We start from the raw sequence: 57671 nt of genomic DNA on the forward strand, positions 1-57671 counted from the left end.
CTGTTGAGAAGGAATTAAAAAAGAATTTTGATAAGGATGGAAATAGAAAAATTAAGTAATTATTGAATTAGTTAATATATTAAAAAAATAATTTAACTAAAGTTTATATATATGTTAATGTATTAACTAATTGTATATTATTAAATGTTTATCTAGGTATTTGTACGTTTAATCTTTAATTAAGAGCAAACAATAAGAAGGTAAATTTAATTAAGGAGGTACAAATGTTATGAGAAAGCTTTCAGAAGCTGAAGTTATATCTTTAGCAGGATTATTAACTATGGAAAGAGATGGATTAGCAGTCGCAAAAGCAATTCAACCATTAATAAGTGATGATGATTTAAAGAAGCAATCTGAAGCAGGAATATTAGCTGCTGAAGGAAGAATAAAAGGCATGCAACAATTTATAAATGAAAATCAAGTAATAAGATAGGAAAGGAGAGAGTGATATGTTACCAATTATAGAAAACATGGTTAAAAAAGATACAGTAATGAATGATGAAGTAATAACTAGTAATATGCTTGCATCAGCTAAAGGAGCAGCAGATGCATATTTTAATGCTACTATAACAAGCTCTACTCCAGAATTAAGAGCTATTTATGGTGCAAACTTAAATCAAGTTATAGGTGGCCATTCTGCACTTACAGAATTAGTTATAAAAAAGGAATGGGAAAAACCTTATGTAGAGCCTACAGAGATGCTTTCTAATGCATATCAAAAATCAGAAAATGTAATAAATGAAATGGACTAATGTAGCAATAACTTTAAATATAACTTAAAGAGAAGCAGAGATGCTTCTCTTTATTGTTGTAATAGTGGTAAATCTAGTACGAAAAAGAACCGTGTTAAAGAGAAAAACTAAAATTTACGTTTAAACTTTCTAAAATAAGGAACAATAGGGGTGATATTAAATAATTGGAGGGATATAAATGTTTAAACATGAAAAGAAACTTCTACAAGATGTAAGGGTTGAGAGACCTAATCCTCAATATGCAGTACTAATGCAAGAACAATTAGGAGGAGCAAATGGGGAACTTAAGGCAGCGATGCAGTACATATCTCAAAGTTTTAGAATTAATAATCAAGAAATAAAAGATTTGTTCCTAGATATAGGAGCAGAAGAATTAAGTCATATGGAGATGGTAGCACAAACTATTAATCTATTAAATGGTCATGAAGTAGATTATAAAACAGTTGAAGCTGGAGAGATTCAAACCCATGTTTTATCTGGATTGTCCCCTGTATTAATAAATTCATCAGGAGCTCCTTGGACAGCTGACTTTGTAACAGTTACTGGTGACCTTGTTGCAGATTTACTATCTAATATAGCTTCAGAACAAAGAGCAAAAGTAGTTTATGAATATTTATATAGACAAATTGATGATAAATATGTAAAAGAAACTATAGATTTCTTATTAAATCGTGAAGAGGCTCATAATGCTTTATTTAGAGAAGCTTTAAATAGAATAAAGGATACTGGATCAAACAAAGATTTTGGAATTACAGAAGACTCAAAGTTATACTTTGATTTATCTACACCAGGAAGATTTTTTGATAATCCAGATCCTACAGCACCTTCATTTGAAGATCCAAGAAAATTAACTAAGGTTTAAATATAAAAGTCCCAATTAAAGGGACTTTTTTTAATCAAAAAAACAAATAACTATAATCCAAATAGTCGATTTAATAGCTTTATATATACTTTTGATAACAATATTATAAAGCGTTTTGCTTTAGCAGTAAAATGGGGTAAAACAATATAACGTTTTCACCTATAATGATATACTAATATTGGTATAAGATTTAATCTAATTTTCTTTTTTGAATAAGGAACTTAATTTAAGTCTTATAATTAAATCATGAAAATTATGGAGGAGTAATTAATGTCTAAAGTTATAAAAACTATGGATGGAAATGAGGCTGCAGCTTACGTGTCCTATGCATTTACAGAAGTAGCTGCTATCTATCCAATTACCCCATCATCACCTATGGCTGAACATGTAGATGAGTGGTCAGCAAAGGGTAAAAAGAATATTTTTGGACAAAGAGTAAGATTGGTAGAGATGCAATCAGAGGCAGGAGCTGTAGGAGCGGTTCATGGTTCGTTAGAAGCGGGTGCTTTAACAACTTCATATACAGCTTCACAGGGATTACTTTTGATGCTTCCTACTATGTATAGAATAGCAGGTCAGTTAAAGCCTGCAGTACTACATGTAACATCTAGAACTGTTGGAACCCATGCACTATCAATTTTTGGAGATCATTCAGATGTTATGGCATGTAGACAAACAGGATTTGGAATGTTATCCACCTCAAGTGTACAAGAAGTTATGGATTTATCAGGGGTAGCACATCTTAGTGCAATAAAAGGACGTATTCCTTTTTTACATTTCTTTGATGGATTTAGAACATCACATGAAATTCAAAAAATAGAATGTTTAGAATATGATGATTTAGCTAAGCTTGTAGATAAAAATGCACTTAAAGAATTTAGAAAAACTTCCTTAAACCCTGAAAGGCCTGTACAGCGTAGTACAGTGCAAAATCCAGATATATTCTTTCAAGCACGTGAGGCAAGTAATAAATTCTATAATGAGATTCCAGCTATCGTGGAAGATTATATGAATAAAATAAACAAACTAACTGGAAGAAGTTATAGTCTATTTAACTACTATGGAGCACCAGATGCAGAGCGTATAATAATAGCTATGGGATCAGTGTGTGGACCAATAGAAGAAACTGTAGATTATTTAAACAATAAAGGTGAAAAAGTTGGACTTGTTCAGGTACATCTTTATAGACCATTTTCTGTTACACATTTCCTAAAAGCGGTTCCAGAAACTGTTAAAGCAATAGCAGTTTTAGATAGAACAAAAGAACCAGGTGCAGTGGCGGAACCTTTATATGAAGATGTTTGTGCAAGCTATATAAATAATGATAAAAGACCGAAGTTATATGGGGGACGTTATGGTCTTTCCTCAAAGGATACAACACCAGCACAAATTGTTTCTGTTTTTGAAAACCTTAAAAAAGAAACTCCTAAAAATAACTTTACAATCGGAATAGTTGATGACGTAACAAATCTTTCTTTAGAAATAGGAGAAGAATTAGATGCAGTACCTAAAGGAACTATAAGTTGTAAGTTTTGGGGACTAGGTTCAGATGGTACAGTAGGTGCAAATAAAAATTCAATAAAAATAATAGGTGATTATACGGATATGTATGCTCAAGCGTATTTTTCATACGACTCTAAAAAATCTGGTGGTGTGACTCAATCTCATCTTCGTTTTGGCAAAGAACCTATACGTTCTAGTTATCTTGTGAAAAAAGCAGACTTTGTTGCATGTCACAAAGCATCCTATATAGATAATTATGATATAGTTTCAGACTTAAAAGATGGGAAGACATTTTTATTAAATTGCAGATGGAATAAGGAAGAGCTAGAGGAACGTCTACCAAAAGCAATGAAAAAGTATATCTATGAGCACAATATTAAGTTTTATACAATAGATGCAACAGGTATAGCTAAAGAAATAGGTCTTGGAAATAGAATAAATACTGTGCTTCAAGCTGCTTTCTTTAAGCTTGCAAATATCATACCTATAGAAGAAGCAGTAGCACATATGAAAAAAATGATATATAAAAGCTATAGTAAAAAGGGTGATAAGATTCTTAATATGAATTATGCCGCTGTTGATAAAGGGGTAGAGGGGTTAGTAGAAATTAAAATACCATCCTCTTGGGGGAATGCTATAAAAGAAGACAAGTTTGAAAGCGTGGAAATACCAGACTATATAAAAAATATCCTTATACCAATAAATGCGCAAGAAGGGGATAAGCTACCTGTAAGTATATTTTCAGGAAGGGAAGATGGAACAGTGCCTCTTGGTACATCAGCTTATGAAAAGAGAGGAATAGCAGTTGATGTTCCAGTTTGGAATATAGATAATTGTATACAATGTAATCAATGTTCTTTTGTTTGCCCTCATGCAGCTATTAGACCTTTCTTAGCAAACGAAGAAGAAACAAAAAATGCACCAGAAAGTTTTAAACTTAAAAAAGCTGTTGGAAAAGGTTTTGAAAATCTTAACTATAGAATACAAGTTGATGTATTAGATTGTACAGGTTGTGGAGTTTGCTCAGAAACTTGTCCAGCTAAAGGAAAAGCACTTAAAATGGAGCCAGCTGAAACTCAGAAACAAGAAATGGATAACTGGTATTATGGACTATCACTTTCTAAAAAAGAGAATCCTTCTAATATTAATACAGTTAAAGGAAGTCAGTTTGAGAAGCCGCTGCTTGAATTCTCAGGGGCATGCGCAGGATGTGGAGAAACTCCTTATGCAAAAGTAATAACACAATTATATGGAGATAGAATGTATCTTGCTAGTGCAACAGGTTGTCTACAAGCTTGGGGGGCAGCAGCTCCATGTGTACCATATACAACCAATAGTGATGGACATGGACCGGCTTGGTCAAACTCACTATTTGAAAATAATGCAGAATTCAGTCTTGGAATGTGTTTAGCAGTTAAACAACAGCGAGAGAGTTTAAAATCAAAGCTTGAAAAGATTTTTGATTTAACTGAAGATAAGCTAGTAAAAAAAGCAATAAAGGAATGGAGCGACAACTATAATAATGGGAAAACCTCAAAGTTATTAAGCGGAAAGCTTATATCATCTTTAGAGAATTTAAAAATAGATGGGGAATTAAAAGAATTGGTGGATGAAGTCCTTAATAATAGGGAACATTTAGTTAAAAAATCTATGTGGATGTATGGCGGAGATGGCTGGGCATATGATATAGGTTTTGGTGGACTTGACCATGTTTTATCTTCTGGAGAAGATGTTAACGTGATTGTATTAGATACAGAAGTTTACTCAAACACAGGAGGACAATCATCTAAAGCAACTCCTTTAGGTGCAGTTGCTCAATTTGCAGCCTCAGGTAAAAGGATTCAGAAAAAGGATTTAGGTATGATTGCAATGAGTTATGGTCATGTGTATGTAGCTCAAGTTGCAATGGGAGCTAATCAAAATCAATTTTTAAAAGCTGTTGAGGAAGCAGAAAACTATCCAGGTCCAGCACTTATAATAGCTTATGCTCCATGCATAAGTCATGGACTAAAAGGTGGAATGAGCACTTCTCAGCTAGAACAAAAACGTGCAGTTGAAGCAGGATATTGGCACTTATATAGGAACAATCCAATTCTTAAAGATAAAGGAGAAAATTCATTTGTCCTAGATTCAAAAGAACCTACAGGAAACTTTAAAGATTTTTTATTAGGAGAAGCACGTTATTCCTCACTTCAAAGAACTTTCCCAGAAGCAGCAGAAGAACTGTTTGAAACGGCAGAGAAATATGCAAGAGAAAAATATGAGAAATATAAAAAACTTGCAGCACAATAAAAACATTTATAAGGTAGCATATAAGAACACTTATATTTGATTATTGATATCTAAGGGTATTGAAAAAGTCCCAGTTAGCAACATTATTAAGTTTCTTAACTTAATGATGTTGCTTCACTGGGGCTAATTTTAGTTAGATGGTGACAGTGAGAAATATATATGATTTTAATTATAATAATAGTATATGGGTAAGAATAATAATTTGTTATAATAAAAAATAGTACTTTTAATTAAATATACAAATAATAAATTTATAGTAATTATATTATTTAATAGTTAGACAAGGAGTAGAGATTTTTATGAAGACAATAGGATTAATAGGCGGAATGAGTTGGGAAAGCACTGTAACATATTATCAAATAATAAATGAGGTTGTAAAAAAACAGCTTGGAGGACTACATTCAGCTAAAGTTGTCCTATATAGTGTAGATTTCCAAGAGATTGAAGAGTGCCAATCCAATGGAGATTGGGATAAAAGTGCTGAAATATTAGGTGGAGCCGCTAAGAAACTTGAACAAGCTGGAGCAGATTTCATTGTTATTTGTACAAACACAATGCACAAGGTAGCACCTAATATACAAAAAGAGATACTAATTCCTATTATACATATTGCTGAAGCTACTGCTGAAAAGCTTATAGAAAATAATATATATAAGGTTGCATTACTTGGTACTAAATATACTATGACACAGGATTTTTATAAAGATAAGTTGATAGAAAAGGGAATTGAAGTTTTAATTCCAAATGATAGTGATGTTGAGATTGTAAATAATATAATTTATGACGAACTATGTTTGGGAATCATATCGGAAAAATCTAAATCAGAATATATTAGAATCATAGATAAGTTAAAAGAAGATGGAGCTCAAGGTGTCATACTTGGATGTACAGAAATTGGGTTACTTATTGGACAAGAAGACACGCTATTGCCTGTATTTGATACGACACAAATCCATGCAACTAAAGCTGCAATGCTTTCTATAGAATATTAAAATTAAAAATCTTCTGTGAAAGAAGGGTTCAGCAAAATGCTGAACCCTAAATTTTTAGGATAACTGAACATCAAAATCACGAGAATTCTTCTCCGTTAATTTCGCTGCATAAAAAGATACTAAGGATCCGTTTTTACTTGTAAAGACATTGAGCTCTAGTATCGATTTAACTAATTCAGTTACCTCGTCATTACTTAGATCACTTCTAACATCTGCAATAGTTATATTAGACTTATCGCCACTTTCAGTGACAAAAGTCAAACTTAAGGAGTACTGCATATTTTTCACCTCCTTCCTTTATAATAAAATTCATGCTATTCAGCATCTGATAAAATGGAGAGTTCATCTAATAGATAATCTCCAGTTTCAGGCGCTAATACTTTAGATATAGCTTTAGCAAGAGCATGAATATCTGCATCTGTTGCATCAAGTCTTATATTAGAAAAAGACTTTTTCTTAAAAGTAGGAAGCCCATTTTTATCAACACCTGACTGTATTTCCACAATTAAAGACTTTATTTTTAGGTCTCTTATTATAGACATACGTATCATCACTCCTTTCGTGTAATATTTTTTCACTCTATACAATATGTAATGAAAGGGGAAAAGGTGACTATTATTGATGAAAAAAGTAGTATTTTATATTATTACTTATATGGAAAATATAGTAAAAATTTAATTGCATTAAAATTATTATCTGAAGAATTGCGGTCAAGATTATAAAGGAATCTAATGAAGTTCTTCGAACTTCTACAGAGTATAGGTGCAGAAGTTAAAAGGAATCTAATGGAGAATTCCTACGGAATCTCCTAAATGGCAGAAGATTAGAAGGAATTTTATGAAGCTTGAGAAGAAGCTTCTACAGAGCAGTAGTTAAAAGGAATCTAATGGAGCTTGGAAAGAAGCTCCTACAGTGCATAGGTGCATAAATGCACAGGAGCATCGGAAAAGCGGCAAGGTGGACTGCTGGAGCATAGGACAATTTCAAAAGTGGAGCATAAGAGCAGTGCAAAAGTGGCACATTTGGATGCTGGAACATAGGAAAAGAGCAAAAGTGGAATGTTGGAAAATAGGAGCATTAAAAAAGAGGAACAGCGGAGCAGTGGTATGAATAGAATATTAGTAATAAAGAGCCAAGAGGAGAAAAAGTAATGAAGAAAAATGAAAAACAATATAAGAATAATGAAAATGAAAATATAGAAGAGCTCACACCTAAAAAAGAAGAGTATCCTAAGGGATCTAAGTGGACAGACGGTGAAGTGCTTGATGAAAAAGTAATAAAAGAATTTCATTTAGATGAAAGTTTGATAAACATGGGAGTTAATAATGAGCTTAATGAAGAGAAATTAAATATAAATAGTAATAATAGAATGAAAAGTCGAGTACCTATTTTAGAGGATGAGGAATTTTTAGTCAGAAAGACTTTTAGTGTCAGGGAATCAACTGCACAAATGTTAAATGAGCTTAAGTTCTTACATCCTAACGTAAATATAAGATTAAACGTACTAATAGATAGTGCTATAAGACATTATCATGAATATATAATAGAACAAGGTGGATTTTAATAAGAAAATAATAAAGAATTTATGGGGAGGAGAGGTGTTAATGACTAGTATAAGTAATAACAATGGTAAAGAGGCGAGAATAAGAAAAAACTTTGTTGTAAATGAATCTACGGCAAGAATGATTAGTGAACTTAGATTGATTCATCCAGATGTCAATGTGAAATCTAGTGACATAGTTGAAAAGGCTATAAGGTGCTACTACAGATATATAAAAGAAGAGGATGGTGATCAGAAAGAAGAGTTTTAAGTAAGAGGGTGCTAGCTAATAAATTTAAAAGAAATTATAATTTATGAAAAAACTTGGTTTATAGAAGAATATAAACTAAGTTTTTTATTTTAAATAAATATAATTTGATTAATAAAAGTAACGCACTGGTTTCGATAAGCTATATATTATTTGTAGTATAATTAATAAATTTAATATAATTACACTAGCTTATTTCGATTTTATTGACTATGCTATAAATAAAAGAGATAATGTTTTTTATAAGAACTACTGATAAAAAGAAGTATTAAAGAAAGGATTAATATGAGAAGAATAGATTTAATATATGAAAAACTTAAAGAGCTAGGTGTTAAATCAGGAATAACAGCTATAGAAATTTCAGAGATTTTGGGGTTGGATAGATCTAATGTGAGCAGTGATCTTAACAGGCTACATGAGGAAGGTAAGATTAATAAAAGTACTGGCAGACCTATACTTTTTTCTATTGCTGAAAACGTTAAGGTTGAAAAAAAAGAAAATATATTTGATAAGTTCTCAGAAAAAAATCCTAGCCTTACAACTTCTATAGATCAAGCTAAAGCGGCTGTTTTATATCCATCAAAGAAGATGCATATGTTGATTTTGGGAGAAACAGGTGTAGGAAAGTCTATGTTTGCGGGGTTAGTACATAAGTATGCAAAGGAAATGAAAGTTATGGAGGAAAACTCACCTTTTATAACATTTAACTGTGCAGATTATGCAAGCAATCCACAGCTTCTTATAAGTCAATTGTTTGGAAATAAAAAAGGAGCTTACACAGGGGCTGATTATGATAAAGAAGGTTTGATTGAAAAGGCTGATAAGGGAATACTTTTCCTAGATGAAGTACATAGGCTTCCACCAGAAGGACAAGAGATGTTTTTTACTTTTATGGATAATGGGTGTTTTAGAAGGTTAGGAGAAACGGATTTAGAGAGAACTGCTAAAGTTTTAATTATAGCAGCTACAACAGAAAATCCAGGCTCAACCTTACTTAAGACTTTTACTAGAAGAATTCCTATGATTATTAATATACCGAGCTTAGAGGAAAGAAGTTTTGAAGAAAAGTTTAACCTTATAAAGGATTTTGTAATGGAAGAGTCAGCAAGTCTTGGGAGAAAAATAGTAGTATCAGTAAATTCCTTGAGAGCATTTTTAAGTTATAGATGTGTTAATAATATAGGTCAGTTAAAAACCGATGTTCAAATAGTTTGTGCTAAGGCTTATGCAGAATTTGTTTCTGGTAAAAAAGAAGATATTATAATAAGCAGCCTAGAGCTACCTTACTATATAAGAGAAGGTCTGTATACAAAAATAGAACACAGGCAACTTTTTAATAAGCTTATTGGGATAAATAAAAGATACTGTGTATTTGATAAAACTCAAAAAGATGTGATTTTTGTTGATGATGATAAAAATGAAAATATATATAAAATGATTGATTTAAGAGTTCATGAATTAAGAAGCAGAGGGATAGAAACCAAAGAGCTTGAAAAAGAGATGGAAAAAGATATAGAGGATTATTTCACTAAATATATTCATACGGTAAATACAAAAATAGATACGTCTAATTTAGAAAGTATAATTGAGCCTGAGATTATTAGATTAGTAGAAGAACTAATTAGCTTTTGTGAAGAAAGCTTAGGCAAGTCATTGAGTAAGAGAATATATTATGGAATGGCGGTTCATATATCAAATTCTATAGAGAGAATAAAAAGAAAAGGTAAAATAGTTAATCCTCAATTAAATAAAATACGTACAGAATTTCCAAGAGAATTTGAAGTGGCTCTGGACTGTCTCAAAATAATTGAGAAAACTTTAGATATTAGTATTCCTATAGATGAGGCTGCTTTTTTAGCAATGTTTCTAGTATATGATGACAAAACTATACGTGAAGAGAGGAATGATGTTAAAGTAATAGTAGTTGCACATGGTTTATCTACAGCAACATCAATGACTAATACAGCCAATATGCTTCTTGGTGTAAATTATGCTGTAGGTATCGATGCTCCTTTAATTGAGAAACCTCATGAAGTAATTTCTAGAATAAAAGCATATATAAAAGAAACTAAGATAAAATCAGATATTTTATTTTTAGTAGATATGGGTTCTCTAATAAACTTTGGGAAAGAGATTGAAAATGAGATTGGTAATAAAACAAAGACAATGCCTCTTGTGAGTACTCTTCATGTAATAGAAGCTACAAGAAAAGCAATGTTAGGTTATGCTTTAGAGGAAGTATATAAAGAAACCTTAGAAGTTAATACATTCTTAGAAAAAGATGATAATGAAATAGAAGAAGATGTAGTAAAAAATGAGAAGCTCGCTATAGTGACTATTTGTACCACTGGGGAAGGTAGTGCAATTGCTATTCAAAATATATTAAAGGACAAACTTAAAATAGATGAAAATATATTTAATATAATACCTGTAAATCTTATAGGTAAGGAAAGTATTTATGAGAGACTTAAAAATATATCCAAAGAAAATAGAATTGTATGTATTGTAAGTCATTTTAATATTGATACTAAAATACCATTATTTGATTTGGCAGAGATTTTAAGTTTAGATGCTATTCCTTCAATTCAAAGGCTTATAGACATAGAAACCACCTATATTAAAATAGGAGATACTTTAGAGAATCAGCTTGAAACTGTAGGAGGAAAATCAATACTCAAAGATATAAAGAAATTCATCAGTAATATAGAAGAAGAGTTAAATGCAAAGATTAATACTAATGCATTAATCGGTATAACATTTCATATGGCTGCTGTTATAGAAAGACTTAAAAAGGGAGACAATATTGAAGAATTTGAAGATAAAGATAGGTATATACAAAATAATAGAGAGCTTTACAGCATAGTAAGATATGCATGTACTTATTTAGAAAATCAATATGATATAAAAATATCAGATGATGAAGTTTGCTATATAAGCACAAATTTGAATTACAAAAACTATACTAAGCTTTAAGATTATGTTCCTAGACTTTAGAGATTAAGCTCTAAAGTCTAGGAATTTATTTTTTCTTTAGAGGGTTGGCACATAACTTGCTTTATAAATATATAAGAAACTAAAATATAGCCAATTATATTAAGGAAAGGATGTTAAATATGAACTACGAAGAAATAGTAATAAAGATAATAGTTAGTGGAGGTGATGCTAGAAGCCACGCTATGAAAGCTATATTTAAGGCGAAAGAAGGAGAGATAGAAGTAGCAAGAGAAGAGTTAGTTAAGGCATCTGAAAGCTTAGAAGTAGCTCATGATATTCAAACCCAACTTATTCAGGATGAAGCAGCTGGAAATGGTAAAGACATTACATTGTTAATGGTTCATGCACAAGACCACTTAATGAATGCCATGACAGTAAGAGATATGGCAAGAGAGTTTGTAGACATGTATGATAAGTTTTCAACCCACTAATATTAACCCACTAAAGAAATTATAACCCACTAGGAAAATGAAGATAATATGAGTCTAATAACTACATAATTAAAGAGCTTTCTTAGTGAAATAGTGTTTTGGCACAATAGTTGCTTTAAATATATACAAAGAAATAATAACTAATTTATTTTAAGGAGGAATTATAAATGATACAAATTACTTTAATATGCGCTGGTGGAATGTCAACAAGTATGCTTGTAGCTAAAATGAAAAAAGCAGCAGAGGCAAAAGGTATTGAATCTGAAATAAGAGCAATTGCAGAAGGAAAGTTTAAAAAGGATTACAGTGATAAGACTGATGTTTTGCTATTAGGACCACAAATAGGATATATGGTTGATGACTTTAAGAAGGAATATGAACCAAAGGGTATTAAGGTTGATGTAATTGATAGCATTGACTATGGAATGATGAATGGTGAAAAAGTATTAAATATAGCTCTAAATTTATAAAATCTATATTAAAAATAAAAAGTCTGAGGGGGATAACAATGAAATTTAATTCGGCACAAATTCAAAGAAAAATTCAGCCTTTAGTTAATAAGATATCTAATAACAGATATCTTAAAGCTATGATGGGCGGAATGATGGCAGCGATGCCTGCAACAATTATAGGATCATTAGCAGCACTGCTAAAGTCCTTGCCAATAGCACCATACCAAAACTTTATAACTTCAAATGGTATAGATAAATATTTACAATTACCCGTAACCCTTACAACAAATATATTAGCTTTAATATTTGTATTCTGTATTACTTATAGCTTAGTGGAAAGTTTTGAGCAAAAGGGAATTGGACCATCAGTAGTGGCAGTGATTTCTTTCTTAATACTTACTCCACTACAAGCAACTAAAAATTCATGGGGGCAGGATGTTTCTGTAATTCCAATGGATTGGCTTGGTTCAACGGGAATATTTACAGCTCTTATAGTAGCTTTTGTAGTAGGAAGACTTTATGTTTCTATTGTTGAAAGAGGATGGACAATTAAGATGCCAGAATCTGTTCCGCCGTTTATTAAGGATTCCTTCTCAAGTTTAATCCCTGGAATAATCATATCAACAATATTTGTTATCATATCTGCAATATTTGCAAGTACTTCATTTGGAAGTATCCATGAATTTATTTATAAATTGCTACAAGCACCGCTGCAACAATTAGGTGGTAGTTTTGGAGCAGTTATTGTTGTAGCAATATTAGCTCAAACGCTATGGTTATTTGGTATTCATGGAAGCATGGTAGTAATGTCAGTAATGATGCCAATATGGGTAGCTTTAGATACAGCGAACCTAGCAGCATCTTCTGCAGGACAGCCTGTACCAAATGTTATTGGTCAGAATTTTTTTAGTTTGTGCACATATGGTGGAACTGTTTTAGGCTTAGCAATATTAATGCTAACTGCTAAAAGTCAAAGATTTAAGATGCTTGGAAAATTGTCAATAGTACCAGCACTATTTGGAATAACTGAACCGCTAATTTTTGGTACTCCATTAGTTATGAATCCAGTATTTGCACTTCCATTTGTTTTTGGAAATGTAATTTCATTAATTTTAGGTTATATTGCAACAATTGCAGGATTTATTCCTAAATTAACTGGTATAGCTGCACCAGTTGGAACACCAATAATTATTAAAGGTTTTATAGTAGGTAATTGGCAAACTGCAGTATTCCAATTTGTTTTGATTTTAATATGGATAGGTTTATGGTATCCATTTTTCAAAATTGCTGATAATAAAGCAATTAAAGAAGAGAGTGGAGAAGTTCAGGAACAATAGAATAATTTTCATAAATAGTCTCTTATTATTTAATGAGAGACTATTTAATTAGATTTAGATTTAAGGGGGTACCTATGGAAAGTAAAAGGTTATTACAACTTCTTAATGAGATGACTTTAGAAGAGAAGATATATCAACTTGTTCAATTAGATGGAGAACTTTATAGTGATAATGCAGCGGTTACAGGACCAAAAGTAAAACTTGGTATAAGTAATGAGGTTATTAACAACATTGGTTCTGTTTACAATGTATTCGGGGCAGAAAATCTAAAAAAGATACAAGATGATTATTTAAGTAAAAGTAGGCTAAAGATTCCCCTACTTTTTTGTGCAGATGTAATTTATGGTTATAAAACAGTGTTGCCAGTACCATTAGCCTTTGCTTGCTCATGGAATCCAGAGTTAGTTAAAGAAGGAATGGAGATGATAGCAAAAGAAACTTCAGCTACAGGTATACATGGAGTATTTTCTCCAATGGTTGATTTAGTTCGTGATCCTAGATGGGGAAGAGTCATGGAGTCTACAGGAGAGGATGCCTATTTAAATAGTGTTTATGCAAAAGCTGAAATAGAGGGATTTCAAGGTGATTTCAATAATGAACATGTGGCTTCCTGTGTAAAACATTTTGCAGCTTATGGTGCTCCAGAAGCAGGACGAGATTATAACACGGTTGATATGTCAGAAAGAAAACTTAGACAGGATTATTTAGCTTCCTATAAAGCAGCAGTTGATGCAGGTTGTAAAATGGTAATGACATCATTTAATACAGTTGATGGAGTTCCAGCATCAGGGAATAAGTGGCTAATGAGAGATGTATTAAGAGAAGAATGGGGATTCGAAGGAGTAACTGTATCTGATTATGCAGCAATTAAAGAATTAATATATCACGGAGTAGCAGAAGATGAAAATCATGCAGCAAAGCTTGGGATTGAAGCCGGTGTGGATTTTGATATGAAAACACCTATATATGCGAATCATTTAAAAGGATTGGTTGAAAGAAACGAAATTAATGTAAAGCTTATTGATGAAGCGGTATTAAGAATACTAAATTTAAAAAATGATTTAGGATTGTTTGAAAATCCTTATCGTGGGGCCAATGAAATACTGGAGAAGGAAGTTATAGGGAGTAAAGAGAATAAAAAGACTGCTCGTAGCTTATCAGAAGAATCAATAGTGCTATTAAAAAATGATAATAAGGTTCTTCCTCTAGATAAAAATAAGAAAATAGCTTTAATAGGACCTTATGCTAATGAAAAGGCACTTGTTGGATTATGGGCTATATCTGCAGACCAAAAGAGTATTGTTACACTAAAAGAAGCTATGGAAAATAAGATAGGTGATAATTTATCATATGCGCATGGTTGCGATATTATAGATGACTATTCTTTACTTGGCGATTTTGGATACATGATGCAAAAGATGGCAGTTAAAAGAGACTGCGAAAAAGACTTAGAAGAAGCTTTAAAAATAGCAGCTGATGCAGATACAATTGTTGTTGCTTTAGGTGAACACACTCTTCAAAGTGGAGAAGCTGGAAGCCGTACAGATATATCAGTAAACAAACAGCAGGTAGAACTTTTAGAAAAACTATATGAATTAAATAAACCTATTGTTTGTGTATTGTTTAATGGAAGACCATTAATTTTAGAGAACGTACTTGATAAGGTTGATGGTTTAGTTGAAGCTTGGTTCCCAGGGTCAGAGGGAGCTTTAGCTATTGTAGATATTTTGTTTGGAGACATAAATCCTTCAGGTAAGTTAACCATGAGTTTCCCAATGAATGTTGGACAAATACCTGTTTATTATAATGAGTTTAAAACTGGAAGACCAATTCTTGGCTCAGGACATACAGGAAGATTTGTTTCTAAATATATAGATTCACCAAATGAACCAAGATATCCATTTGGATATGGACTTTCTTATACAAAGTTTGAGTATGGAGATATTCAATTAGATAAGGATATTTTAAATATTAATAACGCAATAAAGGCATCTATAAGCATAAAGAATACAGGTGACATAAAAGGTAAAGAAACTGTTCAAATGTATATTCAAGACATTGTGGGTAGTGTAGTAAGACCTGTTAAGGAATTGAAAGGATTTAAAAAGATTGAACTTGAGGCAAATGAAAGTACAATAGTAGAATTCATAATTACAGAAGAAGATTTAAGGTTCTTTACTAAAGACATGCACTTTAGCTCAGAAGCAGGTAAGTTTAAATTATTTATTGGAACAAACAGTAAGGATGTAAAGGAAGTAACATTTGAATACAGATAAAATATAGATTTAGGAGGAATAAATATGAACAAAGGTTTTCCAAAGAACTTTTTATGGGGAGGAGCTCTGGCTGCTCATCAATGTGAAGGTGCATATAATGAAGATGGTAAAGGACTTTGTACAGCAGATACATTAATCTGTGGGAATCCAATGGAAAGATTATTTAATATTAGTACAGAAATAAAAGATGGCGTTTATTATCCAAGCCATGAAGCTATTGACTTCTATCACAGATACAAAGAAGATGTTAAATTATTTGCTGAAATGGGATTTAAAACATTGCGTACAAGCATTGCATGGTCAAGAATATTTCCAAATGGAGACGATGAAACTCCAAATGAAAAAGGACTACAATTTTATGACGACTTATTTGATGAATTATTAAGTTATAATATTGAGCCACTAATTACACTTTCTCACTATGAAATGCCTCTTAATTTATTGAATAAATATGGAGCGTGGGAAAATAGAAAGCTTATAAAGTTCTTTGAAACATATGCAAAAACAGTTTTTGAGAGATATAAGGATAAAGTAAAGTATTGGATGACTTTTAATGAAATAAATGTTATTAAGGTTATGCCTTATTTTGGCGGAGGAATGATACTAAATTACCAAGAGCCTGATTTTTTACAAAAGGTATATCAAGCAGCTCATCATCAATTTGTAGCGAGTAGTTTGGCTGTAAAAGCATGCCATGAAATAATACCTGATGGGAAGATTGGAATGATGATGGCTGGAATGTTATCATATCCTAAAACATGTCACCCAGAAGATGTATTAAAAAATGTTGAGATGGAACGCAACTCTTTATTCTTCTCGGATGTTATGATGAGAGGGTACTATCCTGCTTATATTAATAGATATTTTGATGAGAATAATATTGATATAAAAATGGAAGATGGGGATATAGAATTACTCAAAAAGTATACTACAGATTATTTAGCTTTTAGCTACTATATGTCAAGTGTAACAAGTGCAGATCCAGAGGATAATAAAATGACTGGTAATTTTGCTATGGGCATAAGTAATCCTTATTTAGATACAAGTGAATGGGGGTGGCAGATTGATCCTACTGGATTAAGAGTATATTTAAATCAACTTTATGATAGATATCAAAAACCACTATTTATAGTTGAAAATGGACTTGGAGCAAATGATACTGTAAAAGAAGATGGAACTATAGAAGATAACTATAGGATTGAATATCTAAAAAAACACATTGAAGCTATGAAAGAAGCGGTTAAAGATGGTGTTGACTTAATGGGATATACACCTTGGGGCTGTATAGATTTAGTAAGTGCATCTACAGGTGAAATGAAAAAGCGTTATGGTTTTATATATGTTGATAAAGATAATTATGGTAATGGAACTTTAAAGAGAGGTAAGAAAAAATCTTTTGACTGGTATAAGAAGGTTATAGCTACAAATGGAGAAGATTTAGAGTAGTATATGAATTTAGAATTTAAGGAAAGTTGTATGTAAGGAGGAGAATATATTGAAAATTTTAGATTTAAATGATAACTGGCTATTTATTAAAGAAAACTATGAAGCAGAATTAGTTACTTTGCCGCACTGTTTTAATGACATTGATGGACAAAGTGGAGACGGGATGTTTAAAGGAGAATGCTGCTATAAAAGAAAATTAAATATTACTGATGAAAATATAAGTAAATTTATATTTTTGGAGATAGGTGCAGCCGGAATGGTTGCCAAGGTGTATGTAAATGGTAGACTGGCTGGCGACAGCAGATGTGGCTATTCAATGTTTAGAGCATTTCTAACACCATTTCTAAAGATAGGGGAAAATGAAATATCCATATTGGTAGACAATAGTTTTCATGATGATATATATCCGTTAATGGCTGATTTCTCCTTTTATGGTGGATTATATCGTGAAGTGAAGTTAATAATTTCAGAATTTCTTCATTTTGAACTAATGGATAACGGAAAAGATGGAATATACGCAACACAAAAGAAAATAGATGAAGATATATTTGAGATAAAAGTACATGGCAAGGTGATAAATGAATTATCTGAGGCTAAAGAAGGTAAAGTAGAGTTTAAACTCTTAGATAAAGAAGAAAATATAGTGTTGAATAAGACACTTGATATGAGATTTTCAAATGAGTCAGAATTTAATATTGTGGAGAAAATTGTAAGCCCTAATCTTTGGCAGGGAGTAGAGAAACCATATCTTTATAAATTAGAAGTTAAGTTAATATCTGAAGATGAGGTATATGATAAAAAAACAATTGAAATTGGATTTAGAACAGTAGAAATTACTACTGATAAAGGCGTATTCTTAAATGGTAAAGCTATTAAATTAAATGGAGTAAGCCGACATCAAGATTTTGCAGGAGTAGGCAACGCACTGACTAAAGATCACATGGATTTAGATATGTCGATTATTAAAGAGATAGGTGCAAACAGTATCAGGTTGTCTCATTATCAACATAATGATTATTTTTACACTCTTTGTGACCGTGAGGGAATATTGGTATGGGCTGAAATTCCATTTATCAGTATACCTGTCACCAGTGATGAGGAAAATAGAAATGCAAAAGAGCAATTAGAAAGATTGATCAAACAAGCGTATAATCATAGTTCTATATACTGCTGGGGAGTCCAAAATGAAATAACTATAGGAGCAGAGAATGAAAAGATATATAGAATGGTAGAGAACCTTGTGTCTATTGCTAGAGAAATGGATTCAAGTAGATTTGTTTCTCAGGCTAATATTCATAGCGTAGCCAATGAAAGCTATCTTAATGGACTAACAGATTTTGTTGGGTATAATCTGTATTATGGTTGGTACTACAAAGAGATGCAGGATTTAGGGAAGAGATTGGATGAATTCCATGAAGTAAGGGCTGATATACCAGTTATGGTAACAGAATATGGAGTGGATACTAACCCAAGATTGCATTCATATACCCCGGCTATAAAGGACTATACAGAAGAGTATCAGCTGCTTTTCCAAGATAATGCACTTAGAACATTTAATGAAAGACCTTTTGTTTTAGGTGGATATGTATGGGCTATGTTTGACTTTGGTAGTGAGATTAGAAATGAAGGAGGAGAAAAGGGAAGAAACCAAAAAGGTTTAGTAACCATAGATAGAAAAATTAAAAAAGATGCATTCTACCTATGTAAAGCTTATTGGTCAAAACAGCCTTTTGTTAAATTAGCTGGTAGCAGATTTGTGAATAGACATGAAGAAATAAATGATATAGTGGTGCTATCAAATGTAGCTCATATTAAGCTTTACTTGAATAATAAATTTATAAGTGAAATAAATAATATTGAGGCAATGAAAAAATTTAGTGACATTAAATTATGTTTTGGGAAAAACACTATTAAAGTAGAGGCTTTTGATGAAGATTCAAATGTTTATACGGATGAGATGATTTTAAATAGAGTTGATGAAGCTGATGGAAGCTACATTCTTCCAAAGCAGGAGGAGAAAAAGCATGTAACTAACTGGTTTGAAAAGTTCGATTTGTCAAATGTTGAGGAAGTGGTTATTAAAGAAGGATATTACTCTGTGTTTGACACTGTAGAAGAACTTTGTAAAAATGAAAAAGCAAAAGCTGTATTTAAGAAATTTTTTGGTGATATGGCAGATAGTCCAAGATTCAAGCTAATGAGTGCAGTGTTTACAATTGAGGGTATGTCTAAGCGTTCAGCATTTAATATACCTAAAGAATTGTTAGGTGTTATTAATAACGAACTGAATATTATACCAAAGGTTATTGAGAGTAAGTGTAAAGATTTAGTATAATATGTACATTGATAGATAAATAAAAAGTACATTGTATTAAAGAAGGAGAATTTATGAGCAAAATACTGGTTATGGACATTGGAGGTTCCTCTACAAAGACTGCTATTATAGAAAATGATGAGATAGTAGATAGAGATAAAATACCAACATCCACACAATCATTAGAGGAATTTGTGGATAACATTGACAAAGTTGTTAATAAAGTTAAGCCAGCAGGAATAGCAATAAGTATACCTGGGATAGTTAACTCTAAAACTGGACTTATGAAGCATGGAGGATCTTTAAGTTTTATTAAAGATTTTAATATGAAAACTTTCTTGCAAGAAAGGTATAAGGTAAAGGTAGCTATAGAAAATGACGGTAAGTGTGCTGCACTAGGGGAGCTATATAAAGGAAAGCTCCAAGGATGTGAAGATGGTGTAGTAATAGTTATTGGAACAGGGGTTGGTGGAGGAATAATAGCCAATGGAAAATTACTAAAAGGAGAGCATTTATCTGCAGGAGAGTTCTCATTTGTAAGAACCAATGATGAAGACCCAGAAAACTTCAGAAATGTTTGGGGTGCAAAGGGAAGCAGTGTAGGACTTGTTAAAAGGGTGAAGTTAGCTAAGGGAATCGAAGGTGAATTTGATGGAATTGACTTATTTAAGTTAATTGAGGAAAAGGATGAAGTTGCTTTAGAGGCTTTTAATAGCTTTTGTAAAAGTATTGCTGTACAAATAGTAAATATTCAAGTTATTTTAGACCCTAAAAAGATTGTTATTGGGGGAGGAATAAGTGCTCAAAAGATTCTAACTGAAAAGATACAAGCTATAGCAACTGAGTTAAATACAATACCAGGAATGTATACTCCTGAGATTATAGTAGAGCAAAGTGAATTAGGTAATGATGCTAATATTTATGGAGCGTATTATAATTATATACAAGAAGATTAGTAGGTTTAATTAAGGTGATGAAAGTTCATTTGAATTTTCATCACCTTTCCATTTTCATAATATGAAAATCCATTGACCTGGAGTTAACTTCAACATTTAAAATATATCTTACATGAACTCAAATTTTAATTGGATAGGAGAATGTAATGAATAATAATAATTTAAAGTTGAAAACGGCATTATTGTCCTGTTGTTTTGTTACAGCATCAATGAATGCAATAAGTGGTAATATTCCAGAAATGGCTAAGGTATTTAATACTGTTCCCTTGTATGTTGTGGAACTAATATCTACTATACCATCTTTATTTCAAATGGTTGCTATTCTTATAGGACGTTTTATGGGTAAAAAAATCGGTTATAAGAATAATGTTTTACTTGGTATTTTGTTATGTGGAGTTGGAGGTATTATTCCTATATTTATAAAAAACATTTACGTTATTTTGTTTACAAGGGGTGTATTTGGCTTTGGCGCAGGATTGATAACTTCTACTTTGATTACATTAATTGTATACTTTTTTGATGGTAAAACAAGAAGTACTATGATAGGTATGCAGGGGGGTATTGGAGGATTAGGCAGTCTTATTGCTACTTTTATTGCTGGAAGACTGCTGATATATGGATGGAATGTTTCTTTCTACACATATTTTATTGCCTTTATTATATTAGGTATTTTTGCAGCTTTTGTTCCATCTGTAAACAAAAACGAAAATGTAAAAAGAGCTAAGGATAAGATTAAGGAAGAAAATAAGATAAGTATAAATACTATGGTGAAAATATTGGGTTATGCAGGTATTATGTTTATATCAGTATCGGCAGCGACTTTATATATTATCAAATGTTCAACTCTTGTTACTACACTAGGTTATGGTAAATCTCAAGATGGAAGCACAATTATTATGTTTATTTCTGCTGGATCTTTGATTAGTGGTGCCTTATATGGAAGAATGGTTCATAGAATGAAGAAACTATCTCTACCTATATTTTATACGTCTATGGTTAGTGCATATATTATTGCAGCTGCATCAAATAACTTATCGATTACACTTATTAGTGGATTTATATTAGGTTTTGGATATATGGCTTTTGTACCTTACATTCAAGATACTGTACACAAAGAATTCAGTAATCATGGAGAGATAGCTACTAGCATAATTCTTGTGGGACAAAGCTCAGGTGCATTTTTTGCTCCATATCTAGGAAATATGATAAATATAAGTTTATCTACTATAACAGGAGTATTTTTTACTGGTGCTATAATTTATGGTGGATTAACTCTACTTGCTTTAGTACTAGCTTATAAGATACCAAAGAAAGCAATTTAATAAGATGAACATGTAGAATAAGAGCTCAGCATTCAGTTGTTGAGCTCTATTTTTATACCTGCCCAAAGGTACAATAGTTAGTTAAGTAGTAACATTATATTACTAAAAGTATAGCAAATACTTGATTATAGAAATCACTCAAAGACACTTTAGATAAGCTGGATAGGAGAAACTGTACATTTCTAGAAGAATAATATCATAGATATATAATTAAAGTTATATAAATAAGTTGAGGATATTTTAACTAGGGAGCGAAGAGTATGAGGGTAGTACTTTTTAAATTAGTAAAGCATTTACTACAAAGTTTATTAATGTTAGTTATGTGTGTGGTACTAATGTTATTGTATCTTTTTCTGTAAAGGGGGGTGAAGAGACATCCCCCTCTTTTATTACACAATCGTAAAAACTCCAATCCATGGAATTAAATATGGATTGGAGTTTTTTATATTATTTACATTCTAAATAATATCTTGGTTTACCTTGAGTTTTGTTTTTATATTCAATTGCTAATGTCGGACAACCTGAGATGCATGCCATGCAATGGGTACAGTTATTTTGCCAACTAGGTTTGTCTTCTTTCATTTCTATATTATTAAGAGGGCATAATTGAACACATTTTTTACAGCCTATACATTTTTCAGTTGTATAAAAGCCCTTTGATTTAACAAAGAATTTGTAGAAGACCGTATTTACAACACCACTTTTTAATGATGATTTTGTAGTGAGGACAGGAAAAGGTATCTCATCACGAATATCTTCTGCAATTTTAAGTATTTTGGGCATACTTTTTTGAATTATTTTATCTGCGGTAACTTTATCTGGAGCGTTGTACATAGCTATATAATTCTCAGGCATAACGATATCTGCAAATCCCTGTAAGTCAAACCCTTTTACCGTGCATAGCTGTTTTATATAACCTAGTGCATTAGATGTAGATAATCCACAGGTTAGGATAAAATATACTTTATTGCTTCCTGAAAAATCAACTGATTTTATGAAATCTTCTACCACTTTGGGGATTCTCCAGGCATAAGTAGGGCATACAAAGACAAAGGGTTTGTCTTGTGAGACAAGTTGTTTTTGGTTTCCTTGTTTCAAAAGCTTATTTATAGAAACAATATCATCTTTTGTTTTTTCTGCAAGTATTTTTGCTACATATTGACTGTTTCCAGTTCCACTAAAAAATAGAATCATACTAATCACCTCAACTTATATGATTTATAAACATGTATTGACTATTGAACATGTGTCTATTATACTTTATGATAATATTTGTCTCAATCGGCAATTTATCAATAAGTGTTTATATATGAACATTTATTGATAAATTGTACAGGAAAGGGTGCACTCATGGAAGATAGACGATCAATAAAAACGAAGCGAGCTATTCGTAATGCTTTTTTAGAACTTTTAAAAGAAAAAAGTATTAATAGAATTAGCGTTGTTGAAATATCAAAACTTGCAGATCTAGGGAGAGGAACATTCTATCTGCATTATAAGGATGTTTATGAATTAATGGAATACCTTGAGAATGAGTTAATTCATAATCTTGAGATTTTGTATGATACTTCTTACCCCTGTGGTAATTCTTCAAATATGCTAAAGTTCACGGGAACAGTAACTGATTATATGGAAGAAAATCGAGAAAGTTTTCTTATACTTACAAGAATAGAAAATGGCGGAAGGATACTTGAAAAGATAAAATGTTTTTTTAATCAAAAATTAATTTCAAGTGAGGTAGATACTATTACTGAATTAGATAAGGCAGAAGTTCTTTTTATTGTTTCTGGAGCATTTGGTATTCTAGAGGCATGGTTAAAAGAAGGGATGAAAATGCCTAGTAAATCAGTATCAGAAATGCTTAATCATGTACTTACAAAGTTTGAGTGTTAATATTTAAAGGAATATTTTTCACTTTTTGAAAATAAATCTTGTTCATTTGTATTAAAATAGAGACATAATCAAATATTATTAGATAGAAAATGAAATCTAAGGAGGATTTGTATGTCTAATTTAAAAAATAAAGATTTTCCAAAAGACTTTTTATGGGGAGCATCAACATCAGCTTATCAAGTAGAAGGTGCAAGTTTAGAATATGGAAAAGGACCATCTGTTCAAGATGTAAAAGTAATACCAGAAGGAACAGCAGATTTTAAGGTTGCTAGTGATCAATATCATCATTATAAAGAAGATATTGCATTAATGGCTGAAATGGGTTTTAAAACTTATAGATTTTCTATAGCATGGTCTCGTATAATTCCTAAGGGAGTTGGAGAAGTAAATCCACAAGGAATAGAATACTATAATAATGTAATAAACGAATGTTTAAAATATAATATAGAACCTTTAGTTACAATGTACCACTTTGACTTACCAGCAGCTCTTGATGAGAATGGTGGTTGGTCTAACCCAGATACTGCAGAAGCATTTGTGTATTTTGCAAAAGTTATGTATGAGAACTTTGGAGATAGAGTTAAGTATTGGTTAACTATAAATGAGCAAAATGTTATGATTCTTATGGGTAATGTTATAGGAACTCTTAATGTTAAAGGTATTGATAATGTCCAAAAAGCTTTATATCAACAAAATCATTATATGATGTTAGCACAAGCTAAGGCTATGATTTTATGTCATGAAATGCTTCCAAATGCTAAAATAGGTCCAGCACCAAACATATCATCAGTATATCCAAACTCAAACAAACCAGAAGATATAGCAGCTGCTAATACTTTAAGTGCTATAAGAAACTGGATGTATTTAGATATGGCTGTTTATGGAGTTTACAATGCTAGAGTATGGAGCATACTTGAAACTATGGATGCAACTCCTGAAATTCAAGAAGGGGATATGCACATCTTAAAAAGTGCTAAACCAGATTTTATAGCTTTTAATTACTATAGCACAGCAACAGCTGAATATTATCCAGTAGAGGAAGCGACAGCTGAAGGAAAGGTTGACCAACAAACAGCCTTCTCTTTACCAGGAGTATTCCGTGGAGTTAAAAATCCTAATCTTCCAAAAACAGAGTTTGGTTGGGAAATTGACCCAATTGGTTTCCGTAATACATTAAATGAAGTTTATTCACGTTACCACCTTCCAATAATAATTACAGAAAATGGTTTAGGTGCTTACGATAAATTAGAAGAAGATGGAACAATTAAAGATGATTACCGTATTAAATATTTACAAGACCATATAGAGCAAATGCAATTAGCTATTAATGATGGAGTAGATATGATGGGATATTGCCCATGGTCAGCAGTTGACTTAATATCAACTCATGAAGGTTTTGATAAGAGATATGGATTTATCTATGTAAATAGAGGAAACTTTGATCTTAAAGATTTAAAGAGAATACCTAAGAAGTCATTCTACTGGTATAAGAAGGTTATAGCTTCTAATGGAAAAGATTTAACTAATAACTAATAATATTAAAGGTGCTAAACACGTTTTAAGTGTTAGCACCTTTATTTATATGCTTTCAAATTTACTTGGTCTTATAAGTTTGCCAAGAGAGAAGGGGGATTTGCTTTTTTTATTGTTATCAAAGAGACTAGCTTTTATTATCTGATTGTTTTCGTAGGTTTTGAAGTAATATTCACAGGTTTTTGTATTCATAAAGGATATATATTTTGTAAAATCATAAGTATTTTTATCTGTTATTACGGCTCCTTTTGGAAGTGCAACGCTGTCTAATATATGAAAACATGTTGAAATTACTTCTAAAGGATTTTCTGGAATTTCTAAATGTGTTTTTTGATAAGCCGTTTTTATAAATCTTTCAGGAGAAGTATAACCTCCAGGTAACATAGATGTTCCTGATGAATGACCAAAAGGTCTTAGTATCATATTGCCCCAATATGTTTCACTAGTTTGCCTAGGTGATAGGGTTGTATAATTTCTTAAATTAGTCATATGCCATGAGAAATCAGGGCTATTTGCCAAAACCCCAATAGGATTTTCAAATATAGTTAGTCCAATCTCTGTTTTTTCTATTACAACACATTTACCGCTTCTATCAGTTGCTATCCAATGTAGAGGAGCAGCTATTTCAGTTATAGGATCTTCAAACCCCACTATAGATACGTCCCTAAGTATTTCGTAAAGTTCATCTACAGACTTTGTTCTACCTAATATATAATGAAGAAAACTCATAGAGGCTACAATGTCATTCTCTTTTTTTGTATAACGCATAGGTAAATCATAGTTAGCATAACCAGGAAAATATAATGCAGCTGCCGCAAAGCCTTTTTCATTAACTCCATCAAAAAAATCTAGAAGACCATCTACTTCTTGTCCAATTGCGATAAAGCTATAATAATCCCTAAATGTACTGGTGTTTAATATATTCTTCCAAGTATAGTTTTTAGGAACAATATAGATTTCTGGATCAATTATATAAGAGAAGTCCATGTTACGACCTAAATAGTTTTCATTCTGTTTAGAGTGTAGAGTTATTGCTGTACACATAAAACCTCCTTTCAAAAATTCGAATGCTTATAATTTAATCATATTCAATTCTAGATGATGATGTTAAAAAGAATTTTGTATCTTATACTAAATGTTTTTTGTATTTTGAAATCTCCTTTCATATTTTGAAATTAATTAAACTATGTAAAGGATATAATAATATTAATAAGATTTTATTTGAAAAATTTAAGGAGGATTAAATCATGAAAATGAAAGAAGGATTCCTATGGGGAGGAGCTACGGCTGCAAACCAATTTGAAGGTGGATGGAAAGAAGGCGGTAAAGGGCCAAGTACATCTGATATGATGACCGGGGGAACACATACAACTCCTAGACGTATTACTCCTGTTATTGAAGAAGGAACATATTATCCAAGTCATGAAGCTATAGATTTTTATCATCATTATAAAGAAGATATCAAAATGTTTGGAGAAATGGGTTTTAAAACATTCCGTATGTCCATAAACTGGACAAGAATTTTTCCTAATGGAGATGAACTTGAACCAAATGAAGAGGGATTAAAATTCTATGATAATGTTTTTGATGAATTGTTAAAGCAAGGAATAGAACCTTTAGTAACTATATCTCACTATGAAACTCCTTATGGACTTACTAAAAAGTACAATGGATGGGCTTCAAGAGAAGTAATAGATTGTTATGTTAGATATTGTGATACTATATTTAAAAGATATAAAAATAAGGTTAAATATTGGCTTACATTTAATGAAATAAACATATTAACAATGCCTATGGGAGCTTTTATGGGCGGTGGAATACTTCTTAATGGAGGCGATAATAGCGAATTATCTAATGGAATAAAGGATAATCCTAACGTAAGATTCCAAGCACTTCATCATCAATTTATTGCTAGTGCAAAGGTTGTAAAATTAGCACATGAAATAAATCCTAATTTTAAAGTAGGATGTATGATTGCCTACATGACTCTTTACCCATTTACATGTAATCCAGACGATATACTACTTGCTCAAGAAAAAGATCAGCTTCAAAATATGTTATGTGGAGATGTTCAAGTAAGAGGATATTATCCTGGCTTTGCGAAAAAGTTCTTTAAGGAAAATGGAATTAACATAAAGATGGAAGATGGAGACGATAAAATACTTAAAGAAGGTTGTGTAGATTTTTATTCATTTAGTTATTATATGTCTAACTGTGTAAGTGCTGATCCAGTTAAACAAGAAGAAGCTAAAGGTAACTTAATGGGGGGAATTAAAAATCCATACTTAAAAGCTTCTGATTGGGGATGGCAAATTGATCCTAAGGGATTAAACTGGACTTTAAATCATATTTATGATAGATATCAAATACCAGTTATGGTGGTTGAAAATGGGCTAGGTGCCGTAGACGTTGTGGAAGAAGATGGATCAATAAATGATGATTACAGAATAGAATATTTAAAAGATCATATAATTGAAATGGAAAAGGCTGTGGAAAACGGTGTTGACCTTATGGGCTATACTATGTGGGGATGTATTGACTTAGTAAGTGCATCTACAGGAGAAATGAAAAAGAGATACGGCTTTATCTATGTGGATAAAGACAATGATGGTAATGGAGATTTAGGAAGAAAACCTAAAAAATCTTTCTACTGGTATAAAAAAGTTATAGAAACAAATGGTGAAGAGTTATAAAATAATATTTTAATGTAAGCTGCAAGAATTATTACACAATGATTCTTGCAACTTTTTAGTTTAAATTTAATAATTTTATTAGTATAATAGATTATAAATCAAAATAGGGAAATACTAATTTATATAAAATTGTATTTAAAGAGTAAGATAAGTATCTTATTCTTTTTCTTTGAAATGGAGGACAAATATGTTAAATTCAACGCCGAAAAATGATGGATTTTGGATGCCGGGAGAATTTGAAGAACAAGAAAAATGTTATATGCTTTGGCCTGAAAGAGGAGATATATGGCATCATAATGCTGAAAATGCTCAAAGAACCTTTGCAGAGGTAGCAAATGCCATAGGCAGATTTCAAGAGATAGTTGTTGGTGTATCAAAAGAATATTATGATAAAGCAATAACATTATTGGATAAAAATGTACAGGTAGTAAAGATGTCTCATGACGACTCATGGGCTAGAGATGTTGGACCAACTTTTGTTAAAAATGATAAGGATGAAGTTAGAGGAGTGGACTGGAAGTTTAATGCATGGGGAGGACTTGCTGGAGGACTTTATTCTTCATGGGATAATGATGATAAGGTTGCTAAGGAAATATTAGAGTTTTCTTCAAAAGAAAGATATAGAACTGAAAACTTTATTTTAGAAGGTGGTTCCATACATGTTGATGGAGAAGGAACGCTTCTTACAACAAAGCAATGTCTACTTAATAAAAATAGAAACCCTGATCTAACACAAAGACAGATTGAAAATTACTTAATTGAGTATTTGAATGTAGAAAAGATTATATGGCTTGAAGAGGGTTTATTTAATGATGAAACTGATGGTCATATAGATAATATTTGTTGCTTTGCAAGACCAGGAGAGGTTATACTATCATGGACTGATGATGAAAAGAGTCCAAACTATAAAATTTGTAGAGACGCTTATGAAGTATTAGCTAAGGAAAAAGATGCTAAAGGTAGAAGTTTAGTAGTACATAAATTAATACTTCCACAGCCTATATATTTTACGAATGAAGAAAAAGAAGGGCTTGTGCATTTAGAAGGTACTAGAGAAATAGAATTAGATGACCCACTACCAGCTTCCTATGTTAACTTCTTAATATGTAATAAAGCTATTATAATGCCTGTTTTCAATGATGAAAAGGATGAATTAGCTATTAAAACTTTAGAAAAAATATTCCCAGAAAGAGAGATAGTGCCTGTCTATTCTAGGGAAATTATATTAGGTGGGGGAAATATCCACTGTATAACACAACAACAACCTAAATAAAGGGAGGATAAAGATGAGAAATGTGACAGTTGGAGCTACTCAGATGAAATGTACAGATGTTGTAGCGGATAACATAAGAAATGGAGAAAGATTAGTAAGAGAAGCAGTAAAAAAAGGTGCTAATATTGTACTTTTGCAAGAACTTTTTGAAAATCTATATTTTTGCCAAAAGCAAGTTGAAGATTATTTTAAGCTTGCCAAAACTCTTGAAGATAGTGATGCTGTAAATCACTTTAAAAATTTAGCTAAAGAGCTTCAAGTAGTATTACCTATAAGCTTCTTTGAAAAGAAAAACAACATGTACTATAACTCTTTAGTGGTTATAGATGCAGATGGAGAGATTTTAGGAACTTATAGAAAAACTCATATTCCAGATGGACCAGGATATAATGAAAAGTTCTATTTTTCACCAGGGGATACAGGGTTTAAAGTATTTAAAACAAAATATGGTACTATAGGTATAGGCATATGTTGGGATCAATGGTTCCCAGAAACAGCTCGTAGTTTAGCATTAATGGGAGCAGAACTTATATTTTATCCAACAGCCATAGGTTCGGAACCATCAAAACCAGAATATGACTCTAGGGATCATTGGCAAAGAGTTATGCAAGGTCATTCTGCTGCTAATATAGTTCCAGTTATAGCTTCAAATAGAATTGGAACTGAACATATACAAGATTCACAAATAACTTTTTACGGTTCATCTTTTATAACAAATGAATTTGGAGAAAAAGTTGTGGAAGCTAATAGAGAAGAGGAGACAGTTTTAACTGCAACTTTTGACTTGGATAAAATAGCTGAAGAAAGAAGCTTCTGGGGAATATTTAGGGATAGAAGACCATCTTTATACGGTACAATATCAACTAAGGACGGAAGTCTATAATATTTAGATAAATTATAGTGTATGGATACTAATATCTATACACTATATTCTTTTAGGCAGAATCTTTATTTTCATATTGTTTTAATTAATAAATGACATAAGATTAATAGTAGTAGATAAAAGCTTTTAAAATTCGTTTAATATAACAAAATAATAAAATATAATTGGTTTGCTGTACCATTGTGAATTTAGATGGAACCTATAAAATAATAGGTAAGAGGTGAATTGTGATGAAAAAAATGGATATTTTAAATCGAATGTATGAATCTGTTGCTCTTGCTATAGTTAGAGCAGAGACTATTGAAAGAGCTTGCGAGATAGCTGATGGATGTATAAAAGGCGGAGTTCCAGTTATGGAAATGAGCTTTACGCTAAATAATGCTGGAGATATTATTGAAGGTTTAGTTAAAAAGTATGGGGATGATTTGTGTGTAGGAGCAGGAACAGTTTTAGATCCTGAAACAGCTAGACATGCTATATTAAAAGGAGCCAAGTTTATTATTGCACCAAATTACTGTCCAGAGACAGCAAAGGTATGCAACAGATATCAAATTCCATATGCACCAGGATGCACTTCTCTTACTGAGGCTATTGATGCATTAAGTATGGGGGCATCTTTTGTAAAAGCTTTTCCTATTTCAGATTTTTATGGATCAAAGTTAGTTAAGGTATTTAAAACACCTATTCCGAATATGCCTATTCTAGCTAGTGGAGGAATTACTTTAGACAATCTCCATGTATGGTTAGAAAATGGAGTTGACCTTTGTGGATTTGGTGGGTTATTAACCCAAGGTACATCAGAACAAATTGCAGAAAATGCATCTAAAATTAGAGAGATAATTATGGAATATCGTAATAAGAATAACTAATAAATGAGATTTTAGAATTCCTTCTAACTATTATGTTAGGAGGAATTTTTAGTTTATATAGTTATTCTTTAAACTAGTCTTTTAGAACAAAGATATAGATTTTAACTTTGGTACTTTGAATGAAAATGAGCTCTCCTTTTTGTGGTTGTCGAACATTTATTTATAGAAAACGATTGTATTATAATAAACTCATACAAGAAAGGAGGGCTATTATGAGTATAGCTTTAACAAGAATAGACTTTAGATTAATTCATGGACAGGTAATCACTAGGTGGTTAACTCAGTGTCAAATCAATGAAATCGTTACTATAGATACTGCATTAAGCCATGACGATTTTATGCAAGATGTGTTTAAGATGGCTGCACCAAAAGGAGTAAAGATTAGAATTTTATCAGTTGAGGATGCAGTAAAAGCTCAACAAAATAGTGAGTTTGAAAAAAATAGAGTAATGGTTTTATTTAAAAGTGTACAAGAATTAGATAATGCTATAAGAGCAGGTTTAGATCTAAAGGAAGTGCAAATAGGAGGACTAGGAGGAGGAGCTGGTAGAAAAGCTGTCCATAATGCAGTTACATTAGATCAAAAAGACGCTAATACATTATTAGACCTTGAAAAAATGGGAATCAATATTTATTTTCAGACTACTCCTGATTACCCATCGGAGGCATTACAAAAGGTTATTACAAGACTTTAATTAAAAAAGAGGGGGAAAAATAAATGATTATTAAAGCTGCATTAGTAGGTTTGCTTTATTGGATTTCAATGGGAAGAGCTCAATACTTCTTCTCATATGCATTCCGTAAACCAATTATTTTAGGTGTTTTCATTGGATTAGTTTTTGGAGATGTTCAAACAGGACTTATATATGGTGCTACAATCCAATTAATGTACATGGGTGGTATTGAAGCAGGAGGAAATATTCCAAATGACTTAGGACTAGCTTCTTGTATTGCAATTCCAGCCGCAATTATTAATAACTTAGATCCAGCTGCAGCAATAGCAATTGCTGTTCCATTTGGAGTTTTAGGTGTTTTAATTAACAACCTTCGTCGTACAATTAATTCTTTTTATAATACTAAGGCCGATGCATTTGTAGAAGCAGGGGAGTATGACAAACTATCTACTTTCTCATTTTTATTACCATGGTTAACAAATGGAGTTCTTTATTTTACACCAGTGTTTATTGCTACTCTTTATGGTCCAAGCGTAATACAAGCATTTATTCAAGCAATACCAACTTGGTTTATGAACGGACTTGCAAATGCTGGAGCAATGTTACCAGCACTAGGATTTGCTTTGACATTAGTAGTTATGGGTAAGAAGCAATACATACCATTTTTCGTATTAGGTTTCTTCATACATGCTATTTCAGGATTTTCTATGCTGACAGGAGCAATTATTGCTTTATGTATAGCACTAATAGTTTCTTTATTTAAACAAAATGAGGAAGGAGAATTAATATGAGTCAAGCAGTTGAGAATACAGTAGAACAAAAAACAATAGTTACAAAAATGGATTTATTCAAAGCTTGGTGGAAATGGAATTTAGCAGTTGAAGTTCCTGTAAGTTTTGATAGAATGCAAGCATTAGCTTTTGGGTATTCATTAAATAAGATACTAAGAAAAGTTTATAAAGATGATCCAGAGGAACTTAAGGAAGCTATGAAACGTCATACATCAATGTTTAATACTAACTGTGACTGGGGAAGCCTTATTCATGGAATAGTTATTTCTCTTGAAGAGCAAAGAGCTTTAGGCAATGAAAATATTACTCCAGATATGATCCAATCATTAAAGATAGGTCTTATGGGACCATTAGCAGGAATTGGTGATAGTGTTGACCAAGGAATAGTGGCTACGATTCCACTTGCTATATTTGTTCCTATGGCACTTAATGGCTCGGTTATTGCAGCTTTTATACCAGCACTTATTTATTTAGCATGGTCATATGGATATTCATGGTTTTTAATAAATAAAGGTTATAAGTTAGGAAAAAATGCAGTTCTTGAAATTCTACATTCAGGGAAGATAAAAAAAGTTATTGATATTGCTAGTATAGTTGGTTTATTTATGATTGGGTGTTTATCTTCATCATATGTTTCATTTAAAACCATTTGGACATTTACAAGCAGTTCAGCAGCAGAAGTATCTTTACAAAGTATTTTAGATGGTATGGTTCCAAAATTATTACCATTTACTTTAGTTCTAGGAATGTATTTCTATATTACTAAAAGAGGACCAAGATACTTACGTATAATTGTTTTTACTATGATAATGGCTTTAATTTTAACATTCTTTGGAATTATATAGTTTTAGATACATAAAGCAAATTCATGACTATATATGAATTTGCTTTGTGTTTAAGCATGCATATATGACGTTAAGTTAGAAAGGTAGTGGAAGGTATGAAAGTTTTAATTACTCCTAGAGGGTTTGCCAATTATGGATTAGATAAAGTTAGATATATGGAATATAAGGGGTTAGAGGTTCATTATAATAATACTGGAAAAGCATACACAAAAGAAGAATTTTACAATTTAGCTTCCGATGCAGATGCAATTATTGTTGGGGTAGATATAATTGATAAAGAATTAATTGATAAGTGTCCCAATTTAAAGGTTGTATGTAAATTCGGAGTTGGAACGGATAACATAGATGTAGATTATGCAAAAGAAAAAGGTATTTTCGTTGGAAGAACAGTTGGATCTAATTCTAAGGCTGTTGCAGAACATGTAGTAGCATTAATGTTTGCAGATGCTAAAAATCTCTATAATACAGCTAAAGAAGTTAAAGATCACAAATGGAACAAACCTACAGGACAAGAAATCAGCGGTAAAATATTAGGTATTATTGGATTTGGAATGATTGGAAAGCACATAGCTAACTTTGCGAATGGGTTAGGCATGAAAGTATATGCCTATGATACCTTTGAAATTACAGATGAAACTGCAAAAGAGTTTAATGTGGAAAAGAAATCTTTTGAAGAAATTATTTGTGAAAGTGATTATGTATCTTTGCATGTACCTCTTTTAGAATCTACTAAGAATATGCTTTCTACGGAAGAGTTTAAGAAAATGAAGAGTAATGCTTGTTTAATTAATGCAGCAAGGGGCGGAATTGTTGATGAAGAGGCTTTATATGAAGCTTTAATTAACAAGGAAATCCGTTCAGCTTACTTTGATGTATATAGTACTGAGCCGCCTACAGAAGATGATAAATTACTTGCTTTAGATAATTTCGTCTTAACACCTCATACAGCGGCAAGAACAATAGAATCAGAAAAAAGAACTTGTGAAATGTCGACTGAAATTATACTTCAAAATTTATTAGGTTAGTTGGTGAGAGAATGTATAGTGAAATACAAGATTTTTTAACTAATATTAAAAAAGAGTTTGGTGAGAACCTAGATAACATTGATATAGAAAGTGTAAAAAAAGCTGCTGAAATAATATTAGAAAGCGAGAAGGTTGGCGGGCGTGTCCATGTTACAGGAATAGGTAAACCATCATATGTAGCTGGATATACGGCGTCTTTACTATCTAGTACAGGGACAAGTGCTTACGAATTACATGGTACAGAAGCTGTTCATGGTTCAAGTGGTCAGGTTAAGGCTGGAGATGTTGTTATCGCTATATCTAATAGTGGAGAAACTATGGAGTTAAAGTCAACTATAGAGACTCTAGCTATGAATGGAGCTCGCATTATTAGTTGTACAGGAAACGGTGCATCATGGTTAGCTAAACATTCAGAAGTGTGCTTGGTGGCGCATGTAAATATAGAAGGTGATAGCTTAAACAAACCACCACGTGCATCTATTTTATCGGAGCTATTGATTCTTCAATGTTTAAGCATAGTATTACAAAAAGAAAAAAAGTTAGATTTGGATAAGTACCTAAAATGGCATCCAGGTGGAAGTCTTGGTAAAAGTATAAGAGAAATGGAAAGAGAGTAGGAGTTTTTATGGCAAACTTAAATATTATAATTGGGACCCATGGAAGATTTGGTGAAGAAATCATTAAATCAGCAGAAATGATAGTTGGTAAAATGGAGAATGTTAGAGCTGTGTCACTATTGCCAGAAATGTCTTTTGAAGAATTTATGCAGCAAGTTAAGGGGATATTAGCTGAATTAGAAGGAGAGACAATAGCTTTAGTAGATTTATATGGAGGAACACCATGTAATGTGCTTACTGCTTTAACAAGGTCATATAATCATAATGTTATAACAGGTTTAAACTTACCTATGTTAATAGACCTCTATATTAATACATCAAATGCTGAAGAGATAGACGTGAAACAAGCAGTTGAGAATTGTATAAATAACTTAAGAGAAAGTGGAGTTCATACTAATAGTATGCTTGATTAGTTTCTACATTTTATAGATTAAAATATGTTTAAAATTTAGGAGGAAAGTTATGTTTGAAGGAATTATTACACCAATTGTTACACCATTTAATCGTGACAAAGAACAATCAATTAATTATAAAGCTACTGAGGACTTAATAAACCACTTAATAGAAAAAGGTGTTAATGGAATCTTTATTTTAGGAAGTAATGGTGAGTTTCACGTTATAGATGAAGAAGAGAAAGTTGAATTTGCTAAGAAAGTAATAGAAATAGTTAATCATAGAGTTCCTGTTTTTGTAGGAACTGGTGCATGTTCAACAAAAGAAACTATACGTTTATCTAAAAAAATGGAGGAAGTGGGTGCAGATGCCCTTTCAGTTATAAGTCCATACTTTATAAAACCTAGCGATGAAGAATTATATAATCATTTTAAGGATGTTGCTGATTCTGTAAAAATTCCAATTGTATTATATAACATTCCTAAGTTAACTGGAGGTAATATTTCAAAAGAGGTAGCTGGACGTTTAGCAGAAGTTGATAATATTAAAGCTATTAAAGATAGTAGTGGGGAACTAGAAAATTTAAAAGGATATATTGAAGCTGGTAGGGGCAAAGAGTTCAATGTATTAGTAGGGTCAGATTCTAAGATTTCACAAGGTTATAGTTTAGGAGCTACTGGAGCAATAGCAGGCACTAGCAATGTTATAACAGAAGTTTTAGTGAAGCTTGATAAGGCACTTAAAACAAATGCTGTTGATGAAGCTAAAAAATTACAAGCAGATATTGATGTTTTAAGAGATGTTTTAAAATTAGGAACAGTTCCATCAATAATGAAAAGGTCAGTAGAGCTAGCTAATATATCAGAAGTAGGACCTGCAAGAAAGCCTGTTAGAGAAGTAAATCAAGAAGTTGATGAAAAAATTAAAGAAATGCTAAGTTATTATAAATTATAGACTGTTGATTGATTCAGATTTTAATAGTGGATGTTATATTAAAATCTGAATCAGTTTAACTTACTTAGTTTGTAGGCTGGCATCATGTAGAAGATTAGAGCTAATAATGGATTATGAAAGTTCATAAAAACTAATTACTTCAATTTTATATACATGTGCTAAAATATTAATTAACCAGAATAAGAAAGGCAAAAAATATGATGTTAGTTGATATTTTTAAAGAATTTATTAATGTTGTACAGGAAAATAAAAAATACACTATAGGACTATTAAATGAAGAAGGAATAGTTGTATCTTGTAGTAGAGAAAAGTTTGTAGGAGAATGTTTTAATGTAGATAGTTCTGATATTAATAATGTGTTTTATGCAATAAGAATTAAGCGAGAAAGTTATGGATATATCTGGGTAAGAGGTGAAGATGAGAATCTTAAGATGATAAGTAGCCTTTTACTTGATTCTTTGACAACTCGTTTAATGTATGAGATAAATAATAGTTCTTTGAAGCAAAAGGTTACCAAAGACGACGAATTAATTAAGTTTCTATTAAATGAAGAGCAATTTGATTTAAATAATATTTTAGATTTAATTAATAGACTGGGAATTGATGAAAATAAAACTAGAGCTGCTATTTATATAATTAATCAAAAAGGACACAACCTAGAAGAAATTATGCGTTTGAAATTAAGAGCTGATAGCAAACAAATGATATACTCATTGCTTAATAAGAGGAGTTTACTTCTATTTAAAGACATGCCAAGTGGATTAGATAACACTGAAGCTAAAAGATTCTTTAAAAAGTATATTAGAAGTTTACAAGATTGGGGACTACAAGGCTGCTATTATATAGTAGGATCTGTCCAAGATAAATTGAAGCAGTATAGTGTAAGTTATAAAAATTGTTTATGGCTTGAAAAGAATATAAATTATGAGGTAGATGAACCAATATTTTTTACAGATTACTTATTTGAATATTTTGTTTCGAAAATTCATTTAGATGATGTAAGAAATATTTTTGATTTTTATAATGATAGAGGAAAAGGGATAGACATTGACGAATTTACTAATATTGCAAATAAATTACTTATAAATGATTACAATATTACTCAAACTGCAGATGACTTATTTTTACATAAGAATACTTTAATTTATAAACTTAAGAAGTATGAGCAAATCTTTAATATTGATATTAGGGGAGATTTTAAAGGAAAGTTCTTAATGGTATTAATTGCCAATACATTGAGAGAATATCAAAGACAGAAACAGGTTGGTGAAAAAATATGAGCACAAAAATTAAGCTTGCACGTATTGATAAAAGATTATTGCATGCCACAGTGGCTTTAAATTGGAATCAATTTCTAAATGCTAATTATGTGGTAATAGTGGATCCAAGTTATAGCAATGACCCTTTCATTATTAAAGTAATGAAGCTATGTCTTCCAGAGCCAATGAAAGTTAAAATTTTTTCTACAAAAGAACTGGTAGATTTTATAGAGAAAGATAGCAGTACAAAACGTAACTTAATGGTTATATTTAAGGATTTAGAGGTTGCTAAAGAGGCTGTAGAGGCAGGATTTAAAGTAAATGAAATTCAAATGCCTTATCCAGCAAGTCGTATAGTTATAAAGAAGCTTTCTGACTTTTTTTCTGCTAAAGAGATAAAGTATATACGCTTTATTCAGGAAAAAGGCATTAAACTTTTTTTTCAAACTTCTCCTATGGATAACAAGGAATACTCAGTATTTAGAAAAGAATAAAAATAAGGTTGATGCGTATAGGCACCAACCTTATTTTTTAGGAACATCTTTCTTTTAACTTTTCATCTAAAAGTTCTTTTGCAAGCTTAGGATTTGCTTTACCCTTTGAAGCTTTCATTATTTGTCCCATTAAGAATCCAGCAGCTTGTGGTTTTCCAGAGGAGAAGTCAGCTATGGATTGTGGATTGTTATCCAAAACTTCTATTATTAATTGTTCAAGTTCTGAGCTGTCACTTATTTGAGAAAGTCCTTTAGCTTTTACTATTTCATCTGGAGAAGCACCGGTTTTGAACATTTCTTCAAATACTTCTTTACCAACTGTTGTACTTATAGTTCCAGCTTCAATTATTTTGATAAGATCAAATAGTGCTTTAGGAGCTAAAGATATAGAAGTAATTCCTTCAGAAGAATCTCCATCAACATCTTTTAGAAGTCTTAACATATCTCCAAGTACCCAGTTAGCTACAGATTTAGGGTTAGCACCTAAGGAAACAGTTTCCTCATAGAAAGAAGAAAGAACTTTATCATCAATTATGATTCCAACCTCTTTTTCTGATAGTCCATAGCTTTTAATGAATCTTTCCTTTTTAACTCTTGGCATTTCTGGAAGAGTTGCTTTTATACTTTCTATTTGTTCTTCCTGTATTATTATTGGAACTAGGTCTGGTTCAGGGAAGTATCTGTAATCATGAGCATCTTCTTTACTTCTCATAGGAATAGTTTTTCCTTTTCCATTATCCCATCTTCTAGTTTCTTGTTTTATTTTATATTCTTCGCCATAGGTGTAAAGCTCTCTTTGACGTTTTTCTTCTTTTTCTAATGCTTTTTGAAGTTCTTTAAAAGAGTTGATGTTTTTAATTTCAACTTTAGTGTTTAGAACATCTTCTCCAAATCTTCTTATAGAAATGTTAGCATCACATCTTATTGAACCTTGTTCCATTCTACAGTCTGATACATCAGCATATTGAAGAATGGATCTTAAAGTTCTTAAGAAAGTTACAGCTTCTTCAGGTGAACGCATATCTGGTTCAGATACTATTTCAATAAGCGGAACCCCTACACGGTTATAGTCAATTAGAGAGATGCCGTCATCATCAAGGTGAACTAGTTTACCTGCATCTTCTTCTATATGAATTCTGTTTAATCTAACTGTTTTAGTTTTTCCACCAACTTCAATATCAACATGACCACCGCTGCATATAGGTAAGTCAAATTGAGAAGTTTGGAAAGCTTTTGGAAGGTCAGGGTAGAAGTAGTTTTTTCTATCCATTTTATTTAGTTTATTAATTTTACAGTTTAATGAAGTTCCTGCTTTTATTGCGTAGTTTACCACTTCTTCATTAAGTACAGGAAGGGTTCCAGGTAATCCTAAGCATATAGGGCAAGTATTTTTATTTGGCTCTGCACCAAACTCTGTAGAGCAGGAGCAGAATATTTTAGATTTTGTTTTTAGTTCGGCATGTATTTCAAGACCTATGACTGTTTCAAAACTCATAATATATCCTTCCTTTCTTTATTGTACTGGTGCTAGAGTAGATACTTTTAGTTCTTGCTCTAAAGCATAAGCTGTTTTTAATATTTTTTCTTCACCAAAATGAGGTCCAAGTATTTGAAGTCCTATTGGTAACCCTTCCTTACTTAAAGCACAAGGAATTGAAATTGCAGGAATACCAGCAAGGTTAGCATTAACTGTGTAGATATCAGCAAGATACATTGATAATGGATCTTCAGATTTTTCCCCACATTTAAACGCAACAGTAGGAGTAGTAGGACTTAAGATTACATCATATTCATCAAAAGCTTTCTTAAACTCTTCTTTAATTTTCTTTTTTAATTTGTGAGCTCTATTATAGTAAGCATCATAGTATCCAGAAGATAAAGCGTAAGTCCCAAGCATTATTCTTCTCTTAACTTCCTTACCGAATGCTTCAGTTCTACTTTTAACCATTAAATCATCAATGTTTGAAAATTCTTCAGGTCTGTAACCATATCTTACGCCATCAAATCTAGCTAAGTTAGAACTAGCTTCAGCAGAAGAGCTTATATAGTATGCAGACAGTCCTTCTTCAGTTATAGGAAGAGACATCTCACTAACCTCAGCACCAAGATCCTTTAACACTTGTATAGATTGTTTTATTGAATCACTAATTTCTTCATCAAGACTGCTTTGGAAAAATTCTTTAGGAACTCCTATCTTCATTCCTTTAACACCATCAGCTAAAGTGCTTAAATAATCACTTTTTATTTCACCTTTATAAGAAGTTGAATCAAGAGAATCTTCTCCTTGAATAACTTCTAAAGTTAAAGCTGCATCTGTAACAGATTTAGAGAATGGTCCTATTTGATCTAAAGAAGAACCAAAAGCTATAAGACCAAATCTTGATACTATTCCATAGGTTGGTTTAAAGCCTACAACACCACAAAAAGCAGCTGGTTGTCTTATAGAGCCACCAGTATCTGATCCTAAAGAAATAGGAGATAAACCAGCAGCAACAACAGCGGCAGAACCACCAGATGAACCACCAGGAACTCTAGTTAAATCCCATGGATTTTTTGTTGTCTTAAAGGAAGAGTTTTCTGTAGAAGAACCCATAGCGAATTCATCCATATTAGTTTTACCTATTATTATTGCATCTTCTTTAAGAAGCTTTTTTATAACTGTAGCATCATAGGGAGGAACAAAGTCTCCAAGCATTTTTGATGCACAAGTAGTTAAAGTACCATCAGTACAAATATTATCTTTTATGGCTATAGGAACTCCAGCAAGTCTTCCTACAGGCTCACCAGCTGCAATTTTTTCATCAATTTCCTTAGCTCTTTCTAAAGCTTTCTCTTCACAAAGTGTTATATAAGCTTGAACCTTAGGTTCAACTTCTTTTATTCTATCAAATAGAGCTGTTACTACATCAACAGCAGTAAAGCGTCTAGCTATAATACTTTCTCTAATTTCATTTGCTTGTAATAATTCAATTTGCATTTATATTCACCACCTATTCTATAATCTTTGGAACCATTATCGCAGTATCTCTCATAGATTTTGTATTAGAGAATAACTTCTTCTTATCCTCAAATACCGCCATTTCATCTTTTCTTAGAACTGGTTTTAAATCCTCAGAAAAAATATTCAAATCAATATCACTTAAATCAAATTTGTCTATAGTTTCGAAATGAGTTAAGATGCTTTCAAATTCTCCTGCAAGCTTTTCAGCTTCTTCTTCTGTAAATTTAAGCTTAGCTAGTTTTGAGATATATTCTACATTTTCAACAGTAACTTTCATTTTTACAATCCTCCTATGGTTCTAATCTTTTTAAATCTCTTGGTAGAAGAGTAGCTTCTCTAATATTTTCTAAATCTAATATTTTTAAAGTAAGTCTTTCAAGACCTATAGCAAAACCACCGTGAGGAGGCATTCCATATTTAAAACTATCTAGATAGAAACCAAAATCCTCTGGGTTTAAACCAAACTTTCTAATGTTTGCTGCTAACATATCGTAGTCATGTATTCTTTGACCACCAGTTGTAATTTCTAGACCTTTATATATTAAATCAAAGCTTTTTGTAAGTTCAGGTCTTTCACTATCAGGCATTGCATACATAGGTCTCTTTGATACTGGGTATTCAGTAAGGAAAACAAAATCACAATCGTAAGTTTCTTTTATATATTTTGAAAGAATAACTTCTCCTTCAGCATCTATATTTCCTACTGGGGATTTCTTGTTATATTTCTCTAATAAGATCTCTTGAGCTTTAGCTAATGGCATTCTAGGAATTTCTAGCTTATCAGGAAGCTCAATTCCATACATTTGAAGTTCTTTTGGACATTTTTCTTTAAGGGTTTTAAATAAGTAGTTTAAGAAACCTTCTTCTAAGTCCATAACTTCATATTCATCTTCTATAAAGCCCATTTCAACATCTAAGCTCACGTATTCGCTTAAATGTCTCCAAGTTCCGTGAAGTTCAGCTCTATATGCATGACCTACTTCAAAAACTCTTTCAAATCCAGCTCCAACCATCATTTGCTTGTAAAACTGTGGACTTTGTGATAAAAATGCACGTTTGTTAAAGTAGTTAACAGTGAACATTTCAGATCCACCCTCAGTACTAGATGAGATTATCTTAGGTGTATGAATTTCAGAAAATCTTAAGTCCTTTAAGTAAGTTCTAAAAGCATCACCAATTTCTTCTTGAATTTTAAATACAGCTCTTGTTTTAGGTGATCTTAAACTTAAACTTCTGTAATCCAATTGTTTCTCTAATGAAGCCTTTTGTTTGTAGCTGTTTACTTCAAAAGGTAATTTATCATAAAATGCTTTTCCAATTACAGTGATTCCTTTAGATATAAGTTCTACACCACCAGGTGCCTTTTCATTTTCAACTTTATCCCCAATTGCCTCAACACTCATTTCAAGTCTTAAATCCTTAATTTCATCTTTATCAACAACTAGTTGAATTATTCCAGTTTTATCTCTTAAATGAAGAAATGTTATCTTACCAAGGTCGTGAATTTTATGAACCCACCCTTTAACTAAGACACTTTCTTCAGTTGTTTCTTTTACATCACATACATAAGTTCTTTTCATTTTCTAATAGCCTCCTATAATTTTTAATCCTTATTGCTTAGTTTAGTTATATAAACAAAAAAACCGCCTCTATACCATAAACTGGTATAGGGACGGTTAAAATTCCGCGGTGCCACCCTAGTTAGCATAGTAAATTTAGAAGCCGTAAGAATAAAAAAAACCGTCCTTATACTTACGTATAGGAACGGATTATCCGCGGTACCACCCTAAATTAGCTAATGCTCACTCATATTGATACAAAAACTCTAACTTGTTTTTATATCTAGTCATTTTAACGGTTGACTACCGGCTAAGTCTACTCTTTACATTTCGGTTAGCATCTCAAAGGTGTTCTTCGATACATACATCATACTGGGCTTTCACCAACCCCAAGCTCGCTAAGAATCAAGTTATGTATTTACTCTCCTCGTCATAGATTAAGAGTTAAATATTGTTTTCCTTATTATATTATTATATAAATAAAAAATCAATAGTATTTTTAAAAAAAGTTTAATATCTTATTTTGAAAATAATTAAATAGGGTTTATGTTATAATAATTAAAAGCAATTTACTAAGGTTTTTAGCAAGGAGTGTAGCAAATGAATGGAGTAAAACTAGCAATATTTGATATGGATGGGCTGATGTTTGATACAGAAATGCTTACCAAAAGAGCATGGATGGAAATAGGGGAAACTTATAATTATGATATAACTTTAGATTTTTTACTTGGACTTTTAGGAATGAATAAAATTTCAATATCGAATAGATTTAAAAGTATACACGGAGAAGACTTTCCATTTGATAAACTATATGTAGAACAAGGAAATGTTGTTAATAGGATAATAGAAGAAGAAGGTCTTGGAGTAAAAGAGGGACTTATAGAACTTCTTGATTTTCTAGATGAAAAAGGTATAAAGAAAGCTGTAGCAACATCTAGCAGTAGAGAAAGAGCGGAAAGATTGTTATCTATAGCTGGTATATTAGATAGATTTGATAGAGTAATATGTGGAGATGAAGTAACTAAAGGAAAACCAGATCCAGAAATATTTTTAACTGTATGCAAGAAGTTAGATGTTGAACCTAAGGAAGCTATTGTTTTCGAAGATTCGGAAAGAGGATTAGAAGCAGCAGTTGCTGGAGGTATAAAGTGTGTAATAATACCAGATTTGGTTGAGCCTTCTGAAAAACATGTAGGGTTAGCTTATGCTAAGCTTAAGAACTTATTAGAAGTTATTAATTTAAAATAACTTCTAATAAACCTCTATAAATTAGCAGTTTATAGAGGTTTTTTATAAACATATTCCAAATTAAGTATATAAAGTGCATAAAGTACATGCAATCTTTTACGAATATATGATATGTATAGTATAATATATAATATTGTATATTTTAATATGTGGAGGCCAATAATGCTTAAAAATTGTATGGAAGATATGGTTAATGATATGTTACCAGATTTATTAGAGAAATATGAAGGAATATGTACTTGTGAAAAGTGTATTCAAGATATAAAAGCAATAGCTTTAAATAATCTACAACCTTTGTATGGAGTAACTGAAAAAGGAATATTATATATAAAAGCGAATCAATTAGGAACTCAATTTAAAATAGATATTGCAAATCAACTAATAAAAGCCATAGATAAAGTATCTTTAAACATAAAGCACGTATAGAAAAACTGAAGATAGTTTTGGAGGAAGCATATTATGTACATAAATAAAACATCTTTTAAAGTAAGATATGTGGAAACAGATAAAATGGGGATTGTTCACCACTCTAACTATTATCCTTGGTTTGAGATAGGTAGAGGAGAATTTATAAAAGAAACAGACATATCATATAAGGATATGGAAGAGCAAGGAATTCTTATGCCTTTAGCTGAAAGTTATTGTAAATACATAATTCCTGCAAAATATGAGGATCTTGTTACAATAGAAACGTGGATAGAAACCCTGAGTCCAGTAAAAATTATTTTTAACTACAAAGTTATAAGAGAAGAGGATGGAGTACTTTTAGCAAAAGGGCGTACTACTCATGCTTTTGTTAATAGTGATTTTAAGATAATAAATATTAAAAAGTTAAACAACTCAATTTGGTATAAAATAAATGAATTAAAATAAATATAGTGGCCGTAACTATTATTGAATTAGTAGTTACGGTCATATTTATTTTAATGTTAAAATTTTATAACATTTATTCAGCTTTGTCATAAAATGACGAAATTTGAAATAGAGGTATATGTAAAAATAAAAGAATTAGGGGGAAGTAAAATGAAAAATTTAAACTTAGGAAGTAAAATATCAATATTTCTAGGTGGGATAATTACAATAGTTTTTGTTGCAATATTCTCATTAGTTCTTAAAAATGTATATACAACCAGTATTACGAATGCAGAAATTCTCGCTAAAGAAACTTCAAAATCATATGCTAAAGAGTTTGAAAATAGGCTTTATAATTTAAAAAATATTGCAGAAGTAGTAGATAATGCAGTGGAAAATCAGATGAAGGCAGATATTAAGGATAGAAATTTAGTAATTAATATGCAGAAAGATATATTAGCTAAATATCCAGAAATATATGGTATTACAGTTGCATTTGAGCCTAATGCTTATGATGGAAGAGATTTTTCTTATAAAAATACTGATGAATACGGGGAAGATGGTTTATTTATACCTTATGTAACAAGAGATGGAGATAAATATCATGTTGAGGCTGCATATAGTTCTGAAACTGACATGACTTGGTATAATGAGCCTAAAAAAAGTAAAAATATATTTGTTACTGAACCTACAGTATACCAGGTAAATGGTTCTCCAATATCAATGGCATCATTAGTGTTACCTATTTTAAATAGTGAAAATAATTTTATCGGTGTTATTTCAATAGATTACAAATTAGACACTTTTCAATCAATAGTTGAGAATGTTGAACTTATTGGGGGATCAGCTTCATTAATATCTAAAAATGGAATATTTATAGCAGATGGATATAATAAAGAAAATTTAATGAGAAATGCAGCTGATATTGATACATCGTGGAAGGATACAATAGATAAAACCTCAAAAGGAGAAGAATTTAATAATTACGTAATGTCATCGGAAATGGGTGAAAATATCTTAAGAGTAACTCATAAAATTAATCTTGAGGGAACTGACACTAACTGGGCGTTTGTAAGCAATATTCCTAAAGTAAATATCCTTGAAGGCTTTTATTCACAATTAAAAGCTGTAGTTATTATAGCAATTAGTTCGTTAATAATAATAATACTTTTAATATTATTAATTGTAAGGGGATCAATAAAAGAGTTAAAGAAAGTTGAAAAACAATTAGAGAATATAGCAAATGGAGATTTAAGTAAAGTATTAGATTTAGATAAGGCCTCTTCAAATAATGAGATTGCCAGAATGCTTAAATCTACAGCTAAAATGCAGGAATCATTAAAAAATATAATAAAGGGAGTAAAAGATGAATCTAATACAGTATCTAGGTCTATAAATAATGTTGAAGATAATATTAAGGAGCTCAATATACAGGTGGTGGATGTATCAGCTACAACCGAAGAGTTATCAGCTAGTATGGAGGAGACTTCAGCAAGTTCAGAAGAAATGACTGCATCAACTTCAGACATAGAACAAGAAGTAGAAAATATGTCTGAAAAAATACAAGAAGGTCTAAAATCTTCTAAAGAGATATATTCACGTGCTGAGAATTTAAAAGTTTCGGCTATTGAAGCACAAAAAAATGCAAATGATATTAAAGTTGATATTGATAAGAAATTAAAAATTGCACTAGAAAAATCAAAATCAGCAGAACAAATTAAAAACTTAACAGAGGGGATATTGCAAATTACTTCTCAAACAAATCTTTTAGCACTAAATGCTGCTATAGAAGCAGCTAGAGCAGGAGAGGTAGGTAGGGGTTTTGCTGTAGTAGCAGAAGAAATTAGAAAGCTAGCAGAATCATCTAAAGAAACAGTAATAGAAATACAAGAAATTACAAGAGTTGTATTAGAGGCTATTATTAGCTTAAGAGAAGGCGCTAATGAAGCATTGGAGTTCATAGATTTACAAGTGCTTCCAGACTACTCAAAGCAGGTTGATACTGGAGAACAATATAGTGAAGATGCAAATAGAATCGAAAATATAATTACTGATTTTAGTAATAATTCTAAGGAGCTATTAAAAGCAACTAAAAATATAGTTTCAGCTATAAATGAGGTGGCATTAGCAGCTAATGAAGGTGCTGTTGGTTCAACTAATATAGCAGATAAAACTAGTAATATAGCAAATTTAACAGAAAAGGTACTAAACGAATCAGAGGAATCAAAATTAAGTTCTCAAAAATTACTGGATATGATTTCTATATTTAAGCTATAATATTTCTATATATATTAGAATTTTAGAGGTGTTTTAAATGAATATAGAAAATGCAATTTATAGAAGAAAATCAATAAGAAAGTACAAAAACAGTAGTATTTCACAAGAAGACTTTGATTTTATCAATAAACTAATAAAAGAGGTTCCAAGATTATACCCAAAGATAGAAATGAATATTGAACTTATTAAAGATGGTAAAAAGATTCAAGATATAAGTAAGGGTATAGTAGGAAGCTATGGGAAAATAGAAGCTCCACATTATCTAGTAATTACCTCAGAGGAGAAGAATGGATACCTAGAAAATATAGGATATACACTTGAGGAAATAGTTTTAGAACTAGCTGATAAGGGGATAGGAACTTGTTGGATAGGTGGATTTATAAAGAAAAACCTATTAAAAGATGTAATGACTATAAAAGAAAATCAAAAGCCTGTAATAGTAATTTCTTTTGGTTATCCTGAAAATGAACAGGAATTAGATGTTAAAGAGTCAAACTCTTTTAAAAGAAAAAAACTTGAGGAAGTTATATATGAACCTTTTGAAGATAAATGGGTGAAAATATTTGATAAAGTTAGAGTAGCTCCATCGGCAGTTAATCTTCAACCTTGGGTATTTACTATGGAAGGTGATACTAAAATAGAGGCTTTTGCTAAAACTGGTAATTTAATCACTAAAAAACTTATGCATTTTAGCGACTTAGATGTGGGAATAGCAATAAAACATTTGGAGCTAGCATGTAAAGAGGAAAATATAAAAACTATTTATACAAAAACTTCACATGATTTAAAGGGGTTAAAGTATATTTTAACAATAGAATTAGAAAATATTTAATGAAAATAAGAGCAGAGAGATCTGTTCTTATTTTTTTCAAGGAATTTAATGGAGCATGAGAAGCGGCTTCTACAGATTCAGCAACTCTTTTGTTTAAATCTTACCAAACTCTTAAGATTTACTAACTTTAACCTTAATAGTGATTAATTTTAAGGAAAATATGGTAATGTAATAAATAAGATGAAACAAAGGGGGCAAATTATGAAGATATTTTTAAAATACGTACTAAAGAGCATGTTAGAAAAAAAAGCAAGATTCTTTCTTTTGCTAATAGCTATAGTACTTAGCACAGGATTATTTGTAGGAAGCATGGGAGCAGTAGATGCAGCTATAGACAGTTTTGTAAAACCACAGCTAGAACAACTTGAAAATAAAGATGTATATGTATCAGCTAAAGATGGAGCAATGGCCTTTGACTTAGAGGGGTTAAAGTTAGATGGATTAAAAGATATAGTACCTGAAATAAGAAGTAGTTTTATATATGATACGGATGATATGCAGACAATACAAGTAATAGGGCGTGAAGAAAAGTATATAAATAAAGATGTATTTGTAGATGGAAATGAGTTAAAAGATTTTAATGGTGAGACGTGTATAATCTCAAAAAGAGTTAGTGAAGAGTTTGATCTTAAAGTTGGAGATAAACTAAATACACTACTTAATGGAGAGAAGGTTAGCTTAGAAATCTCAAAAATTTCAGCTAATCAAGGAGTTTTTTATGGTGATACAAAAGAGAATTTTCAGATAATAGTTCCTTATAAATATTTAGCTGAAAAGTTTAATATGAAAGGTAAATATAATGTTGCATTTGCGAATAAAATAGAAGCAAACATTAAAGATTCAATAGAAAAATTTAATGATGTTAACACTAATTTTATAGCTAAAGAACTTTATAATGAAGATGCTGTAAAAAGTCAAGTTGCACAAATAAACAACATGCTTTACATGATGTTATTAGTAGTTGTATTTATGAGCAGTATTATAATATACAGTTCTTTTAAATTAACAGTAACAGAGAGAATGCCTATTATAGGAACGTTTTTAAGTCAAGGTGCAACTAGAGGGACTATAAGAAGAATATTATACTTAGAAAGTTTGTGTTATGGAGTTTTAGGAGGGGTAATAGGTAATGGGTTAGGAGTTGGAATATTATACCTAATAAATTATGTTATATCTCCCTTAAAAGAGTATGGAATATTACAACAACCTAATATAAATATTAAATATCTAATATATGGATTAGTATTTTCAATATTACTATCTGTTGCATCGGCTATAGCACCGATTATAAAGACGAATAAACTTCAAGTTAAGGAAGTTATATTAAAAACCTCAGATAGCTCAGAACAAATAGGAATAGGTAAATTTGTAGCAGGCATAGTGCTTCTACTAGGAGTGATTATTGTAAACTCACTTAAAACTAAATGGTTAATAAGTATAAGCCCGGCATTATTTATATTAGCAATAATTGCAGTAATACTAATTTATCCTAAGGTTGTAGAGTTTATATCAAAAAATATATTTTCTAAGCTTAGAGATACTAATCCTATAAATGCACTAGCATTAAATAACATGAGCACATCAAAAGTCTTACTTGGAAATATTAACTTAATGAACATAGCAATTATATCTATTATAATGATAAATTCTTTAAGTATTAGTATAAAAGACGTAGTAGTAGAAGCATATGAAAACTTAAATTATGGTATAGAAATTAATGTTCCAGAAAGGGGTACAGTAGATCTTAAGGAAAAAGTATTAGATGTACTTAAGGAAGAACCTAATGTTGTTCAAAGCTCAATACAAAGACAGCAATATGCGAGTGGAGATATTGATGGCAATAATTATTCAGTTATGGGAATAGAGCCAGATAAATATTTAGACTTTGATAATTATCTAAACTGGGATAAAGAAGAATATAAAGAATTTGAAAATGGTAGTTTAAATGATGTTGTTATAACTGAAAAGATAGCAGAAAAAGTAAAATTGAAAAAAGGCGATAGCTTTGATATGAAAGTTGGAACTACCAATAAAAGCTATAATGTTGTAGGGATTATTGATGGTAAATTATATAATGGTGGATCGGTTGTTTTTATAAATTATAAGGGTCTACCAAAAGAATATGTAGATAGTGCGTCTATACAGTTTTACTTAAATACTACAGGACGTTCAGCAGATGTAAAAGAAAATATCAACAAGAAAATCAGAGCTCTTGGAGGCAGTGTTTTAACATTTGAAGAAACAAAAGCAAGAAATGTTGAAAATAACAAACAACTTACAGATATATTGAGTATATTCTCATTTATGTCGGTTGTTATAGGAGCTTTTGGAGTTCTAAATAATATAGGAATAAGTTTTATTCAGAGGAAAAAAGATTTAGCAGTTTTAAGTTCAGTAGGTATGAGTAAATTCCAAAGAAATAGAATGCTTATAGTAGAGTCTGTTCTTACAGTATTATGGTCAATAATTATTGTAACTCCATTCTCTTATCTTGGGATGTCAATAATGAGTAAGATAAGTAAGTTATTAGGCTTTGATATGGAAGTTGTATTTAACATTAAGTTTGTACCAGTAATATTTTTAGTATCTCTGGCAATAGTTTTAATAGCTACAATACCAGTACTATTTAAAAGCAAAAAACTATCCATTATAGAAGAATTAAAATATGAGTAGGAGGAAAAGAAATGAGAGCAATAGAAGTATTTGATTTAAATAAAAATTTCAAGGTAGGGAAAGAAGAAATAAATGTTCTAAAGGATTTAAACTTTTCTGTGGATAAGGGGGAGTTTCTTTCTATAATGGGACCATCAGGTTGTGGAAAGTCCACACTTTTATATCTATTAGGAGGATTAGATAAACCTTCAAGTGGTATAGTAAATGTTAATGGAAAAGACTTAAGTAAATTAAGTGAAAAGCAAAAAAGTATAATGAAAAGAAGAGAGCTTGGATTTGTATTTCAGTTTTATAATTTAGTACCTAACCTTTCTGTAGAAGATAATATTTTACTTCCAATAATTTTAGATGGAGGAAAGATAAAAGATTATTCACGTAAGCTTACTGAAATATTAGATAGAATAGAGATGAGTCATAAGAGAAGAGTGACACCTAGGGAATTGTCTGGTGGACAACAACAAAGAGTTGCAATAGCTAGAGCATTAGTATTTGAACCAGATATAATATTAGCAGATGAACCTATAGGAAACTTAGATTCAAAGACAGGTACGGAAATAATGAGACTTTTCAAAAATATAAATAAAGACTTAGGGAAAACAATAATACAAGTTACCCATTCACAAGAATCAGCAGCTTATGGAACATCAATATTAAAATTAAGAGACGGAGAAATTGTAGTTAGAGAAGAAGTTGCATCATAGAAATTTAATTTGGCTTAACTATTTTGCTGGTAGTAATATATATAAATTCAAATAAAATTTTATAAAGTTTAATAAAAAAGCAGCATTAAGCTGCTTTTTATTCTATATAATATATTCTTATTGTTGAATACCTGAGTACATAGATACTTGAGTACCTGAGTACTCAGGTACTCAAGTATTCAACTGTTAAAATTAGATAAACTATTTTAAATCTTTTACGCCTGTTTCTAAAATTTCCATTTGCAATAAAGTTTGTTCATCAGTAATAGTTTTTTCTTTTCCATTTATAATTGCTTCGTATAAATCATCATAAACTCTTCCATAATCACCATCAACTGATTTAACTTTTTCTTCATGAGTTACGCCTTCATCATCTATATAAGTTATAGTGCCGTAGTGCTCAAGAGTATCAATACCAAAATCTTTATTATGAGGCATGTGGAATAGTTTTAAGTGTTCTTCTTGGCGGTCTTTAGTTTGTTTAACGAAGCATCCTTTTTTACCATATACAACAAAACTTGGTCTTTCTTTTAATCTAAAGTAACTAGATTTAACGGACACCTTTAAAATTCCATAATATAAATCTAAATCAAAATAATCATTCATTCTTCCAGAACCTAATAATTGTCTAGCATCATAATGAATGTCGTCAGGTTTTCCAAAATAGCTTATTACTTGATCTAAAGTATGGCAGCCATGTCCATATAAATAAGAAAAGTGAGGAATAAAATTAGTTACCGATTCAGGGACTTCAGGACGATAATAATCATAATGCATTTCAACTTCTAATAAATCTCCAAGTTTACCTTCCTCAATAACTTTTTGAACTGTTAAGAAGTCACTGTCAAAACGTCTATTTTGATACGCTTGAACAATTAGACCTTTTTCCTTTGCAAGCTCAAATATTTCTTTAGCTTGAGTTGATGTTTCCATAAAAGGTTTTTCAACTAAACAATGTTTATTATGTTCTAAAACCATTTTTGAATATTCGTAATGGCTATTGTGAAGTGTGCAGACAACTATTAATTGAATTTCTTCGTCATTTAATAGCTCATTTAAATCAGAAGTGTAGTTTACACCTTCTATCCTAGCCCAGCTTTCGTGTTTAGGGTTTCTTTGATATATTGTTTTAACTTTTATATTTTCTCTTCTCAAAACGAATGGTAGATGATATCTATTTGTACTTTTACCATTACCAATATAACCAATTGTAAGCATAATACCCTCCTTAAAATATGATATACTTAATTTTAACATAAATTTAAAAGTAAAAAGACTTGAAGTGTTATAATTAGATGAAAAATAATGTTGAGTTATGTTAATAATTATGATAATAAAGATTTTGTAGAGGTGTTTTAAGTTGATTGATAGAGGATTAGAACTGTTAGAAAGATATTTTGGATACAAGAGTTTTAGAAGAGGACAAGACGATATTATTAAAAATATTGTTGAAGCTAATGATGTATTAGCAATTATGCCAACAGGGGGAGGAAAGTCTATCTGTTATCAAATTCCTGCACTTATGCTGGAAGGAATGACAGTAGTAATTTCTCCATTGATTTCTTTAATGAAGGATCAGGTTGATACTATTAAGGAAATGGGAATAGAGGCAGCCTATATAAATAGTTCATTATCAACTAATGAATTTAAAGAAGTATTAGATGGAATAAGAAGTGATAGATTTAAAATTATATATGTTGCTCCAGAACGACTTGAATCTTATGAATTTTTATCTATACTTGGAGAGAAAAATATATCACAAGTAGCTATTGATGAAGCTCACTGTGTATCTCAATGGGGACATGATTTTAGAACAAGCTACAGAAAGATACCGTTTTTTATTAATAGTTTAAAAAATAGACCTATAATAACTGCCTTTACAGCAACAGCTACAAATGAAGTAAGGGAAGACATAATTAATATTTTATCTCTGAAGACTCCAAAAGTATTTATATCAGGTTTTGATAGAGAAAACCTTAAGATAACTATAGTAAAATCAGGTAGTAAAAAGGACTATCTTTTAGATTATATAAATAATCATAAAGAAGATTCAGGAATAATATATGCGGCTACCCGTAAAGAAGTAGATGCAGCTTATACATTACTTTTAAAAAAAGGTTTTTCTGTGGGAAGATATCATGCAGGCTTATCTGATAATGAAAGAGAAAAAAGTCAAGAGGATTTTATCTACGATAGAGTTAATATTATGGTTGCTACCAATGCTTTTGGTATGGGAATAGATAAATCTAATATTAGATATGTTATTCATTATAATATGCCTAAAAATATAGAAAGCTACTATCAAGAAATAGGTAGGGCAGGTAGAGATGGTTTAGATAGCGAATGTGTATTGTTATTTACACCTGGGGATGTACAAACGCAAAAGTATTTAATTGAAATGAGTATAGAAAATCCAGAGAGAAAAAATAATCAATATAAAATGCTTCAATATATGGTTGATATGATTCACTCTAATGATTGTTATAGAAGATTTATACTTAACTATTTTGGAGATGAGTATCCTAAGGATTGTAACAATTGTAGTAATTGTGAAAGTGAAGGAGAAATAGTAGATAGAACCTTAGATGCTCAGAAGGTTTTATCCTGCATATATAGAATGAAGAGAAGCTTTGGTTCTACAATGATTGTAGATGTACTTAGAGCATCTAAAAATAAGAAACTTCAAGAGTTTAAGTTCAATGAATTATCTACCTATGGAATAATGAAGGAGTTCTCCAAAGACGATTTGAAGAATTTCATAAACACTCTTATTTCTCATGGATATATGGATATGGTAGAGGGAACTTACCCAGTTATTAGATTAAATGATAGGTCTATAAAAGTATTAAAGGGAGAAGAACAGGTTAAATTTAAAGAAATCAAGGTGGAAAGAGTATTTAAGCTTGATGACTCATTATATGAAGAGCTTAGAACTTTAAGAAGAGAAATTTCGGAGCGAGAGGGAGTTCCTCCTTATATAATATTCCCAGATGTAACCTTAAAGGATATGTCTACAAAACACCCAGTTAATAAAGATCAAATGCTTTTAATATCTGGAGTAGGTGAGGTTAAGTATAATAAATATGGTGAGGAATTTGAAAAGTTAATACTAAAATATTTAGAGAAAAATAGAGCACTTTTAGATGATGAGGTATGTTATGTTTCAACTGATGAAAGATTATTAGAAGAACTAATAAAGGTTAGAAATGCTATTGCTAAAAAAGAGAATCAACTTCCTCAAGCTGTAATAGCCAAAAATACATTAAAAGAAATAAGTGGAAGATATCCTAGGGATACAGATAACTTAAAGGATATAACAGGTCTTGGACCTAAGAAAATAGAAAGATATTCAGAGAAAATTTTAGAAATAGTAAATAACTATGTATTAGAACATGGTATTGAAGTTAAGTGGAGAGATAAGAAAAGAAATAAGCTGATAATAGATGGCGAGCATAGAAAGTCGGATGAAATTGCCATAGATATGCTTAAGGAAGGAAAGGAACTTCAATATATTTCCCAGGAATTAGAGGTTTCAATATCTACAGTATTAGGTTATGTTACTGACTATTTAGAGTCAGGAAGAGAACTAGACTTTTACTTAGATATAAGAGGGTTATATACAGAAGAGGAGAGAGCTTTAATTATGAATGAGTGCAGAAGCTCGGGTTACAGCTCTGTAAGTTCAATAAAGAGAAAACTTCCTGATAATATAAAATATGAGAGTATAAGGGCAGTTATTTTGGATGAATACTATCTTAAAGACAAAGTTTAATGGAAGGAATGGGATTATGAATATAGATTCAAAGATACTTACGCCTAAGGTGAGTATAGCACCTATGGTAGACAGAACAGATAGACACTTTAGATATTTTGCTAGGATTATAACTAAGAAAGCTTTGTTATATACAGAGATGGTAACGGCACAAGCTATAATAAATGGGAAAAGAGATAAGTTATTAGATTTTAATCCATTTGAAAAGCCTATTTCCTTGCAGATTGCAGGTTCAACGCCAGAAGATATATATAATGCGGTTAAAATAGCTGAAGATTGGGATTATGATGAAATAAATTTAAATGCAGGCTGTCCTTCAGATAGAGTAGCAGGAAATGAGATGGGAGCATGCCTTATGGCTTATCCTGAACTTGTAAGAGATATGATTAAAGCTATGAAAGAAGCTACTAAGAAACCTGTAACCCTGAAACATAGAATAGGTATTGAAGGGAAAAATATACTGCCAGCTAGTTTTGAAAGAACTTTATTAGATAGATATGAGGATATGATTAACTTTATAGACAAGGTTGAGGAGGCTCAACCTGATAGGTATACAATACATGCAAGAATAGCTATTTTGGAGGGGTTAAGTCCTAGAGAGAATAGAGAAATACCACAATTAAGATATGAAGAGGTATATAAAGTTAAAGAAGAAAAACCTAATCTTCAAGTAGAAATTAATGGTGGAATAAAAACTATAGAAGAAATGGAAAAACATTTAAATTATGTAGATGGTGTTATGATAGGAAGAGCTGCCTATGACAATCCTATTATTCTTAGAGAAGTAGATAAATTCTTTAAAGATGGTGAGATTAATAACATATCAAGACGAGAGATAATAGAAAATTTCATTCCTTATATTGAAAACCTTGAGAAGAATGGAGAAAATCCTCATGTAGCTTTAACACATACTTTAGGATTATTTTTAGGTAAAAAAGGGTCAAAACTATGGAAGCAGATAGTTTCACCAGCTAGTTCTAAGAATGTGAAAAGATCAGAATTACTTAAAGAGGGACTAAAAAGCTTACCAGAGGAATCTCTTGATAGTAGAAGTTAAATTAGTTTTGGGAAGGTGCTTAAGTTACCTTCTTTTTTATTGCATAGGAAAGTACCTTCTTCCTATGCAATAAAAAATGCAAGGGGTGCAGGGGAGGTTTTGCTCCCCGCCTCTTAAGGAGGGTGCTCAGACACGAAGTGTCGTCGAAGGGAACCATAGGGTTCCCTAGCGAAGTGGCGCTAGCCACTTTTTTTATATTTGGTATAATTAAAGTGATAATTGTATAAAGGGGTAAATCATGGATTTGAGGGTTAAAGATATTATAACAATAGTTGATTATATAGTTTTTACAATAATACTTATTATCTTAGCATTTTTAAGTGGGAGTAATTTTTTATTACTTATAACTTATCTTCTTTTTCTTACCTGTTTCACCATAAGAACTTATTTTTGTTATGAAAAAGAGAGAGAAATTGCAAAAAACATATTATTAATTTTAGAGGTAATGATAATATGGTTTATAAATTATAGTTCTAAAAGTTTCGTAGCTATGATTTTATATTTATTTTTAGTGGACAGTATAATAGTTAATTTTAATAAAAAACAAGGATACATGTATTCAGTATTAGTGTATTTGATGAATTTTTTATCTGCAATTATTATGTTAAAAGATAAAATAAACTTGATTCCAGTATTTATATTAGTAACAATGCCCATATATATTATATTTATAATTATATTTAAGCTTATAAACTATTTATTATTTCAGAATAAGATAATAGAAGAGTCTTTGAAAGAAATTACCGTTAAAAAGATAGAAAAAGATGAGGTATATGGACACTTAAGCGAGGCTTATGAAAAAGTAGAGCTTATGACAGCTAATTCTGAGAGAAACAAAATAGCTAGGGAAATTCATGATACAGTTGGACATACTCTCACAACTGTTTTGGTTGAAATGGAAGCCTCCAGAAGGCTTATGGATAAGGATATTATTAAGGCTAAGGAAAAGTTAAGTTTAGCACAGGAACAAGTTAGAAAAGGTCTTAATGATATAAGAAGTTCTGTAAGAATATTAGAACAAGGAAAGGAAATTATGGACTTTTGGGGTTCTTTAAAGACCTTTATAGCAGAGTGCGAAATGCATTCAGATATTATTGTAAAAAGTCATATAGATAGTGATATGAATGTTTATGATAGTGGGAAAAAGGTTATTTATAGAGCGCTTCAAGAAGGATTAACTAATGGAATTCGACATGGGAAAAGTACTGCCTTTATTTTTAAGTTATTTGAGAGAGATAATTCAATTAACTTCTCTTTAGAGGATAATGGTATTGGAGCTGTAGCGTTAACTAAAGGTTTTGGACTTAGATCCATGGAGGAGCGTGTAAAAGAGCTAGGTGGACAACTTAATATATATTCAGAAGAAGGCGAGGGGTTTTCTATTTATATAAAACTGCCATTAGTTGAAGGAGGAAAAATAAATGATTAGAGTAGTTATAGTGGATGATCAAAGGTTAATGAGAGATGGATTAAAAACTATATTAGAACTTCAAGATAATATAGAGGTTATTGGCACTGCTTCTGATGGTAGAGAAGTAATTGATATATGCAGAACATGTACTCCAGACGTTATTTTAATGGATATAAGGATGCCGGGAATGAATGGGGTAGAGTCTACCAAGATAATAAAAAACAGTTATCCAGAGATTAAAATATTAGTTTTAACAACCTTTGATGATGAAGAGTATATTGTTGATGCACTAAATTATGGAGCGTCAGGGTATATGTTAAAGGATATAGATGGAGATGCCCTAATTAAAGCCATA

General features: G+C 31.1%; 52 protein-coding genes and 1 other annotated feature (2 of these 53 running past the window's edge). Of the genes, 43 read left to right on the forward strand and 9 right to left on the reverse strand.

Annotated elements, in window-relative coordinates; genetic code table 11:
- From P8F83_RS23060 to P8F83_RS23085, 6 genes are all read left to right on the forward strand, one after another.
- On the forward strand, positions 1-59 hold the final stretch of the coding sequence (locus P8F83_RS23060; protein WP_474198368.1) for an SdpI family protein. It extends 277 nt beyond the left edge of the window; only the last 59 of its 336 coding nucleotides appear in the window; its start codon lies off the left edge, out of view; its stop codon occupies positions 57-59.
- Positions 60-229: 170 nt separating this feature from the next.
- On the forward strand, positions 230-433 hold the full coding sequence (locus P8F83_RS23065; RefSeq protein WP_315108839.1) for a hypothetical protein: 204 nt from the start codon (positions 230-232) through the stop codon (positions 431-433).
- 16 nt (positions 434-449) lie between these two features.
- Entirely contained in the window at positions 450-752 is a 303-nt protein-coding gene (locus P8F83_RS23070) for a spore coat protein (protein ID WP_326512863.1), read from the forward strand.
- Between the two features lie 178 nt (positions 753-930).
- On the forward strand, positions 931-1614 hold the full coding sequence (locus tag P8F83_RS23075; protein ID WP_315108843.1) for a manganese catalase family protein: 684 nt from the start codon (positions 931-933) through the stop codon (positions 1612-1614).
- Between the two features lie 270 nt (positions 1615-1884).
- A complete protein-coding gene (gene nifJ / locus P8F83_RS23080) occupies positions 1885-5409 on the forward strand; it encodes a pyruvate:ferredoxin (flavodoxin) oxidoreductase (RefSeq protein ID WP_326512864.1) in 3525 nt (1174 codons plus the stop codon).
- Between the two features lie 299 nt (positions 5410-5708).
- Entirely contained in the window at positions 5709-6401 is a 693-nt protein-coding gene (locus P8F83_RS23085; protein ID WP_326512865.1) for an aspartate/glutamate racemase family protein, read from the forward strand.
- Between the two features lie 54 nt (positions 6402-6455).
- On the opposite strand, the gene P8F83_RS23090 is transcribed toward P8F83_RS23085, so the two are convergent.
- A complete protein-coding gene (locus tag P8F83_RS23090; RefSeq protein WP_238902823.1) occupies positions 6456-6680 on the reverse strand; it encodes a DUF2922 domain-containing protein in 225 nt (74 codons plus the stop codon).
- A gap of 35 nt (positions 6681-6715) precedes the next feature.
- A complete protein-coding gene (locus P8F83_RS23095) occupies positions 6716-6943 on the reverse strand; it encodes a DUF1659 domain-containing protein (protein WP_326512866.1) in 228 nt (75 codons plus the stop codon).
- Positions 6944-7551: 608 nt separating this feature from the next.
- Here P8F83_RS23095 and P8F83_RS23100 point away from each other — a divergent pair.
- The 11 genes from P8F83_RS23100 to P8F83_RS23150 all read left to right on the forward strand — a co-directional run bounded on the left by P8F83_RS23100 (position 7552) and on the right by P8F83_RS23150 (position 21737).
- Positions 7552-7965 carry a hypothetical protein gene (locus P8F83_RS23100; RefSeq protein WP_326512867.1) on the forward strand — a complete coding sequence of 138 codons (414 nt, stop codon included), beginning with the start codon at positions 7552-7554 and terminating at the stop codon, positions 7963-7965.
- Between the two features lie 40 nt (positions 7966-8005).
- Positions 8006-8212, forward strand: coding sequence for a hypothetical protein (locus tag P8F83_RS23105; protein WP_326512868.1), 207 nt, complete (start codon positions 8006-8008; stop codon positions 8210-8212).
- A gap of 282 nt (positions 8213-8494) precedes the next feature.
- Positions 8495-11182 carry a sigma-54-dependent transcriptional regulator gene (locus P8F83_RS23110; protein ID WP_326512869.1) on the forward strand — a complete coding sequence of 896 codons (2688 nt, stop codon included), beginning with the start codon at positions 8495-8497 and terminating at the stop codon, positions 11180-11182.
- A gap of 140 nt (positions 11183-11322) precedes the next feature.
- Complete coding sequence (locus tag P8F83_RS23115) at positions 11323-11634, forward strand: PTS lactose/cellobiose transporter subunit IIA (RefSeq protein ID WP_326512870.1); 312 nt, start codon at positions 11323-11325, stop codon at positions 11632-11634.
- A 167-nt stretch (positions 11635-11801) separates the two neighbouring features.
- Positions 11802-12104: a PTS sugar transporter subunit IIB gene (locus P8F83_RS23120; protein ID WP_326512871.1), complete on the forward strand. Its 303-nt coding sequence runs from the start codon at positions 11802-11804 to the stop codon at positions 12102-12104.
- A gap of 38 nt (positions 12105-12142) precedes the next feature.
- Positions 12143-13423: a PTS sugar transporter subunit IIC gene (locus P8F83_RS23125; RefSeq protein ID WP_326512872.1), complete on the forward strand. Its 1281-nt coding sequence runs from the start codon at positions 12143-12145 to the stop codon at positions 13421-13423.
- 74 nt (positions 13424-13497) lie between these two features.
- Positions 13498-15699, forward strand: a complete 2202-nt coding sequence (gene bglX / locus P8F83_RS23130) for a beta-glucosidase BglX (RefSeq protein WP_326512873.1) — start codon at positions 13498-13500, stop codon at positions 15697-15699.
- Between the two features lie 24 nt (positions 15700-15723).
- On the forward strand, positions 15724-17145 hold the full coding sequence (locus P8F83_RS23135) for a glycoside hydrolase family 1 protein (protein WP_326512874.1): 1422 nt from the start codon (positions 15724-15726) through the stop codon (positions 17143-17145).
- A 49-nt stretch (positions 17146-17194) separates the two neighbouring features.
- On the forward strand, positions 17195-19480 hold the full coding sequence (locus P8F83_RS23140) for a glycoside hydrolase family 2 protein (protein WP_326512875.1): 2286 nt from the start codon (positions 17195-17197) through the stop codon (positions 19478-19480).
- Positions 19481-19533: 53 nt separating this feature from the next.
- Entirely contained in the window at positions 19534-20415 is an 882-nt protein-coding gene (locus tag P8F83_RS23145) for an ROK family protein (protein WP_326512876.1), read from the forward strand.
- Between the two features lie 146 nt (positions 20416-20561).
- Positions 20562-21737, forward strand: a complete 1176-nt coding sequence (locus tag P8F83_RS23150; RefSeq protein WP_326512877.1) for an MFS transporter — start codon at positions 20562-20564, stop codon at positions 21735-21737.
- A 447-nt stretch (positions 21738-22184) separates the two neighbouring features.
- Here P8F83_RS23150 and P8F83_RS23155 read toward each other — a convergent pair whose 3' ends face one another.
- Positions 22185-22931, reverse strand: a complete 747-nt coding sequence (locus tag P8F83_RS23155) for an EFR1 family ferrodoxin (RefSeq protein WP_326512878.1) — start codon at positions 22929-22931, stop codon at positions 22185-22187.
- A gap of 156 nt (positions 22932-23087) precedes the next feature.
- Between P8F83_RS23155 and P8F83_RS23160 the strand changes: the two genes are divergently transcribed.
- Positions 23088-23630, forward strand: coding sequence for a TetR/AcrR family transcriptional regulator (locus P8F83_RS23160; RefSeq protein ID WP_326512879.1), 543 nt, complete (start codon positions 23088-23090; stop codon positions 23628-23630).
- Between the two features lie 111 nt (positions 23631-23741).
- Entirely contained in the window at positions 23742-25163 is a 1422-nt protein-coding gene (locus P8F83_RS23165; protein ID WP_326512880.1) for a glycoside hydrolase family 1 protein, read from the forward strand.
- 45 nt (positions 25164-25208) lie between these two features.
- On the opposite strand, the gene P8F83_RS23170 is transcribed toward P8F83_RS23165, so the two are convergent.
- Positions 25209-26207: a choloylglycine hydrolase family protein gene (locus tag P8F83_RS23170; protein WP_326512881.1), complete on the reverse strand. Its 999-nt coding sequence runs from the start codon at positions 26205-26207 to the stop codon at positions 25209-25211.
- 203 nt (positions 26208-26410) lie between these two features.
- Between P8F83_RS23170 and P8F83_RS23175 the strand changes: the two genes are divergently transcribed.
- The 13 genes from P8F83_RS23175 (at position 26411) to P8F83_RS23235 (ending at position 37933) form a co-directional block, all read left to right on the forward strand.
- Entirely contained in the window at positions 26411-27856 is a 1446-nt protein-coding gene (locus P8F83_RS23175; protein ID WP_326512882.1) for a glycoside hydrolase family 1 protein, read from the forward strand.
- 187 nt (positions 27857-28043) lie between these two features.
- On the forward strand, positions 28044-29129 hold the full coding sequence (gene aguA / locus P8F83_RS23180; protein WP_326512883.1) for an agmatine deiminase: 1086 nt from the start codon (positions 28044-28046) through the stop codon (positions 29127-29129).
- Between the two features lie 13 nt (positions 29130-29142).
- Complete coding sequence (gene aguB / locus P8F83_RS23185) at positions 29143-30012, forward strand: N-carbamoylputrescine amidase (RefSeq protein ID WP_073022264.1); 870 nt, start codon at positions 29143-29145, stop codon at positions 30010-30012.
- A gap of 230 nt (positions 30013-30242) precedes the next feature.
- Complete coding sequence (locus tag P8F83_RS23190) at positions 30243-30881, forward strand: beta/alpha barrel domain-containing protein (RefSeq protein ID WP_326512884.1); 639 nt, start codon at positions 30243-30245, stop codon at positions 30879-30881.
- 212 nt (positions 30882-31093) lie between these two features.
- On the forward strand, positions 31094-31576 hold the full coding sequence (locus tag P8F83_RS23195) for a PTS sugar transporter subunit IIB (protein ID WP_073022266.1): 483 nt from the start codon (positions 31094-31096) through the stop codon (positions 31574-31576).
- A 23-nt stretch (positions 31577-31599) separates the two neighbouring features.
- Positions 31600-32346: a PTS mannose/fructose/sorbose/N-acetylgalactosamine transporter subunit IIC gene (locus P8F83_RS23200; protein ID WP_073022267.1), complete on the forward strand. Its 747-nt coding sequence runs from the start codon at positions 31600-31602 to the stop codon at positions 32344-32346.
- A complete protein-coding gene (locus P8F83_RS23205; protein WP_238902791.1) occupies positions 32343-33191 on the forward strand; it encodes a PTS system mannose/fructose/sorbose family transporter subunit IID in 849 nt (282 codons plus the stop codon). The genes P8F83_RS23200 and P8F83_RS23205 overlap by 4 nt, the downstream gene beginning before the upstream one ends.
- A gap of 95 nt (positions 33192-33286) precedes the next feature.
- Positions 33287-34216: a phosphoglycerate dehydrogenase gene (locus P8F83_RS23210; protein WP_326512885.1), complete on the forward strand. Its 930-nt coding sequence runs from the start codon at positions 33287-33289 to the stop codon at positions 34214-34216.
- A gap of 11 nt (positions 34217-34227) precedes the next feature.
- Complete coding sequence (locus P8F83_RS23215) at positions 34228-34833, forward strand: SIS domain-containing protein (RefSeq protein ID WP_326512886.1); 606 nt, start codon at positions 34228-34230, stop codon at positions 34831-34833.
- An 8-nt stretch (positions 34834-34841) separates the two neighbouring features.
- A complete protein-coding gene (locus P8F83_RS23220; protein ID WP_326512887.1) occupies positions 34842-35246 on the forward strand; it encodes a PTS sugar transporter subunit IIA in 405 nt (134 codons plus the stop codon).
- A 49-nt stretch (positions 35247-35295) separates the two neighbouring features.
- Positions 35296-36180 (forward strand): 4-hydroxy-tetrahydrodipicolinate synthase, encoded by an 885-nt coding sequence (dapA, locus tag P8F83_RS23225; protein ID WP_326512888.1) that lies wholly within the window; start codon positions 35296-35298, stop codon positions 36178-36180.
- A 197-nt stretch (positions 36181-36377) separates the two neighbouring features.
- Positions 36378-37460, forward strand: a complete 1083-nt coding sequence (locus tag P8F83_RS23230) for a PucR family transcriptional regulator (protein WP_326512889.1) — start codon at positions 36378-36380, stop codon at positions 37458-37460.
- Positions 37457-37933 carry a PTS sugar transporter subunit IIB gene (locus P8F83_RS23235; protein ID WP_326512890.1) on the forward strand — a complete coding sequence of 159 codons (477 nt, stop codon included), beginning with the start codon at positions 37457-37459 and terminating at the stop codon, positions 37931-37933. Before P8F83_RS23230 ends, P8F83_RS23235 begins: the two co-directional genes overlap by 4 nt.
- Positions 37934-37970: 37 nt before the next feature.
- On the opposite strand, the gene gatB is transcribed toward P8F83_RS23235, so the two are convergent.
- From gatB to aspS, 4 genes are read right to left on the reverse strand one after another with little or no spacing between them, the layout of a single operon-like run.
- Positions 37971-39428, reverse strand: a complete 1458-nt coding sequence (gatB, locus tag P8F83_RS23240; protein ID WP_326512891.1) for an Asp-tRNA(Asn)/Glu-tRNA(Gln) amidotransferase subunit GatB — start codon at positions 39426-39428, stop codon at positions 37971-37973.
- An 18-nt stretch (positions 39429-39446) separates the two neighbouring features.
- Complete coding sequence (gatA, locus tag P8F83_RS23245) at positions 39447-40910, reverse strand: Asp-tRNA(Asn)/Glu-tRNA(Gln) amidotransferase subunit GatA (RefSeq protein ID WP_326512892.1); 1464 nt, start codon at positions 40908-40910, stop codon at positions 39447-39449.
- A 13-nt stretch (positions 40911-40923) separates the two neighbouring features.
- Positions 40924-41211, reverse strand: coding sequence for an Asp-tRNA(Asn)/Glu-tRNA(Gln) amidotransferase subunit GatC (gene gatC / locus P8F83_RS23250; protein ID WP_021803238.1), 288 nt, complete (start codon positions 41209-41211; stop codon positions 40924-40926).
- Positions 41212-41224: 13 nt separating this feature from the next.
- Positions 41225-42514: an aspartate--tRNA(Asn) ligase gene (gene aspS / locus P8F83_RS23255; protein WP_326512893.1), complete on the reverse strand. Its 1290-nt coding sequence runs from the start codon at positions 42512-42514 to the stop codon at positions 41225-41227.
- Between the two features lie 177 nt (positions 42515-42691).
- Positions 42692-42936 (reverse strand) — a binding site (T-box leader).
- A gap of 157 nt (positions 42937-43093) precedes the next feature.
- Here aspS and P8F83_RS23260 point away from each other — a divergent pair.
- The 7 genes from P8F83_RS23260 (at position 43094) to P8F83_RS23290 (ending at position 51076) form a co-directional block, all read left to right on the forward strand.
- Positions 43094-43741 (forward strand): HAD family hydrolase, encoded by a 648-nt coding sequence (locus P8F83_RS23260; protein ID WP_326512894.1) that lies wholly within the window; start codon positions 43094-43096, stop codon positions 43739-43741.
- Positions 43742-43903: 162 nt separating this feature from the next.
- Positions 43904-44167: a late competence development ComFB family protein gene (locus tag P8F83_RS23265; protein ID WP_073022278.1), complete on the forward strand. Its 264-nt coding sequence runs from the start codon at positions 43904-43906 to the stop codon at positions 44165-44167.
- 33 nt (positions 44168-44200) lie between these two features.
- On the forward strand, positions 44201-44614 hold the full coding sequence (locus tag P8F83_RS23270) for an acyl-CoA thioesterase (RefSeq protein ID WP_326512895.1): 414 nt from the start codon (positions 44201-44203) through the stop codon (positions 44612-44614).
- 150 nt (positions 44615-44764) lie between these two features.
- The gene (locus tag P8F83_RS23275; RefSeq protein ID WP_326512896.1) at positions 44765-46870 is read left to right on the forward strand and encodes a methyl-accepting chemotaxis protein; all 2106 of its coding nucleotides are present in this window, start codon (positions 44765-44767) and stop codon (positions 46868-46870) included.
- A 37-nt stretch (positions 46871-46907) separates the two neighbouring features.
- Positions 46908-47702 (forward strand): nitroreductase family protein, encoded by a 795-nt coding sequence (locus P8F83_RS23280; protein WP_326512897.1) that lies wholly within the window; start codon positions 46908-46910, stop codon positions 47700-47702.
- A 201-nt stretch (positions 47703-47903) separates the two neighbouring features.
- The gene (locus P8F83_RS23285) at positions 47904-50375 is read left to right on the forward strand and encodes an ABC transporter permease (protein ID WP_326512898.1); all 2472 of its coding nucleotides are present in this window, start codon (positions 47904-47906) and stop codon (positions 50373-50375) included.
- Positions 50376-50386: 11 nt separating this feature from the next.
- A complete protein-coding gene (locus P8F83_RS23290; RefSeq protein ID WP_315109027.1) occupies positions 50387-51076 on the forward strand; it encodes an ABC transporter ATP-binding protein in 690 nt (229 codons plus the stop codon).
- Between the two features lie 201 nt (positions 51077-51277).
- Here the strand turns inward: P8F83_RS23290 and P8F83_RS23295 are convergent, their stop codons facing one another.
- Entirely contained in the window at positions 51278-52294 is a 1017-nt protein-coding gene (locus P8F83_RS23295) for an oxidoreductase (RefSeq protein WP_326512899.1), read from the reverse strand.
- Positions 52295-52436: 142 nt separating this feature from the next.
- On the opposite strand from P8F83_RS23295, the gene recQ reads away from it, so the two are divergent.
- The 4 genes from recQ to P8F83_RS23315 all read left to right on the forward strand — a co-directional run.
- Positions 52437-54848 (forward strand): DNA helicase RecQ, encoded by a 2412-nt coding sequence (gene recQ / locus P8F83_RS23300; RefSeq protein WP_326512900.1) that lies wholly within the window; start codon positions 52437-52439, stop codon positions 54846-54848.
- Positions 54820-55905 carry a tRNA dihydrouridine(20/20a) synthase DusA gene (dusA, locus tag P8F83_RS23305; RefSeq protein ID WP_326512901.1) on the forward strand — a complete coding sequence of 362 codons (1086 nt, stop codon included), beginning with the start codon at positions 54820-54822 and terminating at the stop codon, positions 55903-55905. Before recQ ends, dusA begins: the two co-directional genes overlap by 29 nt.
- Positions 55906-56143: 238 nt before the next feature.
- Positions 56144-57334 carry a sensor histidine kinase gene (locus tag P8F83_RS23310; RefSeq protein WP_326512902.1) on the forward strand — a complete coding sequence of 397 codons (1191 nt, stop codon included), beginning with the start codon at positions 56144-56146 and terminating at the stop codon, positions 57332-57334.
- On the forward strand, positions 57327-57671 hold the 5' portion of the coding sequence (locus P8F83_RS23315; RefSeq protein ID WP_326512903.1) for a response regulator transcription factor. The gene runs 297 nt beyond the window's last position; only the first 345 of its 642 coding nucleotides appear in the window; the start codon lies at positions 57327-57329; its stop codon lies off the right edge, out of view. Before P8F83_RS23310 ends, P8F83_RS23315 begins: the two co-directional genes overlap by 8 nt.

Origin of the sequence: Clostridium intestinale, from assembly GCF_035905475.1 — a bacterium.
GTDB classification, from domain to species: Bacteria; Bacillota; Clostridia; order Clostridiales; family Clostridiaceae; genus Clostridium_T; species Clostridium_T intestinale.

What these genes read in the sequence shown, in the direction of transcription:
- P8F83_RS23065 (WP_315108839.1), top strand. Translation starts at nt 230, where the DNA reads ATGAGAAAGCTTTCAGAAGCTGAAGTTATATCTTTAGCAGGATTATTA.
- P8F83_RS23070 (WP_326512863.1), top strand. Translation starts at nt 450, where the DNA reads ATGTTACCAATTATAGAAAACATGGTTAAAAAAGATACAGTAATGAAT.
- P8F83_RS23075 (WP_315108843.1), top strand. Translation starts at nt 931, where the DNA reads ATGTTTAAACATGAAAAGAAACTTCTACAAGATGTAAGGGTTGAGAGA.
- nifJ (WP_326512864.1), top strand. Translation starts at nt 1,885, where the DNA reads ATGTCTAAAGTTATAAAAACTATGGATGGAAATGAGGCTGCAGCTTAC.
- P8F83_RS23085 (WP_326512865.1), top strand. Translation starts at nt 5,709, where the DNA reads ATGAAGACAATAGGATTAATAGGCGGAATGAGTTGGGAAAGCACTGTA.
- P8F83_RS23090 (WP_238902823.1), bottom strand. Translation starts at nt 6,680, where the DNA reads ATGCAGTACTCCTTAAGTTTGACTTTTGTCACTGAAAGTGGCGATAAG.
- P8F83_RS23095 (WP_326512866.1), bottom strand. Translation starts at nt 6,943, where the DNA reads ATGTCTATAATAAGAGACCTAAAAATAAAGTCTTTAATTGTGGAAATA.
- P8F83_RS23100 (WP_326512867.1), top strand. Translation starts at nt 7,552, where the DNA reads ATGAAGAAAAATGAAAAACAATATAAGAATAATGAAAATGAAAATATA.
- P8F83_RS23105 (WP_326512868.1), top strand. Translation starts at nt 8,006, where the DNA reads ATGACTAGTATAAGTAATAACAATGGTAAAGAGGCGAGAATAAGAAAA.
- P8F83_RS23110 (WP_326512869.1), top strand. Translation starts at nt 8,495, where the DNA reads ATGAGAAGAATAGATTTAATATATGAAAAACTTAAAGAGCTAGGTGTT.
- P8F83_RS23115 (WP_326512870.1), top strand. Translation starts at nt 11,323, where the DNA reads ATGAACTACGAAGAAATAGTAATAAAGATAATAGTTAGTGGAGGTGAT.
- P8F83_RS23120 (WP_326512871.1), top strand. Translation starts at nt 11,802, where the DNA reads ATGATACAAATTACTTTAATATGCGCTGGTGGAATGTCAACAAGTATG.
- P8F83_RS23125 (WP_326512872.1), top strand. Translation starts at nt 12,143, where the DNA reads ATGAAATTTAATTCGGCACAAATTCAAAGAAAAATTCAGCCTTTAGTT.
- bglX (WP_326512873.1), top strand. Translation starts at nt 13,498, where the DNA reads ATGGAAAGTAAAAGGTTATTACAACTTCTTAATGAGATGACTTTAGAA.
- P8F83_RS23135 (WP_326512874.1), top strand. Translation starts at nt 15,724, where the DNA reads ATGAACAAAGGTTTTCCAAAGAACTTTTTATGGGGAGGAGCTCTGGCT.
- P8F83_RS23145 (WP_326512876.1), top strand. Translation starts at nt 19,534, where the DNA reads ATGAGCAAAATACTGGTTATGGACATTGGAGGTTCCTCTACAAAGACT.
- P8F83_RS23150 (WP_326512877.1), top strand. Translation starts at nt 20,562, where the DNA reads ATGAATAATAATAATTTAAAGTTGAAAACGGCATTATTGTCCTGTTGT.
- P8F83_RS23155 (WP_326512878.1), bottom strand. Translation starts at nt 22,931, where the DNA reads ATGATTCTATTTTTTAGTGGAACTGGAAACAGTCAATATGTAGCAAAA.
- P8F83_RS23160 (WP_326512879.1), top strand. Translation starts at nt 23,088, where the DNA reads ATGGAAGATAGACGATCAATAAAAACGAAGCGAGCTATTCGTAATGCT.
- P8F83_RS23165 (WP_326512880.1), top strand. Translation starts at nt 23,742, where the DNA reads ATGTCTAATTTAAAAAATAAAGATTTTCCAAAAGACTTTTTATGGGGA.
- P8F83_RS23170 (WP_326512881.1), bottom strand. Translation starts at nt 26,207, where the DNA reads ATGTGTACAGCAATAACTCTACACTCTAAACAGAATGAAAACTATTTA.
- P8F83_RS23175 (WP_326512882.1), top strand. Translation starts at nt 26,411, where the DNA reads ATGAAAATGAAAGAAGGATTCCTATGGGGAGGAGCTACGGCTGCAAAC.
- aguA (WP_326512883.1), top strand. Translation starts at nt 28,044, where the DNA reads ATGTTAAATTCAACGCCGAAAAATGATGGATTTTGGATGCCGGGAGAA.
- aguB (WP_073022264.1), top strand. Translation starts at nt 29,143, where the DNA reads ATGAGAAATGTGACAGTTGGAGCTACTCAGATGAAATGTACAGATGTT.
- P8F83_RS23190 (WP_326512884.1), top strand. Translation starts at nt 30,243, where the DNA reads ATGAAAAAAATGGATATTTTAAATCGAATGTATGAATCTGTTGCTCTT.
- P8F83_RS23195 (WP_073022266.1), top strand. Translation starts at nt 31,094, where the DNA reads ATGAGTATAGCTTTAACAAGAATAGACTTTAGATTAATTCATGGACAG.
- P8F83_RS23200 (WP_073022267.1), top strand. Translation starts at nt 31,600, where the DNA reads ATGATTATTAAAGCTGCATTAGTAGGTTTGCTTTATTGGATTTCAATG.
- P8F83_RS23205 (WP_238902791.1), top strand. Translation starts at nt 32,343, where the DNA reads ATGAGTCAAGCAGTTGAGAATACAGTAGAACAAAAAACAATAGTTACA.
- P8F83_RS23210 (WP_326512885.1), top strand. Translation starts at nt 33,287, where the DNA reads ATGAAAGTTTTAATTACTCCTAGAGGGTTTGCCAATTATGGATTAGAT.
- P8F83_RS23215 (WP_326512886.1), top strand. Translation starts at nt 34,228, where the DNA reads ATGTATAGTGAAATACAAGATTTTTTAACTAATATTAAAAAAGAGTTT.
- P8F83_RS23220 (WP_326512887.1), top strand. Translation starts at nt 34,842, where the DNA reads ATGGCAAACTTAAATATTATAATTGGGACCCATGGAAGATTTGGTGAA.
- dapA (WP_326512888.1), top strand. Translation starts at nt 35,296, where the DNA reads ATGTTTGAAGGAATTATTACACCAATTGTTACACCATTTAATCGTGAC.
- P8F83_RS23230 (WP_326512889.1), top strand. Translation starts at nt 36,378, where the DNA reads ATGATGTTAGTTGATATTTTTAAAGAATTTATTAATGTTGTACAGGAA.
- P8F83_RS23235 (WP_326512890.1), top strand. Translation starts at nt 37,457, where the DNA reads ATGAGCACAAAAATTAAGCTTGCACGTATTGATAAAAGATTATTGCAT.
- gatB (WP_326512891.1), bottom strand. Translation starts at nt 39,428, where the DNA reads ATGAGTTTTGAAACAGTCATAGGTCTTGAAATACATGCCGAACTAAAA.
- gatA (WP_326512892.1), bottom strand. Translation starts at nt 40,910, where the DNA reads ATGCAAATTGAATTATTACAAGCAAATGAAATTAGAGAAAGTATTATA.
- gatC (WP_021803238.1), bottom strand. Translation starts at nt 41,211, where the DNA reads ATGAAAGTTACTGTTGAAAATGTAGAATATATCTCAAAACTAGCTAAG.
- aspS (WP_326512893.1), bottom strand. Translation starts at nt 42,514, where the DNA reads ATGAAAAGAACTTATGTATGTGATGTAAAAGAAACAACTGAAGAAAGT.
- P8F83_RS23260 (WP_326512894.1), top strand. Translation starts at nt 43,094, where the DNA reads ATGAATGGAGTAAAACTAGCAATATTTGATATGGATGGGCTGATGTTT.
- P8F83_RS23265 (WP_073022278.1), top strand. Translation starts at nt 43,904, where the DNA reads ATGCTTAAAAATTGTATGGAAGATATGGTTAATGATATGTTACCAGAT.
- P8F83_RS23270 (WP_326512895.1), top strand. Translation starts at nt 44,201, where the DNA reads ATGTACATAAATAAAACATCTTTTAAAGTAAGATATGTGGAAACAGAT.
- P8F83_RS23275 (WP_326512896.1), top strand. Translation starts at nt 44,765, where the DNA reads ATGAAAAATTTAAACTTAGGAAGTAAAATATCAATATTTCTAGGTGGG.
- P8F83_RS23280 (WP_326512897.1), top strand. Translation starts at nt 46,908, where the DNA reads ATGAATATAGAAAATGCAATTTATAGAAGAAAATCAATAAGAAAGTAC.
- P8F83_RS23285 (WP_326512898.1), top strand. Translation starts at nt 47,904, where the DNA reads ATGAAGATATTTTTAAAATACGTACTAAAGAGCATGTTAGAAAAAAAA.
- P8F83_RS23290 (WP_315109027.1), top strand. Translation starts at nt 50,387, where the DNA reads ATGAGAGCAATAGAAGTATTTGATTTAAATAAAAATTTCAAGGTAGGG.
- P8F83_RS23295 (WP_326512899.1), bottom strand. Translation starts at nt 52,294, where the DNA reads ATGCTTACAATTGGTTATATTGGTAATGGTAAAAGTACAAATAGATAT.
- dusA (WP_326512901.1), top strand. Translation starts at nt 54,820, where the DNA reads ATGAATACTATCTTAAAGACAAAGTTTAATGGAAGGAATGGGATTATG.
- P8F83_RS23310 (WP_326512902.1), top strand. Translation starts at nt 56,144, where the DNA reads ATGGATTTGAGGGTTAAAGATATTATAACAATAGTTGATTATATAGTT.